The following is a 57671-nucleotide window of genomic DNA, read 5'->3' as shown; positions in this document are numbered from 1 at the left end:
GCTGACCGAAATGATGCTCACCGGCCGCACCTATTCGGCCGAGGAGGGTGAGCGCATCGGCCTGGCCCATTACCTGGCGCCGGCCGGCGGCGGGCTCGCCAGGGCGCAGGAACTGGCCGGACAGATCGCCCAGAATTCGGCGACCATCAATTATCTGATCATCCAGTCCATCGCGCGCATCGCCAAGATGTCGGCGGAGGACGGGCTCTATGCAGAAAGCCTCGCCGCCGCGCTCAGCCAGACCGGCGCCGACGCGGATGAGGGGCTGCGCGCTTTCCTGGAGAAGCGGAAGCCAAACTTCGCCTGACCAGAGGCCGCGCGCCGACGGGGATATAATTTCGGGGTTATACAAACTACGCAGAAAATCGCTTTGCCCCACGCAGGATGGCGGCAATCATTGACGAAGGGAGGAGCCTTTGGAAATGGATGAAACACTCATCGGTCGCGGTGTGGCCGGGCTCGCCCGACTGACAGCGATTGCCGGCGGGCTGGTGCTCACCGCCCTCGTCGTGCTGATCGTGGCCAGCGTCATCGGCCGGGCCATGATCTGGGCTGGCCTCGGCCCCATCCTGGGCGATTACGAGCTGGTCGAGGCCGGGGTCGGCTTTGCCATCTTTGCCTTCATGCCCTGGGCGCATCTGACGCGCGGACACGCCGTCGTGGCGATCTTCACCGATCTCGCCGGGCCGCGTTTCAACGCCTGGCTGCTGGTCGTCTGCGACGCCCTGATGCTGGTGCTGGCCGCCTTTCTCGCCTGGCGCCATGCCCTGGGCACCATCGACAAGTTCAACTATGGCGAAACCACCCTGCTGCTGCGCATGCCGCTCTGGTGGTCCTATGCCGCGGGCCTGTTCGGCGCCTGCGTGCTCATCGTCGTGGCAGCCTATCTCCTGATCCGCAGCCTTTCCGATGCCGCGACCGGCAGGGCCCCAACCGCCAGCCAGGGAGCGGCCCATTGAGCAATGTCGAACTCGGGCTCTGGTCCTTTCCGGTCATCCTGCTGCTCATCTTCCTGCGCATTCCGATCGGCCTGGCCATGCTGGCCGTGGGCGTGGGCGGCTCCTATCTCATCACCGGCTCCTTCAACCCGGTCATGGCCCAGTTCAAAAGCCTGACCCACAGCACTTTTTCGAGCTATTCGCTGTCGGTCGTGCCGCTTTTCCTGTTGATGGGCCAGTTCGCGACGCTCGGGGGCATGTCGGCTGCGCTGTTCAAGGCCGCTGCGACTTGGCTGGGTCATCGTAAGGGCGGCGTCGCGATGGCCGCCATCGGTGCCTGTGCCGGCTTCGGCGCCATCTGCGGCTCCTCGCTGGCCACCGCTGCCACCATGGGCCAGGTCGCCCTGCCCGAACTCAAGAAATACGGCTATTCCGGCGCGCTGGCGACCGGCACACTGGCCGCTGGCGGCACGCTGGGCATCCTCATTCCGCCCTCTGTCATCCTGGTCATCTATGCCATCCTGACCGAGCAGAATATTTCCAAGCTCTTCATGGCCGCCTTCGTGCCGGGCATCCTGGCCGCGCTCGGCTATATCATCACCATCGCCATCTATGTCCGCGTCAATCCCGAAGCGGCCGGCTCGGCCGAACGGGCGCCCTATCGCGAGCGCTTTGCGGCGCTGGCCGGGGTCTGGCCGGTACTGCTCGTCTTCATCGTCGTCATCGGCGGCATCTATAGCGGCCTCTTCACCCCCACCGAAGCGGCAGCGATCGGCGCCGCCGGCACGGCGCTGATCTCGCTGTTCAACCGCAGTCTCAACGGCAAGAACTTCATCGAGGCGATCCTGGCGACAGCATCGTCTACCGCGATGATCTTCCTGATCGTGCTGGGCGCCGCCGCGCTCAACGGGTTCCTGGCCATGTCCCAGCTCCCCCAGGTCTCGGCCGAATGGGTCACCGCCCAGGGCTTCAACCCCTGGATCGTGCTGGTGGCCGTGCTCGTCCTCTATTTGGTGCTGGGCTGCGTTATGGATTCGCTGTCCATGATCCTGCTCACGGTGCCGATCGTCTTCCCCATGATGAGCGCGCTCGATTTCGGCCTGTCGCCCGAAGAATTCGCCATCTGGTTCGGCATTCTCATCCTGATCGTGGTGGAGGTGGGCCTCATCACGCCGCCGGTGGGCATGAACCTCTTCGTCATCAATTCCATGGCCAAGACCACCTCGCTTGGCCAGACCTACAAGGGCGTCCTGCCCTTCGTCGCGAGCGATCTCGTCCGAACAGCCATCCTGGCCGCATTCCCGGTCATCACGCTGTCGCTGGTGCGATTGCTCTACTGAAGCTGCCGCCCACACCCGTGGAGGCGGGCGTGGGCAATCGTGAAACTGAAACGCGCCTCAAGGCGCAACAAGGGAGTGAACATCATGAACATGCTGAAGACTGTCGTGACCGGCGCTATCGCCGCGACATTGATGTGTGGCAGCGCGCTGGCCCAGGACGTGACCATGCGCATCCACCAGATGCTGCCGGCCCAGGCCACCATTCCGGCCTCGGCCATCGAGCCCTGGGCCAAGGCCGTCGAGGAGCAATCGGGCGGGCGCATCAAGTTCGAACTCTACCCCGCCATGCAGCTGGGTGGCGCACCGGCGGCCCTGTTCGACCAGGCCAAGGATGGCGTGGTCGACGTGATCTGGACCGTGCTCGGCTATACGCCCGGCCGCTTCCCCAAGTCGGAAGTGTTCGAAATGCCCTTTCTGGTCACCTCTGCCGAGGCAACCTCGGTGGCATTCCAGAAATATGTCGAAGCCAATGCCATGGATGAGTTCGAAGGCGTGCACCTGATCGCCGTGCACACCCACGGCCCGGGCCTGTTCCACACCCAGAACCCTGTCACCAAGCTGGAAGACCTGGCCGGCATGAAGATCCGCGGCGGCTCGCGCGTGATTTCGGACATGCTCGGCCGCCTCGGCGCCGAACCGATCGGCATGCCGGTGCCGCAGGTGACCGAGGCCCTGTCCAAGGGCGTCATCAACGGCACCACCATCCCATGGGAAGTCACGCCCTCGCTCAAGGTGGCCGAGCTGGTTAAGAACCATACCGGCTTCACCGGCGCCAACGGCCTCTATACCCAGACCTTCGCCTTCGTGATGAACCAGGCGAGCTACGACGCCCTGCCCGACGACCTCAAGGCGGTGATCGATGCCAATTCCGGCGTCGAGGTGGCCCGCGCCTTCGGCCAGGCCATGGATGCCGGCGATGTTGGCGGCCTCAAGATCGCGACCGATCTGGGCAACAATATCGTCACGCTCGACGAGGCCGAAACCGCGCGCTGGAAGGCCGCGGCCCAGCCCACCATCGACCAGTGGTTCACCGACATGGAAGCGCTCGGCGTTGACGGCAAGGCGCTCTACGAAGAGGCCACCGCGCTCGTGGCCGCCGAGGCGGCCCAGTAGCCGCACCGATCTCCCGAAGACTTGAAGGGCGCCGCGGCGCCCTTCTTTTTGTGCTCAATCAGCCGCGATAGCCGACGTCGATCACCGCCCGGCCGCTGGCCAGCCGCGACACGCAGGCACACATGCGCGTCCCCTCATGCTTTTCCTCATCGCTGAAAAACACGTCGCGATGATCGATCGGGCCATCATGCTCGATGATGTCAACGGCGCACAGCCCGCATTCACCGCGCTGGCAATCGTAGATCATGTCGACACCGGCCCCGAGCAAGGCTTCGAGCAGGGTCTGGTCGGGCCGCACGGCGACCGAACGCCCCAGCCCCTTGACCTCGACGCTGAACGGGCCCTCGGCAAACAGCCCGCTATCGCCGAACACCTCGTAACGCAGCCGTCCCATGGGGCGTCCGGCGGCGGCCCAGGCCGCCTTGACCGCATTGAGCATGTCGATGGGGCCGCAGACATAGAGCTCGCCATTGTCGGGCAGCGCCGCAATCTCACCTGCCACATCGATGCGCCCACCGGCATCGCCGGCGTGAACGGCAACCCGGTCGCCCAGTTCGGCTTCCAGCGTATCGGAAAAGGCCATCACCGCACGGCTGCGACCGCCATAGACGAGGCGGAACGGGATGCCGCGCCGCTGCAGCGCCAGAGCCATGCCATAGATCGGCGTGATGCCGATGCCCCCCGCCATCAGCAGGTAATAGGGCGCACGCCAGGCCAGCTCGAAGCGGTTTTCCGGGACGCTGAGCTCGATCGCCGTGCCGGATTCGAGGCCCCACATGAAGCGCGAGCCGCCCCGGCTGTGCTCGTGCTGCTTGACCGCCACGCGGATATGGCCCGCCGGTGCCGGCAGGCAGCTATAGGTGCGGATGGCCTGCCCATCGCCAAGGCTGACCTTGAAATTGCTATGCGAGCCCGGATCGAAACGCGGCAGCGCGCCATCGACGGCGAAGTCGAGCAGCCGGACATCGGCGGCAATCGTTTCGGCGCGGGTAACGACGCCCCGGCGCCATTCCAGTCTGTTGCGCATGGCGTCCTCCTATTCGCCGACCAGGGCCAGCGCCGGCACGCGACGCAGCAGGCTGCGGTCTTGCTCGATGACATATTCGAGATTCTGCCGCGCCAGCCGCGCATGTTCGCGTGCCAGGGCCTCGGCCCGGCCGCCCTCGCGCATCTCGATCGCATTGACGATGGCCCTGTGCTGCGCCTGCCCCACCAGCAGCGACTGCCGGAAGGCGGGCACATCGGCCTGCTGGTCGAGAAAGGCGCTGGGCGAGGCAAAGGGCAGCCGCGTCACCCGCTCGATCTCGCGCCGGATCGTCTCGCTGCCGGAGAGCCCGGCCAGCGCCTCGTGGAAGGCGGCATTGAGCTCGACATAGCGGTCGAATGCCATCTCCTCGGGCCGGTCGCGCACCGTCTCGTCCAGCGCGCGCAACAGCTCCTTGATGGCGCGCAGGCGACCCGGCGGCACGCCGCGTTCCGCCGCCAGCCGCGCCGCGGTGCCTTCGAGCACCCCGCGCAACTCGATGGCGTCGACCACCTCCTCACGGGCAAAGCTGCGCACCGCATAGCCGCCCGAGGGAATGAGCTCGAGCAGGCCCTCCTGCTCCAGCCGCGCCAGAGCGGCGCGGATCGGCGTGCGCGAAATGCCCAGCCGTTCGGCAATGGCCACTTCCGAGAGGCGCTCGCCCGGACGGACGCTGCCGCCCAGGATCAGGTCGCGCACGCCCATCAGCGCCTTGAGCGATTGCGGCTGCTGCCGCGTCTGGGGAGCGACGGCCATGGACTATTCCGCCGCCATGGCGGGTCGCTGCTCTTCGGCAATCATCGCGTCGATCAGCTTGCGCGCCCACATCGAGCCGGCATCGATATTGAGATTGTAGATGACATGGTCGGGATTGGCGTCGATCGCCTGCTGCTGGGCTTCGAGGATCCGCTCATCTTCGCGGAAAATCCCGGCCACGCCTTCGCGCAATTCATGCGTGCGGCGCTGCTCGGAAATCTTGTAGTTGCGGGCAAAGGCCCAGAAATAGTGGCAGGTCTTGTCGGTCTCGGGCGTGATCGTGTTGAGCACGAAGCCATTGACGCCCTGGCTGCGGTCGCCTTCGGGCGCGCCGGTGCCGGCCGGGGCTACGCCCACATCGATGGCGATGGTGGCCGGCGCCTCGAAATTGATGATCTGCCAGCGGTCGACATTGCCTGGCTTGCCCAGCTGGCCGCGCCAGAAGGGCGGCGCATCGATATCCTTCATCCACCGCGTGATGGTGGCGGTCTTGTCCGAATGGGTCGCGGTGAACGGCGCCTCGGCGACGGCACGATTGCCGATGGACGAGCCATGCACATAGGTCTCGTGCGTCAGGTCCATCAGGTTGTCGATCACCAGGCGATAGTCGCATTTGGCATGGATCAGCTTGCCATCCGCCGCCCAGGCGGGATCGTCATTCCAGTGCAGGTCGGGGATCCTGGCGGGGTCGGCCAGGGCCGGATCGCCCATCCACAGCCAGATGAAGCGGTGCCGCTCGACTAGCGGATAGGACACGACGCAGGCCGACGGATTGATCGTGTCCTGCGAGGGCATGTATACACAACGGCCGCTATCGTCGAATTCCAGCCCGTGATAGCCGCAAATGACATTGTCGCCATAGAGCTCGCCCATCGAGAGCGGCAGCAGCCTGTGCCAGCAGGCATCGGCCAGCGCCACCGGCGTTCCATCCTGTTTTCGGTACATAACCACCGGTTTTCCGCAGATCTTGCGCGGCAGCAGCGCGCGCTTGACCTCGGTATCCCAGGCGGCGGCGTACCAGGCATTCATCGGAAATGTTTGGGTGCTCATCACCGGGCTCCTCTCCCTGCGATCAATCTCTCCCTTATGAAATACTAGTTGTATACATTTTTCAAGCCGAGCCGGCTTGCGACCATGGTTCAATAGGTCAGGCCGGCAGACTGGCTGCCGGCCTGGAGTTTCGCGGATCTCGTGCAGGCGCCGATGCTACAGCGGCTTTTTCAACCACTTGGCCAGCACGCCGACAATGCCCTCGCGGAACAGCAGCACACTGACCACGAAGATCGCGCCCTGCAGCACCGTCACCCAGGCGCCGAAGCCGGCGAAGTAGTTCTGCATAGTGACGATCACCGCCGCGCCGATCAGCGGGCCGAACACCGTGCCCATGCCGCCCAGCAGCGTCATCAGCACCACCTCGCCCGACATGGTCCAATAGACGTCGGTGAGCGAGGCGAGCTGGAACACGATGGCCTTGGTGGCACCGGCAAGCCCCGCCAGCGCCGCCGACATGACGAAGACGGCGAGCTTGTAGCGGTTGACCTTGTAGCCCAGCGAGACCGAGCGGGGCTCGTTGTCGCGGATCGCCTTGAGCACCTGGCCGAAGGGCGAGTGGATGATGCGGTAGATCAGCAGCAGCGCCCCGAACACGATGGCCAGCACCACGAAATAGAGCGTGAGGTCGGAGCTCAGATCGATCAGGCCGAACAGCCTGCCGCGCGGCACGGCCTGGATGCCGTCCTCGCCGCCGGTAAACGGCGCCTGCAGGGCAAAGAAGAACACCATCTGCGCAAAGGCCAGCGTGACCATGGCGAAATAGATGCCCTGACGGCGGATCGCCAGCGCCCCGATACCCAGCCCCAGCACCGCCGCGGCCAGCACGCCGAGCAGGATGGCGAATTCGGGATTGAAACCCCAGGCCTTGGCCGCATAGGCCGCGACATAGCTCGAGGAGCCGAAGAACGCGGCATGGCCGAAGGACAGCAGCCCGCCAAAGCCGAGCAGCAGGTTGAGCGCGCTGGCGAACAGCGCAAAGCACAGCACCTTCATCAGGAAGACGGGATAGAGCACGCTGGGCGCCACCAGCAGCAGGCCGAACAGCACGGCGAAGATCACCATGTGATGGCGCGGCGTACCGATCGGCAGGGCCGCGGCCTCGGAACGATAGCCGGTTTCCGATTGGGTCGTCATCACTGCGTCCTTCCAAACAGCCCGGCAGGCTTGACCAGCAGCACGATGGCCATGATCACGAAGATCACCACGGCCGAGCCTTCAGGATAGAACACCCGCGTCAGCCCCTCGACGATGCCGAGGCCGAAGCCGGTGAGAATGGCGCCCAGGATCGAGCCCATGCCGCCGATGACGACGACGGCAAACACCACGATGATCAGGTCGGCGCCCATATTGGGATTGACCGAATAGATCGGTGCGGCCAGCACGCCGGCTAGCGCTGCCAGCGCCACGCCAAAGCCATAGGTCAGCGTGATCATGCGCGGCACATTGATGCCGAAGGCACCCACCAGCGTGGGGTTTTCCGTGGCGGCGCGCAGATAGGCGCCCAGCCTGGTCTTCTCGATGGCGAACCAGGTGGCAAAGCACACCACAACCGAGGCGACGATCACCCAGCCGCGATAATTGGGCAGGAACATGAAGCCCAGATTGGTGCCGCCCGAGAGTTCGGCGGGAATGGAATAGGGCAGTCCCGACACGCCATACTGGTTGCGGAACAGGCCCTGGATGATCAGCGCCAGCCCGAAGGTCAGCAGCAGGCCATAGAGGTGGTCGAGATGGTAGAGCCGGGATATCATCAGCCGCTCGATGACCACGCCTGAGGCGCCCACCACCAGCGGCACGATGAGCAGGGCCCACCAATAGTTGATGCCGGTATAGGTCAGCAGCATCCAGGCGACGAAGGCGCCCATCATATACTGCGCGCCATGGCTGAAATTGATGATGTTGAGCAGGCCGAAGATGACTGCCAGCCCCAGGCTCAGCAGCGCATAGAACGAGCCGTTGATCAGCCCCAGCAGCAACTGGCCGAAAAGCGCCTGTGGCGGAATGCCCAAAAGCTCGAACATGACAAGCAATCCTGGTGGAAAGAAAGGGAGGCGCCCCGGCCGGGCCGGAGCGCCCTGGACGAATTACTCGGCGAGGAAGGCGCAGCCGCCGTCTTCGATCGGACGGAAGGCCTGGTCGGCCGGAATGGTGGCCAGCAGTTCGTAATAGTCCCAGGCACCGGTCGAGTCGGCCGGAGCCTTGACCTTGAACAGGTACATGTCGTGGATCTTGCGACCGTCTTCACGCACCATGCCTTCACCAAACAGCGGATCGCTGGTCGGGGTCGACTTCATCTCGGCCATCAGGGCTTCGGTTTCCTTGCCGCCGGTGGCTTCCACCGCCTTGAGGTAATGCAGCACGCTGGCATAGACGCCGGCATGCACCATGGTCGGCTTCTTGCCGTCATTCTCGGCAGCAAAGCGCTCGGACCAGGCGCGGGTCTCGTCATTGAGATCCCAGTAGAAGCTCTCGGTCAGCACCAGGCCCTGCGCGGTTTCAAGGCCGAGCGCATGGATGTCGGTGATGAAGATCAGCAGCCCGGCCAGGGCCTGACCGGCCTGGGTGATGCCGAACTCGGATGCCTGCTTGATGGTGTTGACGGTGTCGCCACCGGCATTGGCGAGGCCGATCACCTGGGCGCCCGAAGCCTGGGCCTGCAGCAGGTAGGACGAGAAGTCGGTGCCGGGGAACGGATGGCGGACGGTGCCCACCACTTCGCCGCCCGAGGCCTCGACAATGGCCATGGTGTCACGCTCAAGCGCATGGCCGAAGGCATAGTCGGCGGTGATGAAGAACCACTTGTCATTGCCCTGCTCCACCATGGCGGTGCCGGTGCCCTTGGCGAGTGCCCAGGTGTCATAGGTCCAGTGGACGGTATTGGGCGAGCACTGCGCGCCGGTCAGGTCGGCCGAGCCGGCACCCGAATTCATGAAGATCTTGTTCTTCTCGCGGGTGATCTCGTTGACCGCAAAGGCCGCCGACGAGGTCGGCACGTCCACGATCAGATCGACGCCGTCCTGGTCATACCACTGGCGGGCAATGTTGGAAGCGACGTCAGGCTTGTTCTGGTGGTCGGCCGAAACGATCTCGACGGTGATGCCCTTGCCGGCAGCGTCGAAATCCTCGACGGCCATGCGGGCCGCGATCACCGAGCCTTCGCCCGAAAGGTCGGCATAGACGCCGGAGCGGTCGTTGAGCACGCCGATCTTGACGGCGGTCTGGGCCATGGCCGTGCCCGCCAGCAACAGGCTGGTGGCCGTGGCCAGGATGAAGGTCTTGAAGTTCATTATTGCGTCTCCTCCGAGTGGTGCCGATTTTCGGCTTGGTGCTAGACGCCCAGATAGGCGTGCAGCTTGTTCATGTTGGCGGCGAGGTCGGAATTGGGGATGGTGTCGATCACCCGCCCCTGTTCGACCACGTAGTGCCGGTCCGCGACCGAGGCCGCGAAGCGGAAGTTCTGTTCGACCAGCACGATGGTGAAGCCCTGGCTCTTGAGCTGGCTCAGCGTGCGGCCGATCTGCTGCACGATCACCGGGGCCAAGCCCTCGGTGGGTTCGTCCAGCAGCAGGAATTTGGCGCCGGTGCGCAGGATGCGGGCGATGGCCAGCATCTGCTGCTCGCCCCCCGACAGCTTGGTGCCCTGGCTGCCGAGCCGATCGCGCAGATTGGGGAACATCTCGAGCACCGCCTCGCGCGTCAGCCCACCCGGCTTGACCTGCGGCGGCAGCATGAGGTTCTCGTCGACCGAGAGGCTCGAGAAAATGCCGCGTTCTTCCGGGCAGAAGGCGATGCCGGCCTTGGCGATATGGCGCGGATCAAGGCCGATCAGCTCGCGGCCCTCGAAGCGCACCGAGCCCTGCCGCTTGCCGAGTATGCCCATGATGGCGCGCAGCGTCGTGGTCTTGCCCGCGCCATTGCGGCCGAGCAGGGTCACCACTTCGCCGGGGCGCACATCGAAATTGATGCCATGCAGCACATGGCTCTCGTCGTACCAGCCGTTCAGGTCGCGCACGGCGAGCAGGCTGTCGGTGATCGCGTCGGTCATCGCCAGTGCCTCACTCATGGCCCGCTCCGATATAGGCGTCGATGACGCGCGGGTCCTTCGAGACCGCCTCATAGGGCCCCTCGGCCAGCACCTGCCCCCGGGCCAGCACGGTGATGCGGTCGGAGAGGTCGGCCACGACCGAAAGATTGTGCTCCACCATCAGGATGGTGCGATTGGCCGCGATCTTGCGGATCAGCGCCGAGATCCGCGCCACGTCTTCCTGCGCCATGCCGGCCATAGGCTCGTCCAGAAGCAGCATTTCCGGCTCCAGCGCCAGCGTGGTCGCGATCTCCAGCGCCCGCTTGCGGCCATAGCTCAATTCGCCCGCCGTCTCATGGGTAAAGCTCGACAGCCCCACCTCGTCGACGCGCTCCATCGCCTCGGCATCGAGCTCATGCAGCACCTTCTGGGAGCGCCAGAAGTCGAAGCTGTCGCCGCGCCGCCGCTGCAGCGCGATGCGCACATTTTCCAGCACGCTGAGCTTGGGAAACACTGCCGAAATCTGGAACGAGCGCACAAGGCCCAGCCGCGCAATATCGGCGGAGGGCATGCGGGTAATGTCCCGGCCATTCAGTGTGATGGTGCCGGCGCTGGGCTGCAGGAACTTGGTCAGGAGATTGAAGCACGTGGTCTTGCCCGCGCCATTGGGCCCGATCAGCGCATGGATCGAGCCACGCTGCACATCGAGATCGACATCGTTGACTGCAACGAAGCCGGCAAAGCGTTTGGTCAGGCCGCGCGCGGAAAGGATCACGTCGGCTTTCGGTGCATTCTGTTGTGTCATGGCTACGCTCATCGGGCTGTCCATCCGCCATCTATGGAAATGGCCGAGCCGGTGATCGAGCGGGCCAGGTCGCCGCAGAGATAGGCAGCCAGTTCGGCGATTTCCTCGGGCTGCACGAATTGCCGCGTCGGCTGCGGCGCCAGGATCACCTCGCGCATCACCTGCTCCTCGCTCATGGCATGCACCCGCGCCTGGTCGGCCACCTGGGCGGCGACCAGCGGCGTCCAGACATAGCCCGGGCAGATGGCATTGACGGTAATGCCCTTCTCCGCCGTTTCCAGCGCCACCGCCTTGGTCAACCCGACCACGGCATGCTTGGTTGCCACATAGGCCGACTTGAACGGGGAGGCGCGCAGGCCATGCGCCGAGGCGATATTGATGATGCGGCCCCAGCCGCGGCCGGTCATGCCCGGCAGCGCGGCGCGGATGGTGTGAAACGCTGAATCGAGGCTCACCGCGACGATGCGGTCCCAATCGGCGGGCGGCAGGTCCTCGATCGGCGCCACCTTCTGCACGCCGGCATTGTTGACCAGTACATCGAGCTGCCCGAAGGCGGAGACCACCTCGCCGACCAGGTCATAACCACCGCCATTGGCGGCGAGGTCGGACTGGAAGTAGCGCACATTGGCGCCATTGCCGGCCACCGAACGCAATGCGTCCACGACCTCGGCTTCCGCCTCGAAGCTGTTGATCGCTACGTCATAACCCATCGCCGCAAACTTGCTGGCGATCGAGAGGCCAATGCCGCTCGTCGAGCCTGTGACCAGTGCCACGCGCTTTGTCGTCATGCTCCACCCTGCAGCGGGCCTTCAATGGGCCCGGTCTTTTGCCAGTTACCTATCAAGTTCCGTGCCAAGCGCGGAATGCCCGCAATCCGGGCGTTTTCCGGCAGAGCAGACGGCAGGACATGTACGGCGGACACGACACTGTCCGGAAGTCCGGACAAATCAGAGGGTGATATTGTGGCGCTTGAGCTTTTCGTAGAATTGCGAGCGCGACACGCCGAGCCGCAGGGCCGCGGCCGATTTCTGGCCGCCGGTGGCCTCGAGCGCATCAAGGATTGCCTGCCGCTCGGTATCCGCCACGGCATTGGCCAGCCCCTGCCGCGGCGCGCCCGACCGCACCACGCCCGGCGGCAGCGCCCGGCTGATGACCCCGGCATCCATGACTTCACTCGGTGCCAGGGCGGCAGCCCGCTCCAGCACATTGCGCAATTCACGCACATTGCCCGGCCAGGCATGGGCCTGCAGCAGGGCCACCGCCTCGGGCGTGATCTCCCAGCCGCGCTGGTCCCCTGCCCGCATGGTCTGCTCCAACAGTGTTTCGCAGAGCAGCGCCATGTCCTCGCGCCGCTCCCGCAGCGGCGGCACATGCACGGTCAGCACCGCGACACGATAATAGAGATCGGCGCGAAAGCTCTTGTCGGCGATCTTGGCTTCGAGGTCCTGCGAGGTCGCCGCGATGATGCGGACGTCGATCTTCTTGACCGTGTTGGAGCCCAGCGCCTCGATCTCGCCCTCCTGCAGCACGCGCAGGAACTTGGCCTGGATGCCCAGCGGCATGTCGCCGATTTCGTCGAGAAACAGCGTGCCGCCATGCGCCAGCTCGAACCTGCCCTGGCGCGCCTTCTTGTCGGCGCCGGTATAGGCGCCGGGCGACACGCCGAAGAACTCGGCCTCCAGCAGGGCCTCGGGCACGGCTGCCATGTTGACGGCCACGAACGGCCCATCGGCCCGGTCCGACTGCTGGTGGATGGCATGGGCCAGCAGTTCCTTGCCGGTGCCGGTCTCCCCCAGGATGAGCGCCGCCCCATCTCTGAGGGCGAAGCGCCGAACCATGGCCTTGAGTTCCTTGACCGCCTCGCTCTGGCCGACAAAGCTCGACAGCGAATATTTGGTCTGCCGCTCCCGCGTCAGCGCCGCCTGTGCCCGGGTGAGCTGCTTCTGCAGCGCCTCGAACTTGTCGAGGATCGGCGCGAGATAGTCGACATTGTCATAGAAGACGAAGCCGATCGCCCCTTCCACCGCCCCCGCTTCATCCTTGAGCGGAATGCGGCAGACGACGAACTGGCGATCGTCGAAATTCATGATGTCAAGCAGGATCGGCCGCCCTGTCTCCACCACGCGGCGCAGCAGCGAATGGGGCAGGATGTCTTCCACCGGCAGGCCGATCGGATCGAAATCGGGCGCCAGTTTGAGCAATTCGCGATAGCGCTTGTCCATCCAGGTGATGCGCGTCTGCGCGTCGACGATGATGGCGCCTTCGAAGAAGTCCCGCAGCAGGCTGAAGGCACCCACCGCCTCTTCGATGCTGGCCAGCCCATTGGCCGCCGGCCAGCGTTCGGTTGTCGGTATGGGCGCCATGGCCGGTCTCGTTTCCCTTGCTCGGATGGGCGAGTCTAGTCCCCGCTCATGGCCGGGGCAACGGCATCACACCCGCTCGACGCAGAGCGCAACGCCCATGCCCCCGCCAATGCAAAGCGTCGCCAGCCCCTTGTTGCCGCCGCGCCGGGCCAGTTCATGCAGCAGCGTCACCAGCACCCGCGCGCCCGAGGCCCCGATCGGATGGCCGATGGCGATGGCGCCGCCATTGACATTGACCTTGTCGGGGTCCCAGCCCATCGCCTGGTTGACCGCGCAGGCCTGCGCGGCAAAAGCCTCATTGGCCTCGATCAGGTCGAGATCGGCAACGCTCCAGCCAGCCTTGGCCAGTGCCCTGGTCGAAGCCGGAATCGGCCCGGTCCCCATAACCGCCGGATCGACGCCCGCCGTCGCCCAGCCGGCAATGCGCGCCAGTGGCGCCAGCCCGCGCCGCGCCGCCTCGTCGGCATGCATCAGCACCAGGGCAGCCGCCCCGTCATTGATGCCCGAGGCATTGCCGGCCGTGACCGTCCCCTCCTTGTCGAAGGCCGGGCGGAGCTTGGCCAGTGCCTCCGCACTGGTATCGGCGCGGATATATTCGTCGTTGTCGACAACCACATCGCCCTTGCGCGCCTTCACCGTCACCGGCGCGATCTCGGCCTTGAACCGCCCGCCTTGCTGCGCCGCGGCCGCCTTCTGTTGCGAGGCGAGGGCAAAACCGTCCTGCGTCGCCCGGTCGATGCCGAACTGCCGGGCCACATTCTCGGCCGTGATGCCCATATGGTAGCCGCCAAAGGCGTCGATCAGCCCATCGACCATCATGGTATCGACCAGCGTGACCGGCCCCATCTTTGCCGGTGCCCGCAAGTGCTGGCAATGCGGCGCCAGCGACATGGATTCCTGCCCGCCCGCGACGATGATCCGCGCATCCCCGGCCGCAATCTGCTGCATGCCCAGCGCCACCGCGCGCAGGCCCGAGCCGCAGACCTGGTTGAGGCTCCAGGCGGTGGCGCCCTGCGGCACGCCCGCCCGCATCGCCGCCTGCCGGGCCGGGTTCTGCCCCGCCCCCGCCGTCAGCACCTGCCCGAGGATCACCTCATCGACCTCGCTGGCCTCCACCCCGGCGCGCTGCAGCGCCGCGGCGATCGCCGTGGCACCCAATTCGTGTCCGGGCACAGTCGAGAGACCGCCCATGAAGGCCCCAACCGCCGTCCGCGCCGCGCCGACAATGACGATGTCGCTCATGCCGGCACCTTCAGGCTCTGCCCAACTGTGAAATGCGCCTCTGTCTTGGCGGTGATTTCGTCCACGCTCACCCCGTCGGCCAGTTCGATCAGCACCATGCTCGGTTCGCCCCGCCGCTCCAGCGTGAAGACACCCAGATCGGTGATCACCATATCGGCGACGCGCCGCCCGGTCAGTGGCAAGGTGCAGGCCTTGAGCAGCTTGGGCTCGCCCTTGGCCTCATGCTCCATCACCACCACGACGCGCTTGACGCCGGCCACCAGATCCATCGCCCCGCCCATGCCCTTGACCATCTTGCCCGGGATCATCCAGTTGGCGAGATCCCCATTCTCGGCCACCTGCATGGCGCCGAGGATCGAGAGGTCGATATGCCCGCCCCGGATCATGCCGAAGCTGTCGGCGCTGGAAAAGAAGCTGGTCATCGGCAGTTCGGTGATGGTCTGCTTGCCGGCATTGATCAGATCCGCATCCTCTTCGCCCTCGAAGGGAAACGGCCCCATGCCCAGCATGCCGTTCTCGCTCTGCAGCCGCACATCGATGCCGGTGGGAATGTAATTGGCCACCAGCGTTGGAATGCCGATGCCGAGATTGACGTAAAAGCCGTCCTGCAGTTCGCGAGCCGCGCGTTCGGCCATCTGTTCGCGGGTCCAGGCCATCAGTTCACCTCCGCCGTGGCGCGGGGCCGTACCGTGCGCTGTTCGATATGCCTGACCGGGTTGGGCACATGCACCAGCCGCGACACGAAAATGCCTGGCGTGTGGATCTGGTCGGGCTCGATCTCGCCCACCTCGACCAGGTGCTCGACCTCGGCAATGGTCACCTTGCCGGCCGTCGCCATCATCGGATTGAAGTTTCGCGCCGTCTTGCGATAGACGAGATTGCCTTCGGCATCGCCCTTCCAGGCATGGACGATGGCGACATCGGCCACCAGCCCACGCTCCATCACAAAATCCTCGCCGTCAAAGCTGCGCACTTCCTTGCCATCGGCAATGATCGTGCCCACGCCCGTCTTGGTGAAAAAGGCCGGAATGCCCGCGCCGCCGGCCCGGATGCGCTCGGCCAGCGTGCCTTGCGGGGTGAATTCGAGTTCCAGCTCGCCCGACAGGAACTGCTGGGCGAAGAGCTTGTTCTCACCCACATAGGACGAGATCATCTTGCGGATCTGCCGCGTCTCCAGGAGCGTGCCCAGACCGACGCCATCGACGCCCGCATTGTTGGAAATGACCGTCAGGTCCTTGGCGCCCGACTGCCTGATCGCCGCGATCAGCGCCTCGGGAATGCCGCACAGCCCGAAGCCGCCCGACATGATCACCATTCCATCCGCCAGCACGCCGGCCATGGCCGCCGTTGCGTCCGCATAGACCTTTTGCAAAGCCCGTCCTCCTCGCCTGTCTTGTTTGATATCGGCCATGCCGCTCCCCGCGGCACCCCGTTGCAGGCAAGGTTAGGCCTTGTCCGAAGCGGCCCGTTAGTCGTATTTATACGCTATGCCGACACCCCTCTCCCCAAGCACGGAAGCCCCCGCCATGCGCTTCGCGCTGGCCGACATTCCGGTCCCCATGGTGTTTGCCACCCATCGCATCATCCGCGACTGCAATGGGGAATTTGCCGCCCTGTTCGGCTTCGTGCGCGCGGAACTGATCGACCAGAGCTTCTCCCGCCTCTATCCCGCGCTCGCCGATTTCGTGCGCACCGGCCAGATGTGGCGCAGCCACCTGCCGGGCGGCCAGGTCTATTATGACGAGCGCATCATGGAGGGTGCCGGCGGCCGCCGCTTCTGGTGCCGGGTCAATGGCCGCTCGCGCCATGGCGTCGACCCCTTTGCCGAAGCGCTCTACTGCTTCGAGCCGATGAACCGCCCGGTGACCGAAGCGACAGTGACCGGCCGGCAGCGGCAGATCCTGACCCTGGTGGCGCAGGGCAAGACCAATGCCGCCATAGCCGCCGAAATCGGCCTCAGCAAGCGGACCATCGAGGCGCACCGCCTGCGCATGATGCGCAGCATCGGCGTGCGCAACACCGCCGAACTGGTCGCCTGGTTCTCCGCCTCATACCATCGGCAGGACCCGCCCGGCGCGATCTAGGCCCTTACTCCGCCGGGGCCTCGCAGACCGGAGCCACCCACAGCCGCACCGGCATGCCGGCCTCGCCGCCAAGCTCGCGGCACGTCCCGTCCCCGCCGCAGAGGCGCCAGCCCGCGCCCGTCGCCCCGGAGGCCGCCAGGTTGAGACTGCGCAGTGGCGGCAGGACGGGCCTATAGGTCCAGACCCCATCCGCCCACACCGCATCCTCGGGAATGGCGATCCCCGCGCCCGATCCCTCGACACTGGCCGAGACGATGGTGAGCCGGCCATTCTCGATGCGCCAGCGCTCTTCCCACTGCGTCTGCTCGACCGAATGCGTCCAGCCCAGCGTGAAGCTGGTGGTAGCCATCGCCGTGACCAGACCTGCCGCGGCGATGCACAGCATCAGGACACCGCGTCCAGCCGTGGCTGGCGTGCGCGCCACCAGTGCTGGCCGATCAGCAGGGCAGCCAGCAGGAAGCCCGCTTCATCCGTCCATGGCAGCGCCAGCATCAGCAGCACCCCGACCCCGAAACAGGCAAGGCGCTCGAACACATTGGCCGGCGCGAAGAGATAGCCCACCACCGCGACGCCCCACAGCCCGATGGCGAGGGACGTCTTGAGCACGATATAGACGACCTCCACCGGATAGCCGAAGCTGGCCGCGATGGCGCCGCCATCCTGCAGCATCAGGGAGGGCGTATAGACGGCCATGAAGGGCACGATAAAGCCGGCAGCAGCCAGCTTGGTGGCCTGCAGCGAGATCTTGAGCCCCGACGTCTTGGCCATGGGCGCGGCCGCAAAACAGGCCAAAGCCACTGGTGGGGTCAGGTCGGCCATGATGCCGAAATAGAAGACGAACATGTGGCTGACCAGCAGCGGCACGCCCAGCTCCAGCAAAGCCGGACCGGCCAGCGACGAGGTGATGATATAGTTGGGGATGGTGGGAATGCCCATGCCCAGGACGAGGCAGGTCAGCATGGTCAGCACGAGCGAGAGGAACAGGTTGTTCTCGCCGATCTGGATGATGGCCCCGATAAAGGTGGAGGCAATGCCGGTCAGCGTCAGCGTGCCGATGACGATGCCGACCACAGCGCAGGCAATGCCCACGGGCAGCGCATTGCGCGCTCCCTCGGCGAGGGAATCACGGACGATGACCAGCGTCTGCATGCCGCCCTTGACGAAGATGCAGGCTGCCACCAGCGCGCCGATCACCAGCATCAGCAGGTTGACGCCGAACTGCAGGAAGGCGGCCGAAGCCAGTCCCAGCGCGATCCAGAACGCATAGCGGAATGCCCGCGGCCCGATGGCCGCCGCCAGCGGCGTTCCCAGGATCAGCACGACAACCAGCGCCAGCCCCATCGTGCCGGCAAAGATCGGCGTATAGCCGGCGAACAGCAGGTAGATCAGCGCTGCCAGCGGCAGCACCAGCGGCCAGTGGTCGCGCACGGCATGCCAGGGATTGGGCAGCTCGGCCTTGCTCATGCCGCTGAGCCCCGCCTTGCCCGATTCCAGATGCACGACCCAGAGGCAGGTGGCGAAATACAGCGCCGCCGGAATGATCGCGGCCATGACGATGGCGCTATAGGGCACGTCCAGCGTCTCGGCCATGATGAAGGCGACCGCCCCCATAATGGGTGGCATGATCTGCCCGCCCATCGATGACGTCGCCTCGACGCCACCGGCAAATTCCGAACGGAAGCCGAACCGTTTCATCAGCGGAATGGTGAACTGGCCGCTGGCCACCACATTGGCGACGCCAGAGCCCGAAATCGTGCCCATCAGCGCGGACGAGACCGTGCAGACCTGGGCCGGACCGCCGCGCCAATGCCCGACCAGCCCCAGGGCAAAGTCGTTGAACAGGATCAGCATGCCCGCCCGTTCGAGGAAGGCGGCGAAGACCACGAAGATGAAGATATAGGCCGAGGAGACATAGACCGGCGTGCCGTAGATGCCCTCGGTGCCAAAGCCGAAATGCTCGACGATCTGGGCGAAGTCATAGCCACGATGCACGAAGGGGCCGGGCATGTACTGGCCGAAGAAACAGTAGGCGAGGAAGAGACCCGATATGACGGCAAGCGGCAGGCCCATCAGCCGGCGGGCCGCCTCGAAGACCAGCACGATCGTCACCGTGCCCACCGTCAGGTCGAATGGCGTGAGGAAGCTGCTGCGCTTGAGCAGGTCGGCGTAGAACACCCAGTTATAGACGCCGGTGAGAAAGCCCAGCACGCCCAGGCCCCAGAAGAACGCCTTGCCCCACATGGTCTTGGCGACAAGGTTGCCGACCAGCCCGAAGCCCAGCAGCAGCAGGAAGGCCACATGCATGGCCCGCACCACCTGGCTGGGCAGCGTGCCATAGGCGGCGCTCCACAGCTGGAACAGGGCAAAGGCGATGGCGATCCCGAAGGCGACGCGGCCCATAATGCCCGCGCCAAAGCCGGGGGGCAGGCCTTCGACGGCCTCTTCGGCGCTAGGCGCCGCAGTGATGGTAGTCATGGATTTCCTCCCAGAATCCGGCAGAAGCGGTCCGGAGCGGTCGCCCGCCCCGGACCGGACGACCTAGAGCAGGCCGGCCTCGCGATAGTAGCGCTCCGCGCCCGGATGCAGCGGGATGGTCAGGCCCAATACGGCCGCTTCCGGATTGATGCCGGCCGCTGCCGAGTGGGACGCCTTGAGGCGCTCGAGATTCTCGAACATCAGCTTGGTCATCTGGTAGGCGGTTTCATCGCTCACCCCGGCATGGGTCACCAGGATATTGCCGATGGCCGCCGTGGTCACATCCTCGTCCTGGCCGTCATAGGTGCCGGCGGGAATGAAGGATGGCACATAGGGCGCACCCACCGTCTCGACCACGGTCGTGGGCACCGAGACGATGTTGATATCCATCGTGGCGCCCAGATCCTTGATGAAGGCCACGCCCAGGCCGGACGACTGCAGGGTGGCGTCGAGCTGGCGGTTCTTGATGAGCTCGGCGGATTCCGCATAGGGCAGGAATTCGACCTTGCCCAGATCCTCGTAGCTCATCCCGGCCGCGGCAAAGATGGCGCGGGCATTGAGTTCGGTGCCCGATGCCGGTGCGCCGACCGAGATCGACTTGCCCTTGAGGTCTTCCAGCGTCTCGATGCCGGATTCGGCGGTGGCGACGATCTGCACATAGTTCGGATAGATCGCGGCAATGGCGCGCAGCTCGGTCAGCGGCTGCGGGAAGCCCGCCTCCTCGACCCCGTCCCAGCCGGCCTTCACCGAGTCGCCCAGCGCAAAGGCCAGTTCGCCCTTGCCCTGCTGCAGCAGGTTGAGATTTTCCACCGAGGCCTTGGTTGCCTGCACCTGGGTGCGCGCGCCGTCGATTTCCTCGGCATAGATTTCCGAAAGCGCGACGCCGAGCGGGTAATAGACACCCGAGGTTCCGCCGGTCAGGATGTTGATGAATTCCTGGCCCGTCGCGGCTGGCGCGCTGAGCGCAGCAATGGCAACGGCAACACCGGCAAGCTTGCTTGCGGTACGAATGGTCATGCAGATTTCCTCCCTGGCATGATTATGGTTGCGCTGTCGCCTTCTCCACGGCAGCACGCCTGACGCTTTGCAAGCGCCGTGCCAGCGCAGGTTTGTCCGGCTCGTCCCCGGCAATGCTGCCCACTGGTAAGTCCCACCCGGGAAAACCTGGCGGAAATCCGCCAGCGCAAGGCGATCCGGGCGGATTTCCGCCAGCGCTCAGCCCTCCACCGCCTCGCTGTCGGCGCCCCGCAGGCCATAGCGCGCGATCTTCTCGTTGAGCGTGCGGCGCGGCAGGCCGAGCTGCTCGGCCGCCTCTGCCGTCGAGCCATTGGTCATGCGCAGGGTCTGCGCGATCGCCTCCGCCTCAAACCGCGCCACACGATCCGGCAACGTCCCTGCCTGCCCGCGAGACCTGCGGGGCGATGCCGGGCTGGCGAGGCCGAGCACGGCGCGTTCGGCTGCGGACTTGAGCTCGCGCACATTTCCCGGCCAGGGCTGATCGCCGAGGCCTGTCAGGTCCATATCCTGGGGCAGCGCCATGCCGAACCGTTCGGCCGCCGCCCGGGCGAATACCCCATAGAGCAGCGGAATATCCTCCCGCCGCTCGGCCAGCGGCGGAAGGGCCAGCTCCACCGTGGCAAGGCGGTAGTAGAGGTCGGAACGGAACCGGCCCGCCTCGCTTTCGCGCCGCAGGTCGGTCTTGGTGGCGGCAATGAAACGCACATCGATCGGCCGCTCGCGATTGGACCCCAGCCGCACCACCGTGCGCTCCTGGATGGCCCGCAACACCTTGGCCTGCAGCGCCAGCGGCATGGACTCGATCTCGTCGAGAAACACCGTGCCGCCCTGGCCATATTCGAATTTGCCCGCCCGCTCGGCCACGGCGCCGCTGAACGCGCCCTTCTCGTGCCCGAAAATCTCGCTCTCGAAGATCGACTCCGGCACCGCCGCGCAGTTGATGGCAACGAAATTGCCCGCCGACCGGGCGCCGAATTCGTGCAGTGCGCGCGCCAGCACCTCCTTGCCCGTGCCGGTCTGCCCGGTGATGAGGATATCGACATTGATGCTGGCCAGCTGGGCCACCGAGCTGCGCAGGGCAACAATGGCCGGCGATATGCCGATCAGCCGGTCCTCGATGCTCGGCGCTCCGGCCCCGTCATGCAGCCGGTCGATCTCGATCCTGAGCCGGCGGCGCTCCACCGCCCGGTCGAGCACCGTCACCAGCATGTCGGCATCATAGGGCTTCTCGATGAAATCATAGGCCCCGGTCTGGATCGCCCGGACGGCCACCGGCACGTCGCCATGCCCGGTCAGCAGGATGACCGGCAGGTCGCGGTCGGCGGCCCGGAAATGGGTCAGCACGTCAAAGCCGCTCGCGCCCGGCATGCGCAGGTCCGACACCACGCAGTCAAACGCGTGCGGATCGATCTCGCGCATGGCCTGTGCCGGATTTTGATAGGTCGCCACGGTAAAGCCGGACACGCTGAGCCAGTCCTCGGCGGCCTCGCAGAGCTGTTTCTCATCGTCGATGAAGGCGATCCGGCCCCTTGTCACGCCGACACCCGCATCCGGCCGGCGATGTGCAGCGGCAATTGCACCAGCGTCACCGTCCCGCCCCCCGCGCCCGGCGCGAAGCTGACGCCACCACCGAACTCTTCGAGAATGGTGCGGCTGATCGACAGGCCCAGGCCCAGCCCCTCCCCGGTCGTCTTGGTGGTGAAGAACGGCTCGAACATGCGCCGCATGATGTCATCGGGAATGCCGCCGCCCGTATCGGCAATGCGGAGCTCGATGCGGTCGGCAACCTGCGCAGCGCGCAGGCTGATTTCGCTGTTGCCGGCCGCGGCGGTGGCGTCGATGGCGTTGAGCAGCAGGTTGATCAGCACCTGCTCGAGCCGCAGCTGGCTGCCCGACACCATGGGTAGTCCCGCCGGCACGTCATTGCTCACGATCACAGCGGATTCCCGGGCGCGCGGCTCGACAATCTCCAGCGCCGCCTCGACCACCGAGGCGATATCGATCGGCTCGGGCGCACTGGCATCCTGGCGCGACGAAAACGTCTTGAGATGCTTGACCGTGCGCTGCATGCGGCGCAGCAGGTCGCGCGCCGAGGCCAGGCTCTTGCTCACCTGCGCCTTGGCGTCGCGCTCGGCATGCATGCCGGCCGCGGCGAGCGTATTGTCCAGCGCCGATAGCGGCTGGCTGACCTCATGCACGATGGCTGCGGACATGCGCCCCAGCGCCGCCAGCTTGGCGGCATGGATGAGGCTTTCATGGGTATGGCGCAGTTCCACCTCGGTGCGCTTGTGCTCATCGATCTCGCGTGCCAGCGCCTCGGTGCGCTCGGCCACGCGCCGCTCCAGCACTGCGTTCTGCTCGAGCTTGAGCCGCACGATCTGCCGGCGCTGCCAGAAAAACAGGGTAACTGCCGAAGCCAGCAGGAACGCCATCGCCGCCAGCCCCGCCACCAGCCGCGCCTCGTCATGCACCGGCTGCATCGGCAGGCCGGTGAACAATTGCCAGCCATCCGGCTCCACCGCAGCGCTCCCCAGCACCACCTGGCCCTCCGCCGTCTCGATGGCCGGCGTATCGGCCGGCACCAGCGGGTCGAGCTGGGTGACATCGATATTGTCGTAGCGCCGCTCGGCAATGATGGCCGCCGCCGCCTCGGGCGACAGCGCGCGCAGCGGCCGGTATTTCCAGTCCGGGCGGCCGGTGAGAAAGATGATGCCCGCTTGGTCGGCCAGGCCCGTCAATTCGGCGGTCTGCATCCATGCCGCCTCGAGCGGCGACATATCCACCTTCACCACCACCACGCCGAGCGGACCGGCACTGCCCTCGACAAGCGCGGAGAGGAAATAGCCCGGCTTGCCCGTGGTCACGCCCACCGCATAATAGCGCCCCTCGCCACTGGCGATGGCATCGCTGAAATAGGGCCTGAAACTGTAGTTGATGCCGACAAAGCTGCCCGGCTCGTTCCAGTTGCTCGCCGCCAGCGTCGTGCCCGACAGGTCGAGCAGGTAGACCTCGTCGGCGCCCGAGCGTTCGCGCACCGATTGCAGATAGAGGTTGGTGCGCCGCTCGGTCTCGGCCCCGGAACCCGTCAGCATCGCGGCGATACGGGCGTCTTCGCCGACCACCCCGGCCAGATAGCGGAAGCGCTCGACCTCGCTCTCCACCGAGCGCAGCGTAATGGTCAGCCGGTCCTGCAGTTGCGCGGCAACGCGGGCCTTGCCACCCTCCAGCGCCGCCCACCAGACGGCAACCGACAGCAGGCCCGCAACGGCGAGAATACCCGCCGCGGCAAGGTGCACGCGCTTGATCACAAGACTCTTCACTGGCCGGACAGTCCTCCCTGTCGTGCCCGCGATAGTGTCAGAGCCGTGCTGGCAGGAAAAGGGCCATCGCCCAAAAGGACAGGCCCAGTGAACCGGCTGGGTTCACTGGGCCTTTTGGTTGCGGGAGCCTGATGCTGCCGGGAGTTGCGTCCAGCTTCGAAGCATCTTTCGTCAGGCTTCGCTACGTTGGCTGGTCCATCTTGCCACCGCCGGATTTGTTTCCGTTGTCATCGATGTTGTCGTCGGCCTGTTCACCATCGTCGGTTTCGAGCGGAGCAGGCGTGGTCTTATTGGGATCTTTTGGCGGCGCCGGATTAGCGTCGGCATCGCTGCCGGCTTCGACATCCTGCAGGCCTGGCGCTTTTGCATTGTCGTCAGTCATCGCAATCCCCTTCCATGATGCCTGTCCAACGGCTCCGGCGCGCTGACGTTGCACATCTTCCTCGCGATGCTTCAAGGAAAGGAGGCCGGCTGGTTGGACAAATGGACCGGCAAGGAAGGAGCCTCGCGCCGCGACGCCTCGTTCCGGCGCGGATCCATCCCCTCTCATCTTGGCTAGGCGAGGCGCAATTCCGACGTCACCTCGATCGCTCGATCCTCGCGTGTTGACACTCCCGCCGGTGGGGTGTGGGCAGCCAGGACACGATCGCGTTCGCGGATCAGTTCCACAATCTCGGCTTCATGGGCGACGAGCACCGCAGTCAGCCAGCGATTTACCAGGTAGGATGGCTGCGGCATCTGCATGTCGAAGCGGGCCAGCGCGGCAATCGTCGTCTCGGCATCGGCCCAGTCGTCGCCGACCACCCATTGATTGACGGTAAAGATCCGCAGCAGTCGTCCGGTGGCGTCGACGCCGAGCGCGGCCAGGTGATGGATCGGCCCCGAGGGACCCTGCGGGCGCTGGAAGCAGTGGAAATGACCGTGCTCGGCGCTGCCATCCTCGGCCGGGTGGCAGTGATAGTACCATTGCGCATTGCTGGCCGGATCGAACACGTCGCCGGCCGGATAATGCGCCCAGGCGTCGATCGTCTCGGCGCCCCGCAGCGTTTCGCTGAGCACGCTCAAGCCGCCCTTGGCCAGCACCGCCTCGCAGAAGGCTTTTTCCGCCAGCGCCCGGTCCCTGGCCTCATCGCGCATCAGTTGTCGACCACCAGCTCGGGCGCTTCCTGACCCGCAGGCTTGCTGGCCGGCGGCGGTGGCGGGGCCCGCAGCGCGGGAGCTGCGGTCTCGACTGCCGGCGGCTGGGCCGGAGGTGGTGGCGGGGCGCGCAGCCCTGACGCCGCTGGCGGCTGCGCCGGAGGCGGCGGTGGCGCCGCCAATTGCGGTGCGCCAGCCGCGCAGGGCGCGACAGCGGGAGGCGGCGGTGGGGCTGCCAGGGTTGGCGCTCCGGCGGCGCAGGGCGCGCCGGCCGCACACGGGGCACCGGCTGCGCAGGGGGCCCCACCCCCTGCCGCAGCCTGGGTCTGGGCGGCGGGCCGTGGCGGCACCGGATTGGTCACGGTATCATAGGCGATGGCGGCGGTGGTCACCGCCAGAGCCGCGCCGAACAGGAGCGTGTTGCGCTGGCTCATTTCTTGAACCCGTCCAGACCGAAGAGCGGGCGCAGCGCGATGCCGCCGAACGAGCCGACAAAGGCCGCTGCAAACCACAGCCAGCCATGCAGGCTGCCCGTGGCAATGCCCGAAAACAGCGCGCCGATATTGCAGCCAAAGGACAGCCGCGCACCATAGCCCATCAGCAGCCCGCCGACCGCCGCCGCCAGCAGCGAGCCGAGCGGCAGCTTGGCCTTGGGCGCGAACTTTCCAGCCACCGCCGCCGCCAGCGCGGCACCAAGCACGAGGCCGAAATCCATGACCGATACCGTATCGGCCAGGACGCTCGAATTGAGCGCCTGGGCCTGGGCCGGCCAGGTCCAGAATTCCCAGCTGGCGACGTCGATGCCGACCGCCTGGGCGATCTTGGCGCCCCATAGCCCGAATCCATAGGTGATCGACCACGGGTGCCCGGCCAGCAGGAGTGTGGCGACATTGAGCAGAGCCAGCATGAGCCCGGCCCCGACCAGCGGCCAGGGTCCGCGCAGGATCCAGCTCCAGCCCGGCCGCGCCGGGGCCGGTTCAGGCTCGATATTGCCATGCACGCGCTTTTCGATCAGTGCCGTCACCAGCGCCACCAGCGCCAGCCCGGCAATGGTCACCGCAATGGCAAAGCCCACGCCCAGTTCGGCGCCGATGCTGATGATGCCGATATTGGGCTGCAGCAGCCAGAACGGCAGGTGCGCCGTGCCGACCAACGCGCCGATGATGAAAAAGGCCAGAGTCACCAGCATCCGGGCCGAGCCGCCACCGACGGTGAAGAGCGTGCCCGAGCCGCAGCCGCCGCCCAGTTGCATGCCCAGCCCGAACATGGCGGCGCCCAGCAGCACCGAGACGCCGACCGGGCCGGCTGCCGCCACCATGGACTGCCCGCCGATCGTACCGGCGGCCACCAACGGGATCATCGCCAGCGCGGCGACGCCGATGGTCAGCATCTGCGCCCGCATGCCGCGGCCGCGCTTGTCCACCACCATCCGTTTCCAGCCGCCGGTGAAGCCGAACGAGCCGTGATAGAGCGTGGCGCCCAGCGCGCCGCCGATCAGGAACAGCCCGCCCTGGCGAAGGTCGACCAGCCAGGTGATGGCGAAAAAGCCCAGCACCAGGAAGGCGGCAGTCACCAGCAGGGGCGCCCGGTCGGCAATGGCCGGCGGCAGATAGGTGGGTGGGGCGGCTGTGGAAATATCGGTCATGGATCGCTGCGGCTCAAATGGGAAACTCCGGCTGTCGCGCCAGTTAACGCGAGAGCCGGAGCTGTTTCAAAGGATTCGTGGGGTCGGCTTACTGGACCGGGCGGGCAGGATCGGCCGTCCATTCGGCCATCGAGCCGTCATACATGGTGGTGTTCTTGTTGCCACCGACCTCATAGAGGGCAAACCAGGCGATCGATGCCCAGTGACCGGTATTGCAGAACACGATGTTCTTTTCATCTGCCGCAATGCCCAGCGCCTCGGTCAGGGCCGACACGGTCTCGGGCTGCGCGAAGCTGGCATATTCGCCGCTGTAGAGCTTGGAATGGGGCAGGTTGACGGCGCCCGGAATGGTGCCCTCGATACGCACGACGGGGCTCTTGGACTGGCCCAGATACTGCTCTTCGGGACGGCCATCGACCAGCGCGACGCCGGCCGTCAGCGCGGCCTCGACATCGGCCGTGGTGGCGCGCAGTTCGGGACGCAGCGTCACCGGGAACTCGGCTGCCACCGGCGTGGGTGGCGTCGCGACGCGCTCGCCGCCGAGGGCATCATACTGGCGCCAGCCGCCGTCGAGGATGGAGACGGCGTCATGGCCGAGATACTTGAAGGTCCAATAGACGCGCGTGGCGCCGCCGAATTCGGAGGAATCGGTGCCCCAGGGAACGATCACGACATGATCGTCGCCATCGATGCCGAGGCCACCGATCAGCTCGGCGATCTGCTCGGGCGCGGGGATCTGTGCCGGAACGCCTTCCACCTCGACGCGCCATCCGGCCGAGGCATAGGGCGCCACTGCCGCATTGGCGATATAGGGCAGCTCGCCCAGGTCGGTGCCCTCGATGTCGTCGCGGATATCGATGATCTTGAGGTTCTCGTCACCGGCATGCGCCTTGAGCCACTCGGCGGTCACCAGCGGCGTGATGTCCTGCGCAACGGCAAAGACAGGGGCTGCGACAACCATGGCGGCAGCGGCGAGAAGCGGTGCGAAACGCATTACGTAAACTCCTGACAGTGATGGACGATTCTAGATTGAAGCGGCCCAGCTTGCGACGTATGGCGCGCCAAAGTTCAAACCTTTCATGGAAAACCCCACTAAGGCGCCGCGCGGCAGTGGAATGCTCTGCTAATGGACCGAGCCAGGTCGATCTGACTGGCGAAGTGGTAACGGGACGGCCTGAACGGCCGCCTGGAGGGCAGCGGTCACTAGGCCCTGGACATCCCTTGCAGTGTCGTCTCGATGCCGAAACGCTTCGCGTCTACCGATTCCCTCTCATTCCTCCCGGAAGGCGCGGGTGACCTGGTCGGTGAAGGGCTTCATGAAATAGGCCAGCGCCACCTGCTCCTCGGTCTGCACGAAGACTTCGACCGGCATGCCGGGCACCAGTCCGCGGACGCCCAGGCTGTCGGTGTCCCCATTCGCCATCACCTGGGCGAGGTAATAGCTCTCTCCGCTCTGGGCGTCGTGCTGGGCTGCCGCAGAAACGCGGGTAATGACCCCTTCCATTTCTGGCGTCAGCCGCTGGTTGAAGGCGCTGAACCGCAGGGTGGCTTCGTGCCCAACCGCAATCTGGTCGATATCGCTGATGGCCACCCGGAACTCGATCGAAAGATCGGCATCGGTCGGCACGATTGTCATCAGGCGTTCCGCCGGAGAGATGACCCCGCCGAGCGTCGTGACGTTCAGCTCGTTGATGGTCCCACTGACGGGAGAGCGAATCTCCGTGCGGGCAAATCGCTCCACGACCGCGCCCAGGCGCTCACCCAGCTCGGAAATCTGTGCTTCGACATTGCGCAATTCGCGCAATGCCTCCGTACGCACGGTGCCATCCAGTTCCAGTATCTGCAGCTCGATCTCGCTGATCCGCGACTCGGCGCGCGCCAGGTTGGCTTCAATCTCCCCCTGCTGGCCCTGCATGCGAGCCACGTCCCGCTCGATGGTGCTGACGCGTGAGGCCTCGACCAGTCGGTCTTGGGCCAGCGATCGCATCCGGTCACGCTCGTCGAGCACCAGAACGAGTTCGGCGAGAACTGCGGTGTGCTGGAACTGCAGTCCGTTGATCTCCTGGCGCAGCTGGCCCACCTGGAGCAGCAACTGCTCCTTCTGGGACTGCACATTGCGCAGGTTCCCCTCGAAAAGCTGCTCCTCACCGCCTGCGATCAGCGGCGCATCCGGGTGCTGATCCAAGAAGCCGTCAGGAAAGACGAGCGACGCCGCGCCGTCACGTTCCGCGATGAGCCGGGCCTGCCGCGCCGTCAGCTCCATGAGTTGTCCCATGATGATCGAGCGCTCCGCGCGGATCTGCACATCATCGAGCCGCAACAGCACCTGGCCGGCGGCCACGACATCCCCTTCCTTGACGGCGATCTCGCGCAGCACGCCACCATCGATGTGCTGAACGACCTTCAGGTCCTCATCCACCAGCACTGTACCCACGCCGATGACGGCCCCGGACAGCTTGGCAGTAGCCGCCCATCCGCCGAGGCCACCGATCAGGAGAAGGCCGAACAGGGCACCCCACACCACACGCCCGCGCATCGAGAAGGGGTCATCATGGCCCTTCCGAGGCTGGAAAGTCGGTATCGCCTGTCCATAAGGGGCCGCAATATCCATGGTCATATCAGCTCCACTGCAGCACTGCCCTAGGCAGTGACGGGTTCAAAAGAGACCGGCAGGTGAATGCCGTGAATGTTGATGGTGATTTCGTAGACATCGTCATGGTCCACATCGGCCATGATCGTGGTGCGATCGACGCCGTCGCTGCGCTCGTGGCGCACGATGATCGGCAGGTCGGATCGCAGCCAGTCGTCATCGTCGTCGTCCTGGTAGACCGACTTGAACAGGTCTTTCTCCAGCTTCCTGGCCTCGCGATCGACCTCGTAGTCGAGGACACGGATGCGGTCGCCCACGACGAAGTCCAGGATGTCATGCATGACATCCTCGCTGAGCGACGGGTCTTCGTCCGTCATCTCGAAGATGAAGGTGTCCCGGCCGCGACCACCCATCGTGACCGTGGCATTGGCACCGATGAGGAAGATGTCGTCGCCGGCCCCGCCAAACACGCGCTCGATGCCGGTGAAGCTGTCGTTGCCGAACTCCTGGCTGAAACTTTCTCCGCCGGTGAAATCCACAATGAGATCGTCGCAGGCCGCCGACAGGTCCAGCAGATCGTCGCCGGCGCCGCCATCGATGCGGTCGTTTCCGGCATCGCCGGCGATCCGGTCATCGCCTTCCCCGCCCTCGATAACGTCGCAGCCATCCCCGCCGGTGAGCACGTCATTGCCCTGGCCACCCATCAAGGTGTCATTGCCGGCGCCGCCGATCAGCGCATCATCGCCCGCGCCGCCATAGATATGGTCATTGCCGGCGTCTCCCAGCAGCACATCGTTGCCCGCGCCACCATCGAGTTCATCGTCGCCCTCGCCGCCCAGCAGCAGGTCGTCGCCATCGCCGCCGGACAGAACGTCGTCACCCGCCTCGCCATGGATGGTGTCATTGCCCTCATCGCCGAACAGACGGTCGTCGCCATCGCCACCATGGATGATGTCGTCGCCACGGCCGCCAAAGATCACGTCGTCGCCGGCCCCGCCGAACAGGTGATCATCGCCGTCACCACCATTGATGTGATCGTCGCCATCGCCGCCGACAACCAGATCGTTGCCGCCCCGTGCATCGACGATGTCATCGCCGCCGAGCGCATCGATATCGTCGTCAAAGGGCGTTCCGACATGCAGGTCGTCGCCCTCGGTCAGGGTCTGCGTGTTGCGGACAATGTCGAAATGGGCAGTCTGCCATATGGCGGCTTCGCCATCGCTGATGGCATAGGTCAGCGTGACGCCCCCAAGCATGCCCGGCTGCGTACTGACGGTCCAGCCGTCGGTGCTGCGCACCAGGGCGACTCCGCTGGCACTCATGCTCATGATCGTCAGCGGGTCGCCGTCGGGGTCGTGGGCGCCAAACAGCAACTGGCTGAGGCCGATAAGCACAACCTGACCCGCGAACACGTCGTTGAGCCGCACCGGTCCGGCAACGTTCGGTGCCCGGTTGAGGCGAACGTCATCCCCGTCATCGGGCTCGTTCGTATCCTCGTCGTCCAGGTCGGGCAGGCTCTCCTTCCCCGGACCGGTATCAGAGCTGCCCGCCTTTTCGGCAAGGCTCTGTGGGACGGTCACCGGATTGTCGTTTGACGAAAACAGCCCGAACGCCGCGGGAAAGTAGGGCTGAACCGATGGGGTAATCGGCTCGAACGGCCGGGTAAATTGTATGATGGGCGCATCCATGGGGATGTAGCGGCCCGGCCAGGGAAGCCCGACACCAATCTGGTTGCGTGGTCCTGCTCCGCCGCCATCAGTGCTGCCGGTCACGGTCGGATCGACGCCCTGGTCGTCGAGGGCCGCTGCGAGCACACTCTCGCCGGGGACGCACCAGTTCACGGGTGGCGGCAGGGTCTGCGGCATTTCCTCGGGCGTCGATTGCGGCGCCAGCGACAAGGCGCGGCCCTCCATCGCGCTCTTGAGATAGGCGGCGACCATGACGGCTATGCCGGCGACATAGAGCGGCAGTCGCGACAGCCGCTCCGGTGTCATGAACTCGAACCGCTTGCGTCCATCCTGCGGCGTGGACGACTCGCGCGTGCTTTTGGCTTCGATAATCATCCCGCTTGCTCCGCCAGAACAGGTTTGGGTCGCTTTGGCCGGCTCTCATTGTCAGCGGCAGGTCCATCCTTCTGCTGGGCGATGACCTTGTCCTTGGGTCCGAAACTGGTGAGGCGCCCGTTCTGGATCACGGCGACCATGTCGACTTCGGACAGGACGCTGGGGCGATGCGCCACGACGATCGCGATGCCGCCGCGGCGTCGGATCTGCGCAATGGCGCGGTTGAGCGCCAGTTCTCCCTCGGCATCGAGGAAGGCATTGGGTTCGTCCATGACGACGACAAACGGATCCTTGTAGAGCGCTCGTGCCAGGCCGATGCGCTGGCGTTGGCCCGCGGAGAGCGCCGTGCCCATCGGGCCAAGCTGGGTGTCGTATCCATCGGGCAGCCGGACGATCATCTCGTGCACACCGGCGGCCTGTGTGGCTGCCACGATGGCCTTGCCATCGCGCGTCGGGTCAAGCCGGCTGATATTTTCGATGATGGTGCCGTCCAGCAGCGCCACTTCCTGGGGGAGGTAGCCGATATAGCGCCCGATCACCTCCTCGTCCCACTGGCTGAGCTCGGCATCGTCGAGGCGCACGCCGCCCCGTAGCACGGGCCATATCCCGGTGAGCGCCCGGATCAGCGTGGTCTTGCCGCCACCGCTGGGTCCGATGACACCCAGTGCCTGGCCGGCATGCAGCTCGAAGCCGACCTCGGACAGCAGCACCTGGCCGGTAGCGGGTGCCGCGACCGTGATCTTCTCGATCTTCAGCGACTTGGTGGGCGCGGGCAGGTCGAGCGGCTTGGTCATGCCCGACAGGGCCACCATGGTCTCGCGCAGCCGCTTGAAGGCTTGCCGGGCGGCGATCACGCCCTTCCAGTTGGCGATGGCCATGTCGATGGGGGCCAGCGCGCGGGCCGAGGCCACCGAGACCGCGATGATGGCGCCGGCCGACATCTGCCCTTGGATGGTGAAATAGGCGCCAAGTCCCAGTAGCGCCGATTGCAGCAACATCCGCAGGACACGCGAAAACGCGCTGTACGTTCCCACGATGTCGCTGGCCTGCGTCTGCAGTTTGAGGTGTTCCTGATTGGCGCTGTTGAACCGCGCCACGGCACGACCGGCAAAACCCATCGCCTTGAGAACGTCGGCATTTCGGGCATTGGAATCCGCAATCGCGTTGCGCGCCACGCCGGCCTGCTGGGCGGCGCTGGAAAGCTTGCGCGACTTGATCTCGGTCCAGACCGTCAACAGCGTCAGGACCACCGCGCCGCCAAGGGTGACTGCGCCCAGCATCGGATGGAGGAAATAGACAAAGAGGATGTAGAGCGGCACCCAGGGCAGATCGAACAGGGCCACCGGGCCCTGGCTGCCCATGAAGGTGCGCAGGGTATCGACGTCCCGCCCGCGTTCCAGCGCCTCGGCAGTGGAAAAGCCGAATCTGGGCATGTCGACGCTGACCCGGTGGGCAATCGGCGCCAGCAACCGGTCGAGCCGCGCCCCGATGCGAACCAGCAGCTGGCTGCGCACGACGTCAAAGGCGCCCTGAAAGAGATAAAGGCCGACGGCCAGCACCGACAGCGCCGCGAGCGTGGGGATCGAGCCGCTGGTCAGTGCCCGATCGTAGATCTGCAGCATGTAGAACGAGCCGGTCAGGGCCAGCACATTGATGATGCCGGAAATCCAGAACAGGTAGACGCCGATCCCCTTGAACTCGCGTTTGAGCATGGCGTCGCCGCGATGCTCGGCAAGGCTCTTGGCTGTGCTGGCTGTAGACATGATGCGCGCCCCCGAGAACGAATGAATGCTGCCCGGCCGGGATTGATTCCGGCCGGGCCAGGTTGTGCTAGAGGTTGAAGTCGCTGCCCGTCAGGGTGTGATTGCCCGTCAGGCTGATGCGGAACTCGGGCGCGTCGCCGCCGGCCGTGTTGCCGGAGATGACGGTATATTCGCCATCCTCGCGCACCTCATGGGTCACCACGATCTGGGCCGGCGCGGTCGCCGTCTGACCGGTTACGAGCGTAAAGCTCTGAACGCCGGCCACGCCGGTGTCTGCGTCGATGCCCGACAGGTCGATCTTGTCGCCGGCTTCGAAGCCGACAATCGTGTCGCCATGCGCGGCAGTCGCCGAGCCGAAGACGAAGACGTCGTTGCCATCGCCACCATCGATCACGTTGACCGCATTGCTGGCCTCGATCACGTCATTTCCCGAACCGGTCGTGATGTTCTCGATGCCGTAGAGCGTGTCGGTCCCGGACTGGCTGCCGGTCACGCTGCCCCGGCCACCGACGCCGGTGCCCAGGTTGACGTCGACCCCTTCGGTCAGCGCGCCGTAGTCGAGCGTGTCGATGCCGGCGCCACCATCATAGATGTCGTTGCCATCGCCGATCTGCGCGACCATCAGGTCATCGCCCAGCCCGCCATGGACCGTGTCATGGCCAAGGCCCGCATCCAGCAGGTCATTGCCGTTGTCGCCGAACAGGCGGTCGTTCCCGGCTTCGCCATAGATCATGTCGGCGCCGTCGCCACCGAAGATGTCGTCGTCCCCCTCCCCGGCAAAGATGACGTCTCGACCCGCCTCGCCATGGACGAAGTCGTCGCCCTCACCCGCACGGATGATGTCGGCTGCCGCGCCAGCGAGGATGTAGTCGGTCCCCGCCAGGCCGAAGATGAGGTCAACCCCGGACGTCCCTGTCAGCAGGTCGCCGATGTCGGTGCCGAGGATTGCCCCGGACGTGGCTGGCGCATTGGGCGCGTCGTCGTCGCAGCCATCATCATCGTCGTCCTGGCCATGATCGTCGTCGCCGTCCTGATCCTCGTCCTCGTCGTCATCGTCGTGATCGCTGTGGTCACCATGCGCATCGCTGAACTGCGGCAGGCCATCGGGAGCCACAAAGCTGATCGTATGGTCGCCATGGCTCATCGTGGTCATGCCGTCGTCATCGGTCTGGATGTCGTAGTCACCCTGGGACATGCCTTGCGGCAGTTCCACGACGTCCTGCGGGCGCAGTGTGCCGACAATGGTGTCGTTGCCGCCATTGGTCCGGAACAGGATACGGTGCGCTGAGGTCAGGGAAGTGATGTCAACCGTGTCGTTGCCTGCCGAGCCATTGACTGTGATGGTCTCCTCGAACAGGTCTGTCGGCGCGAGGTTGCCCACGACAGTCACGTTGTCGTTGCCGCCATTGGTATCGATAATGAGTTCCTCGATACCGGCCAGTTCGGCGATGACCACGCCTTCACGGGTCACCACGATCTGGGTGGCGGCCTTCAGCCCGGTTATGCCGGCCTGTTCGGCATTCAACCTGGCGTAGACAACAAAATTTTCCGCCTGATTGCTGCCGTTGACCTGGAACGTATCCCCTGTGGCGGTGTTGGTGCCGCCATCAACGAAGTCCCGGCCATCGCCAACATCCCACACAATGGTGTCGTTACCCGCCCCGGCAAAGATGATGTCATTGCCACCGCCAGCGTCGAACGTGCTGTCGGCGGCATTGCCGACGAGGATGTCGTCGCCACTGGTTCCGCTGACCGCGCCAAACGTATCGTTGATGACGTTGACAGAGGCTGTGTCGGCATTGCTACCAGTCGCCGTGTAGGTGAACGAGCCGCCGGACGCGCCGTTTGTCGGATCGTTGAAGGTTATCGAGCCAGGATTGGTGGTGAGCGAAAGGCTGGCAAGGCCGCTCTGGTTGTTCACCGCCGTGATGTCGAGCGTATCATCGGGGTCGCTGTCGTTGGACAGGAATGCCCATTGGGGGATGATGATCGCCGTGCCGCGCGCCACGTTGGTAATGACGTTGTCATTCAGGGCGTTGGTCGGGTCTTCTACCGCAACAACATTGACTGTTGTCGTTGCCACGGCACTGTCGGTCAGACCGTCGCTCACCGTGATCTGGATCGTCCGGTCAGCCGTGCTCGGGTCCTGCGAGCTGTTGGTGAAGGTGATCGCCTGGATCGCACTCTGGTAATTCGCCAGCGATTCCTCGCCAGTCAGGATGACCGTGATCTGACCCGGGACGGACCGGTCGATCTGGCTGTCGATGTTCCCGGGCAGGTTATTGGGTACGTTGAGGTTATCGCCGGCCTGGGCATCGATCAGAACGATCCGTGCCGAAGAAATCTGGTTGCTGTCTTCGATGATGAGAGGGTTGGACGCGATGCTCCTGCCAAGCTCGCCCTCGGTGAATGTTGTTTCGAAGTCGTTCAGCGGCGCACCGGTGAAGGTGATCGAAAGATTGTCGATGGTAACGATGTCGTCGGCGGCTGACATCGCACTGACCTCGAAGCGGATAGCCGCATCGGCCTCGAAAGGACCGGTCAGATTATGCGTGTACGTCGTGTTGGTGCCGTCTCCTGAAATCATATTCAGTTCGACAAAATTGACCCCGTCGGCGGCGAAGGAGACCCGCACCCATTCCCCTGCTTCCACATTGTCGGGGTTGGCCGAGTAGCTGATGGTCGCGGTCGATGCCCCGGACAGATCCATCGCCCGGGTAATCATTGCACCGTTATTGCCGCCAAAGCCGGTACCGGTCCCGCCGAGGCGCAGCTGGTTTGACCCACCAAAATTGCCGGCATCGATCTGTATCTGTCCGGTTGTTGCGCCGCCGCTGTCGCCCGCTTCGATCCACGAGGTCGGCCAGGCGGTCGGACCATCGGAGTTTCCAGTATTGTCGCTGTTGTCGAAATCATCGGCATACTGGCCGCTGGTCTGCTGCAGGTACAGCTCGGGCGGCGAAAGCACAACGTCGCCATCGGCAAAGCGAAGCCGCTCGATATTGAACAGCCGATCGATGCCCTCATTCTCGTAGTTCTGGCCGGACGCGGGGTTGATCGCCCCGGCGGTCTCGGTGACATGCTCCACCGTCACGCTGCCATCGGCATTGCGGGTGACGGCATAATTCTCCCGCACGTCCCAGTAGACCGCGGTATCGACGTCGCCCGCCTTGCCCCCGTCAACGATCTCGCGCACGGCCTCCAGCTGGCTGGGACGGATATCGCGGGAAAACAGCAGCGATTCCAGCGAGCGGCCGCCATAGAGCAGGTTGCCCTGGGCATCGATCACCGGTGCGGTCAACCGCAGGGCGGTGCCGATCACATTGCCATTGCTGTCATTGATCGCGATGTGGACCTCCAGGTGCTTGTCGCCATCGATGATGTCGTTCCCCGCCATGCCGCGGATCAGATCGGAACCACCGCCACCCAGCAGGATGTCCGAGCCGTCCGACGTGTCCATCTTGGCCTCTAGCCCGACAGCGCCCGCCTTGGGCGTGCCGTCCGCATTGAGGTCGTTCGGGTTGTAGACGGTGATGGTCTGCAGGTGGGCCACCAGTTCGCCCAGACCCTCGATCAGCGCGATATTCTTGACCAGCAGCGCATTGGAGAAGCTCTCCACCGGCGCATCGGCGTCGATCTGCGTTGCATTGCCGTTGGCGTCATAGGCACCAATGACGAATTCACGGCCGGTCAGCGTGTCGTTGTGATCCCAACCGGACAGCCCCTCCACCAGGTCGTAGCGGTCGCGCAGGATATTGTTCTGCTGGTTCGTGAAGATGCTGACATTCATGTCGGCATCGGCAGCGTAGTTATTGCCCTGGTAGCTGACCCAGTCGAACCCGGCCATGCCGTTGTTTCGATTGATGCCGATGCCCTGCACCATGATGTCGTCGCCGGATTCGGCATCGAAATCGGTGTCATTTTCGCCCGACAGCATGATGTCGTGGCCGATGATCCGGGAATTGAAGAACAGCTCGGAGTTGTCGCCGGACAACGTGTTCATGTTGCCCTGGCCTTCCATCCAGTCGTTGCCTTCATTGCCATAGACCACGCCGCCACCGCCCGATGGCGAGCGGATGAAATCGTCGCCGGTGCCGCCGAAGATGCTCTTGGCCTCCGATCCACCCGACAGCACGTCCTTGCCGGAGCCGCCGAACACCAGGTCGAGGCCCATGCCGCCATTGATCACGTCGTCGCCGGCTTCACCCTTGAGCACGTCTGCCGCACCGATATCGGTGCCGCTGTCGGTGATGATGTCGTCGCCCTCGCCGCCATGGATGTGATCGACGCCGAGCCCGCCTTCGAGCGTGTCATTGCCGCCATCGCCCCAGAGCGTGTCATCGCCCGCGCCGCCAACGATGACGTCGTCCTCGTCGGTGCCGCCCAGCACGACGTGCTCGCCGCCCAGATACTGCAGGTAGTCGGCATCGCCGTCATTATCGAGGTCGCGCCGGATCACCAGGGAGTCATTGCCGGTGATGGCGGAGATCACGTCGGCTTCGCGCGTCGGATCCTGATTGCCCAGGCCCTGGTTATACTGGCGGGCCTTGTCCATCTCGATGATGTAGTCAGCCGTCTGGAACGCCGCGCCGTTGATATGTAGCCCCGTTTCACCGGTGTCGGTGTTGCGGTGGATGACATCGGCAAAGCTGTCGCTTTCCAGCTCGGTCAGCAGGTTCATGCCCTGCGTGCGGCTGAGATAGTAGAAGCGGTCGCCGTTCTGCAGCTTTTCGATCTGCAGTTCGAACACGAAGGTAAAGGTCGAGCCCAGCATGCCGCCGAACGGCATCAGCGCCTCGGCCAGGCCACCGATCCAGAAGTCGACATTCTCGAGACCGCCGAGCAGGCCGTTCGCATCCGGATCGTCCGGCCCGGCATAGCCCGCAGCCCACTTGCCGGTCGCGTTGAGGAAGTCGAGGCGATCGGCGGGAGCGCCCAGGCCCCCAAAGACCAGCGCCCAGGCCGCATCGCGCTTTTCCGCTGCCGTGTCTGCCGCCAGGATGGTGGAATGCAGGCCATAGGCGGCGATGAAATTGACGACCGAAAGCGGGTTCTTGATGTTCTGCGCGAAATCGGTCCAGCTCGAATAGGGCTTGAGATAGGTGTCGTTCGTCTGCTGGAAAATCTGCCGGCGCGCTTCATTGAGCGACGGGATGCCGGTTTCGCGGGCGCGGGCCATGTTGAGTGCGGCCAGGTCGAGCGGCAGCCCCACCAGATTGTTGCGCAGCGCACCGGTCATGAACTCGTCGATTTCGTTGCCGGCCTGGCGTGTCATGCCGCGCAGGATGGCGCCGGCGGCGACCTGGGCATCATACCCGGAGGTCGTCTGCCCCTGCTGATCGAACATGACGGGATTGAGGAAGGCCGCCATCAGGTCCTGCTCGGCAGCGCTTGCCGTTCCATTGGGCAGCAGATGCAGCGTCTCGACCGTCTCGTTCAGCATAGAATGGCCGAAGCGGTACACCACTTGGGCGAATTCCTCGAAGATGGCCGCGTCGATCTCGACGGAGTTCGAAAATACGAAGGGGTCGATCTGCGGGGTGATGGCGCGAACGAATTCCTCGAACACCAGGTGCTGGTACACCATCTCGGTCGAAAAGCGCGCGGCCTGGAACAGGCGTTCGCCGTCCCATACCAGGCCCTGGGGGCTGGTCGGCATCGCTGTCACATCGACCAGCAGCCACTCATTGAGGAAGGCCAGGTCGCCCTGCTCGATCAATGTATGCATGATCTCATCGACCTGGCGATTGTGCTCGCCATGGAAGATGGTGTGCACTGCGGTCAGGACGATGTTTTCGTTGCCGCGACCGTCGCCGACGATGAAGTGGCGATCCAGCAGCTCATTGTCGTAGGTGGATACGCCGCCGAACATGTTGGGCGTTGCCTGGTCATTGCCGGTAGCACTGTCGCTGTCGGCCGTCTTGACGCCGGTGACCGTGCCGCCAGCGCCCTGGCTGACGGTGAAGCTGCCGGGCGCCGCATTGTGGGCGATGTCGTTGAGGAAGGCGCGCCCCGCAGGCGCTGCCTGCATGGCATCCACCGGAGCACCGATATTGCCCACCAGCACCCCGCCAGGGGCCTCGGGAGCGACAAGCTGCGGGAAGCCGGTGCCGCTGCGCACGAACTCACCATAGAGGTCCGTCAAGATAGCCGGGACGGAATGTACATTGAGATCGTCGAGGCGAATGCCGAGGACATTGGCCGCCTGGTTCTTGATGTCGGCCCAGGTCGGGGGACCACCGGCACTGCCTTCCAGCATATGGCCGGTCGCAACGGGCCGGCCTTCCACCAGCACATATTCGCGCAGGAAGACCTGGTGGGAAGCGTTGGAGGTGTAGACCTGGTTGAGATCGGTCCAGGGCGTGGTTTCGTTGCGATGCTCGCGGACGTCATCGGCCGTGCCGAGGATGCCGTCGGCACCGGGCTCGTTGGTGGCCCGCGTCAGCACCATGAAATTGGTATGTGAACCTGCGACATAGAGCGGATCGTCGACCTTGAGCGGGATATAGACGCTGCCCGACCCGCCCTTGGCGGTCAGGTCGAGGCCATGGTCGAAGAACTGGCCGAAAATGGTCATGAAGCCATTGAACGAGGCGGTATCGCCAAGGTCGGCAGCGATGTTCTTGATGAACACATTGCTGCCGTCCATCTCGATGCCATGCGAAGTGACCTCGGCCAGGACCGCGGCCTTGGCCGCGTCGACAACGGCGTTAGCCGCAGCGATCGCGGCGGCGTCATTCGCCGGCAGGCCGTCGAGCACCGCCTGTGCCGCGGCGACATCCTGCAGGGCCGCCGTGACTGTCGATTGGGCGGCGGCCAGTGCCGCGTCGGCGGTCGTCAGGTCGTCCTGCGCCGCGGCGACGTCGAGCTCGGCCGCTTCCACGTCGGCATCCAGCTGCACCTGCTGGTTGAATTCAGCCTGCCGGCTGTCGACGGCCGCGACATGGGCGGCCTGCGCCACGACCAGAGCGGCGTCGGCCGCGTCGTCTGCCTGCATGGCGGCTTCATGAGCCGTTTGGGAAACGTTGTAGTTCTGCACAGCCACCGCAAGGGCATCGGCATTGGCCTGGCTTGGATTGCTGGAATAGTTGGCAATCGCATTGTTCCGGGCGATTTCCGTAAGGGTCAGGTTGGCGAGGGCGACATTCTCTGCGCTCTGGGCCTGGTCGGCAGTAGCCTGCGCCTGCTGCACCACGATGAGTTTGGCCGCCACCTCCGCCTGGGCAGCTGCCAGTTCCACGGCGTTGTCGCCGCGTGCCACGATTGCCGCGTCGAGTGTAGCCACCGCTGCGGCAAGGACGTCGCTGGCCTCCACCTGGTCCTGCACGAGGCCGGCAATATCAGCCTGGCTGTCGAGCAGCGCCGCCTCTGCGGCGTCCAGATCGGCCTGGGCTGCGTCGCGGGCATCGGTCGCCGTCTGCGCGGCGCTGGCCACGGCGGCCTCGGCGGCGCGAACCTGCGCCTGCAGGGTCATGACTTCATTGACGATGGCGAGTGCGTCTGCGCCGGTAATGCCCAGCGATGCCAGCGCACCGGCAATGGCGGCGGGATTGTTGAGCGACTGGTCGGCGACCAGGTTCGATATAACGCGCGGCTGGCTGTCGTAGACGCTGCCGGAGGTCTGATTGTAGCTGGTTGGTACGGTCGGCTGCGGCATTCCCGGACGGGCCGTTGCCAGTTCTGCCGTCTTGTAGATCGGGTCCAGCAGACGGGTCATGGCCACGTCCGACGCACCCGAGGTCACGTAGTTCGTCTGGAAATTGTTCAGCGTACCGTCAACCGTGCGTAGGCCCAGGGGCAGCAGCGGGCTCGATACCAGGGCCTCGAGGGCCGTCCGGGGATCGGCGCCTGCATTGATGGCATCGGTATGCGCTTCAGCGATCTTGATCTGCTTGAGAATAAACTCCAGATCGTTCTTGATCAGATTGACCATTTGCCTTTTCCCCCTGGTTGCCTGACTGCTCGAACAACCCAAAATCGCGGGGGTCCGAGTGATGGCACCTACTACGGCGGAGAAAAGGGTGATTTCATATATCGGAAGGTACTTTGATCATTCGGTACTTTGAGGGAAGGGGTCTGAGTACTTTGGAGCAATCAGCATCAGTACTAAGGTCCATTGCCGACGGGTCGGGCATCAAGAAGATGAGCCTGGCCCGGCAATTCACCATCGTCGGCGCGATCGTCACCATCACGGCCATGAGCCTGCTGGGCCTTTGGGTCGCCGAAAACATCCGCTCGGGAATGCTGCGCAGTTCGGGTTTCGCCAGCGCCATCCTCATGGACAGCTTCTTCGCGCCCTACGTCACGGCCATTGCCGAAACCGGCGAGATCAGTCCCGAACAGATTGCGGTGCTCAACCGCCTCTACACTGACACCCTGTTCGAGGCCGGCATGCGCTCCGTCAAGCTTTGGAAGCCTGACGGGACGATCATCTATGTCTCCGGCGAAGTGTTGATCCCCGAGGACGTCGGTCCCGGCCGCATTGCCCGCGCCGCGGCTGGTGAGATCGTGGTCAACTTCGAAGACGGCTACAACCACCCCGATCTCAGCACGCCCTTTATCGAGATCTATGTGCCCCTCTATCCCATCGGCTCCAATGAGGTTGCTGCCGTGGGTGAGTTTCACCAGGAAGCTTCACGCCTGCAGGAGGCGGTTTCGGCAGCCTATGTCTGGTCCTGGACGGTTGTGGGTGTTGTGGCGCTGGCCATGATGGGGGCGCTTTATGCGGTCGTGCTGCGTGGCAGCAAGACCATCACCCAGCAGCAGACCGCCCTGCAGCGCGCCGCGCACCACGCCGAGGAGTCGGCCCGCCAGAACGAACAACTGCGCATTGCCTCGGACAAGACCCGCCTTCAGGCGGCCGAGGTCAACGAGCAACTGCTCGGCCGTGTCGGCGCAGATCTGCACGACGGGCCCATTCAATTGCTGAGCGTGCTCAACTTCAAGCTGACACACCTGCTGTCGAACAAGACGCGGGCCCGCAAGGATGAGTGGAAGGACCCCGCACAGGTCGAAGCCAAGCTGCGCAACAGCCTCGAGGGCCTGGTTGCCCTCAATACGGAAGCACTGGAAGAGCTCCGCAGCATATCGGCGGGCCTCGTGCTGCCCGAACTGGTCGATTTGACGCTCGAGAGCACGCTCGAGCTGGCCATTTCCCGCCACGAAGCGCTGACCGGATGCAGCGTGGTCTATCGACATCACGCCCTGCCGGCACACACCTCCCACCTGATCAAGACCTGTCTCTATCGCGTGGTGCAGGAGGCGCTGAACAACTCTGCCCGATATGCCGCAGGGGCCGACCAGCTGGTTTCAGCGCGAGCCACCAGTGAGGCGATCGAACTGGAAGTGTCCGACACCGGACCGGGTATCGATCAGACCAGGCTCGAGAGTGAGGATCGGCGGGGTCTGGGCCTGCTGGGCATGTCCAACCGCATCAACGCCGTGGGTGGCACACTGGAGATCAAGGCGCCCGATGGAGGCGGCACCTTGATCCGGGCAACCATTCCTCTTGTCGGCGCCGAGGCCACCAACTGGCCGTGATCAGTTGATGTATTTTTCCGCCGCGATGACCACTTCAACGCGGTTGCGGGCCTTCAGCTTGGTCATCAGCCCGGACATGTAATTCTTGACCGTCTGCTCGTTGACCGACAGCGCCTGCGCAATTTCCCGGTTGGTCCTGGCGTTGGCCAGGTGCTTGATGATCTGAATCTCGCGCACATTGAGCCTGGGAGATTCAGGGGTCTCAGACTTGTTGCGCAGCAGCGCCATCACTTCGGCAAAGTACTTCCGCGTTACATACACCTCGTCACGCAGGACGGACTGAACTGCTTCAAACAGATCGTCGAAGCTATTGCCCTTGAGCACGAAGCCCATCGCTCCAGCATCCAGCACCTTGATGGCCGATTGCACGCTGGAATATGCGGTGAGTATGACGACCTTGGTCGGCCGGAAAGTGTTGGTGATAACGCGAATTGCCCCCACGACATCGCCCGGCATGCTGAGATCGAGGAACATCACATCCGGCCGGTGCATGGCTGCCAGGGCGATCGCGTCCTCGGCGGATGCACCCTGACCGACAACCATGAAATCGTCCTCGGCAGAAAATATCGAGGTCATTCCCGCGAGTACGGCGGGATGGTCGTCGACGAAAGCAAGACTGACTGGACGCTCTGCGACTTGTGGCTGCATATTCCCCTCCTGCCAGTCATTATGCGCAGCTTACTGGAAACGCCAAGTCAATATATTGCAGAACTGGTAAACTACTGAGGTCTCCGAGAGATGGCGACACGGCGCTGCGCGCGCGAGGCCAGCTCCTCGCCGTCAAGGACCACCGCCGTTTCGTGGAGGAAATGAATGCCCAAACAGAAAAAAGGAAGCGCTCTTTCGAGCGCTTCCTTACGTCACGGCTTGCTTTGGTTGCGGGAGCAGGATTTGAACCTGCGACCTTCAGGTTATGAGCCTGACGAGCTACCGGGCTGCTCCATCCCGCGTCAATTAGTCGATAACAGTGCCGGTGGGGCCGTCATCGTGCGAGGCTTGCTCGCGACGTGAGGGGTATATAGGGGGTCGAAGCCGATAGCTCAACCCCAAAAGCGGCCTCGCGTGACGCTTTTTTGACGCCGCGTTTTTTCTGGCAGCATGCCTGTCATTTTCGTCAGCTTCGGCTAGGGTAGGCAGGCTTCCATACCACTTGCCGGGATACCCTCATGAAATTGAAGCCGCTTGGCCGCACCGATCTGCGGGTGACCGAAATCTGCCTGGGCACCATGACCTGGGGCAGCCAGAATACCGAGGCCGAAGGCCACGCCCAGATCGACATGGCGCTCGATGCCGGCATCAATTTCATGGACACGGCCGAGATCTACGCGGTTCCGCGCAGCCCCGAGACCTCGGGCCGCACCGAGGAAATCATCGGCAACTGGTTCAAGAAGACCGGCAAGCGCGACCAGTGGATCCTGGCCTCCAAGGTCGCCGGCGGCCCGGTGGATTTCATCCGCAATGGCACGCGCACCAGCGGCAAGACGCTGCGCGAGGCCTTCGAAGCCAGCCTCAGGCGCCTGCAGACCGACTATATCGATCTCTACCAGATCCACTGGGCCGGCCGTGGCAGCTACAATTTCGACGGCTCCTGGACCTACCAGCCGCACAAGCAGGACACGGCCGACGCCCTCGCCAATATCGAGGACATGCTGGAAACACTGGGCGCCCTGGTCAAGGAGGGCAAGCTGGGCCATGTCGGCGTCTCCAACGAGACCACCTGGGGCATGGCGCAATGGCTGCGCATCGCCGAGGCGCGCGGCCTGCCCCGGATCGTTTCGGTGCAGAACGAATACAACCTGCTGCGCCGCCATTTCGACCTCGACCTGGCCGAACTCAGCCACCACGAGGATGTCGGCCTGCTCGCCTATTCCCCACTCGCCGGCGGGCTGATCACCGGCAAGTATTTCGACGGGCAGATGCCCAAGGGCAGCCGGGGCGACTATCAGAAGAGCTTCTGGCGCCTCAACGAGCAGTCCGAGGCCGCCGGCAAGCAATATCTCGCCTTGGCCGAACGCCATGGCCTTGATGTCTCGCAGATGGCCATCGCCTTCGCGCTGACCCGCCCCTTCATGACCTCGGTCATCATTGGCGCGACCAGCACCGCACAGCTGGCCAATGCCATCGGCGCCCACAAGGTTACGCTGTCGCCCGAGCTCATTGCCGAGATCGACGCCATCCACCGCCGCTATCCCCGCACGGTCTAGCGGCGGCCCGTCGTCTTTTGCCGCGATCACGCTATAACAGGCAGGCAAAGCCAATTCGGGGACGCCCTTGTCGACGCTGATTTCCACCCTGTTTCCGCTGATCTGCTATCTCGCCTACAACATCATCGTGCCGCAGGTGGAAAAGCTGCGGCCCTCGCTGTCGGTGATCATGAACATGCAGCGCCGCCGCTGGGTGGCCAATGCGACGCTGCGGGAATCGCCCTTCGATGCCATTCTCTCGGGCAATATCATGGGCTCGGTCAGCTTCCTCGCCTCGACGGCGGTGCTGCTGATCCTCGCCATCTTTGCGGTGTTCGGCCAGATCCCGGCGCTGATGGAGACACTCAATTCCCTCTCGCTCGACCGCGTCTATACCCTCGTCGATGTCCAGCTGCACCTGGTGGTCATGCTGGCCATGTTCGTGCTGGCCTTTTTTGCCTTCACCCTGTCGCTGCGACAGTTCAACCATTTCTGCATCATGCTGGGCGCCATCGACCATGTCGGCGGCACGACCGACGAAGAGATCGACGCCATCACCCGCATGAATGCGCTGGGCGCCAAGAACTTCAACAGCGGCATCCGCGCCTATTACTTCTCGGTCGCCTCGGTTGCCTGGTTCATCTCAGAATGGCTGCCGATCGTCGCCTGCATCCTCACCGTGATGATCCTGGCGCATCGCGAGTTCTTTTCCTCGGCCCACCGCACCGCGGCCTCGGCCGCGGTCATCGCGGCGCGGCGTCAGCAGGAAAAGCTGAAGCTCTAGCCTCGGGAACAGCTGGTGCCAGGTGACGTTCCAGAAATGCCGCTACGTCCTTGAGCACCGGCGCGATAGCCCGGGCCGGCCGGCCTAGCGCTAGCAGCGTCGCCGGGTGCCCGAGCGCCGGATAGTGGCGCTCCTCGGCAGTCACGCCCACGGCCCGCAGACGCGCGGCCAGCGCGATGCTGTTGCGCGGCAGCACCAGGCGGTCCTTGCCGCCATGACCCAGCAGGACCGGCGGCGCGTCGGCGCTGACATGGTTGACCGGCTGCGTTGTCGCCGGATCGCGCACAGCGCCAAAGGTCCGCAGGCTGATCGGGCCGTCGAACGGAAAGAAATCATAAGGTCCCGACAGACCCACCAGGCACCGCACGCGGTCCCGCAGCCCCGCCTCGGCCAGATAGGCCGGATGAAGCGCCAGCATGGCCGCATTATAGGCGCCCGCCGAATGGCCCATCAGGGCGATGCGCCGCCCGTCCCCGCCATGCGCCCCGATCCGGGCCGCGACCCACGACAGCGCCTCGGTGCAGTCGTCGAGAAAGCCGGGATATTCCACCTCCGGAACCAGCCGGTAGTCGGCGATCACCGTCACATAGCCCAGGGCCGCCAGGGCGCGCCCGGCAAATTCATAGTGGCGGCGGTCGCCATCCATCCATGAGCCGCCATAGACGAAGAACACCACCGGCAGCGGCCCGCTGGCCTGGCGGGGCGCATAGATATCCAGTGCCTGTCGCGGCAGCCGCCCATAGGGCACAGCATGCGCCACACGGCGCGACCCCGCATCCTTGGGACTAAGCGCATTGACGATGCCGAGCAGTGAAATTGCCATTTCTGCCTCTTCTTACCCACAAGCTACGCACCATTAGCCCGGATGGTTTCGTCGACATATGAACTCGGCAGCGGCGCAGCCGCAGCGTGGCCATGGAATGACGTGTCCCGCCAGGGACGCGACATTACATGACCTTGACAATCACCTAATGGAGTCGCTTTATGCCGCCAGCAAGCTCCACCTGACCCCGTCGCGCCCATGCTCGTCTGCCAATGCAACATGATCACCAGCAAGGAGATTGAGGATATCGTCCTCGATCTGCTCAAGGCCGATCCATGGCAGCTGGTCGTGCCCGCCAAGGTCTATGGTGAGCTCAATCGCAGGGCCAAATGCAGCGGCTGCGTGCCGAATGTGGTGGACATTATCGTTCGGGTCACCGAAAACTACCACGCGCAGCAAGCCCAACAGTCCGGCGACGTCGTATCGCTCCCGACTGGGCTCGAAAAGCTCAAGCAGCAACGGAGTGGAGTACGTCGTGAAAGGCGAAGCACAGGTCATCGAGCGGCTTAATGAAGCCCTTTTTCTGGAACTCGGTGCGGTCAACCAGTATTGGGTCCACTATCGTCTGTTGGACGACTGGGGCTACAAGAAGCTCGCTTCCAAGGAGCGCGCTGAATCCATTGAAGAAATGCATCACGCCGACCGGCTGATCGAGCGCATTATCTTCCTCGAAGGTCACCCCAATCTGCAGCGCGTTGCGCCTTTGCGAATCGGCCAGACCATCAAGGAAGTGCTCGAGGCCGATCTCGCCGGCGAGTATGACGCGCGCGCGGCCTACAAGGCCAGCCGCGAACTCTGCGAACAGCTTGGCGACTATGTTTCCAAGAACCTGTTCGAGGCCCTGCTGACCGACGAGGAAGGCCATATCGACTTCCTCGAGACCCAGCTCGAGCTCCTCGACAAGATCGGCGTCGAGAAATACGGCCAGCTCAATTCCGCTTCGGCCGACGAAGCCGAATAAACCAGATCGCTCTGCCACCGCCCGGAACCTGTTCCGGGCGGTTTTGTTTTGCCCGCTGTCGGAGAAACCCATGACCTGGCATACCGGACGCCTGATCGACCATGTGCATCTGCGGGCAAGGAACTTCGTCGCGACGCGGCATTTCTATACCGCTGTGCTGGGCGTGCTGGGGCTCAGGATCGACCAGTCCGGCGAAGGCTGGTTCCAGGTCGATGAGCTCTTCGTCGATGCGGCCGACGCCCGCACCATCCCCACCCATATCCACTTGGCCCTCCAGGCCCGCGACCGGGCCATGGTCGACGCCTTCTACAAGACCGCCCTTGCCGCCGGCGGCAAGGACAACGGCGCCCCGGGCGAGCGGCACTACCACCCGGGCTATTACGCCGCCTTCGTGCTCGATCCTGATGGCAACAATATCGAGGCCGTCTTCCACGGCCCGGTGCAGCGCTCCGCCGCCTCGGTCGAACTCAACCCGGCCTAGCGTCGTCCTCAGGCCACGGCACGATTGTCAATTCCGGCCAGATCGCCTTGTTGCGCTCGGCCTTTGCGTGGTGGGTGAGACGGTTGTCGAGAGCAGGGTTCGGGGTCACCCGGAACGCGAATATGTCGTCGAGCCCGAACGGGCTGAAGATGCTGATGCTGTCATCCGCCTCCAGCCGCGCTGCAACCGCATGGGTCTTTGAGGCGAAGTAGAGCATCATCTCGGCGCTGCTGCGCAACTGCGGATAGGGCGTGCCGAACTTCTGCGGAAACCAGATATGGACGCGCGCCTGATTGCGCACTTCGACCGGAATGGGCAGCCCCTCAAACCGGGCCGCTGCACGCTGGATCACCGCATCTTCGGCCTCATAGCTGAGATCGCGGCCATCGAAATAGACAACATCGGCATCCTTGATGCCCGTCAGCGCAGGCCGCCCGGTCAGCACATTCCATACCGTATTGTAGATCGCGCCCGACCCCAGCAACGGATCGGGCAGATCAAGCTCGCGCAGTCCCTCCAGCACCGTCATGAGCACCGGCTCACCCCGGACGATGCCTTCCAGTACTTGGCGCTGCACGGCCGGTTCGGCCCCGGCGAATCTAAGGTGGTCAGTTGAAGGCATGGATGTGCTGAGCTTCCGGTCAGGCCGAGTCGAGAGGGATGGTTTTCGAGAACCGGAGCGCAGCGTACATCAGTACGTGAGCACCGGAAGCGCAGAAAATCACCCCTCGCAGGCCGGCATCACCGGAAGATCAGCGCATCCGCTAGTTCTCGATCGGCTGGAACATCGCATTCATCTGCTCGACGATCTGCTCCATCGGCGCGATGGCTTCGGGCAGCTGCTCGGGCGCATCGGGCGCCACCGCGACATAGGGCACGCCGCTGGGGAAGGCCCCGAACATCTGGAAGAAGGCCACCATGTCGTCCAGCACCGGCATGCGCCAGCGCCACAGCGCCCCCAGCGCCAGCACCGGCTCCATATGGCCATAGCCCTCGTAATAGCGGGTGGTGACCCACACGCCGCTATCCTTGAGCTTCTGGGCAAAGCGCTCGGTATTCTGCATGCGCACGATGGGATCGGTCGTGCCGGTGGCCAGGTACATCGGCGGCGCCTCGCTGGTCACCAGGTTGATCGGCTGGGTCCCCTGCGGGTTGGGCGCGCCGCCAAACACGTCGCGCACCTCGTTATATTCGAAGGGATAGAAGTCGAACGGCCCCGACAGCGCTGCCACCGCCTGGATGGACATGCTGACATCGAATTCACGCAGGAAGGACGGGTCCAGCGCCAGCATCACCGCATTATAGGCTCCGGCCGAATGCCCGGCGAGAAACAGCCGGTTGGGGTCGCCGCCATAGTTGGCAATATTGGTCTGCACCCAGCTGAGGGCGCTGGCACTGTCATAGAGAAAATCGGGATAGGTGACATCCGGGAACACCCGGTAATCGGCGATCACCACGACAAAGCCGCGCGAGGCCAGGGCCTGGCCGACGAACTGGTATTCGTACTTCTCGCCCCGGCTCCAGCCACCGCCATAGATGAAGAACACCACGGGCGCCAGCGTGCCGCGCGCCTCGGGCGCATAGACGTCGAGCTTGTGGCGCGCGCCATCGGCATAGGCAATGTCAGCGCCGACCTTGACCGTGCCGGCATCCATGGCAGCCGGCAGGTTGAACGGATCCATGATCGAGAGGGCAAAGGCCTTGCCGGGAAGCACGACACTGGCCATCAGGGCGCCGATGAAGGCACGGCGCGACAAGGAATAGGAGCGGGGCATTGGTCACTACATGATTTGGGAGAGCCACTGGCTAGCAGTCAAAGCCGGGCATTTTGTGGCACGGGCCTGCCTGGGCATGTCGTCGGATGCAGGGGCGGAAATGGGCGAGGGCAGGCGCCTCCAATGGATGGAAACTGACCTGCCCTCTACTTAAGCGCGATAAAATTGCTCCCAATCCGTTAACAGAGGGTTAACGTTTGAGCCGGTCGAGCAGCCTCCCGGAGATGTGACCATCCGCCGGCAATCCTACCCGGCTCTGATAGGCCATCACGGCCGCCCGCGTCTTGGGGCCGACCACCCCATCGGGCGAGCCGGCGTCAAATCCGGCACGACCCAGCAGGGTCTGCAATTCCGCCCGCTGCGCCTTGGTCAGTGCATAGTCACCCGCCGGCCAGGGCGTCGCAAAGCCCCCCGTGCCGATGATGCGATCCGCCAGGTGGCCGACCGCCAGGGCATAGCTGTCCGAATTGTTGTAGCGCTTGATCACATCGAAATTGGGCAGCAGCAGGAAGGTCGGTCCGGCCGCGCCAGCCGGCATATAGAGCCGGCCGACATCGCTGGGGCGCGGAAACGGCCGGCCCGAAACGCGCTGGATGCCCATGGCCTGCCACTGGCTGAGCGGCGCCCGCTCGAGCTGGCGCGCCCCGGCAAAATCGAAGCCGCTCGGCAGCTTGACCTCGTAGCCCCAGGTCTCGCCCGGCCGCCAGCCGAAATTGTTGAGATAATTGGCCGTCGAGCCCAGCGCATCCTGCACCGAGTTCCAGATGTCCTTCTTGCCGTCGCCATTATAGTCGACGGCATAGCGCATGAAGCTCGAGGGCATGAACTGGGTGTGGCCCATGGCGCCCGCCCAGGAGCCCACCATGTTGCGGGGGCTTACATGGCCGTCGGAGACGATGCGCAGCGCCGTCAGCAACTCATCGCGGAAGAAGTCCGTGCGATAGCCGCCCTCGGTCAGCGTGGCCAGCGCATGGATGGTGTTTTCGCCACCCATGAAGCCACCAAAATTGGTTTCCATGCCCCAGATGGCCAGCACGATTTCAGGCTGCACGCCCCAGCGCTGCTCCGACCCGGTCAGCGTCTGGTTCCACTCCACCCGCATGGCCTGGCCCTTCTGCGCCTGGCCGGCGGTGACCCGCTTGTCGATATATTGCTGCACGGTCTGGGAAAATTCGGGCTGCTTCTTGGTCAGCTCCATGACCTTGGGAATGTAGTTATAGCCGGAAAAGGCGGATTCGAACGCCGCCCGGCTCACCCCGCGCGCCTCCGCCTGCGGCCAGAGCCCGCGCACGAAATCGGCGCTGTTGGCCAGGCTCGGCGCCACGGCGGCCACGCTGAGCGCGGCAGCCAGCGCCAGGGCCGAAAACCCACGGAAAAGGATGACGGTCTTGCTGTTCGAACGGAACATTTGGGGCCTCGTGATACGCGAATACGAAAAACACGGCTGCGCCGGCTGTGCCGCAACGGGCGCGTATCACTATTTTAACCCACCAAATTAAGATCGCCTTAAGGCAACGACCGCGGCCCGATCACGAAACGGTCAGCCCCGGCTTGGCTCGCCCGGCAGCTCGGGCGTGCCGCCCTCCCGGCTTTCCCCATCGATCACCGGCAAAGCCGGCCGGCGAGCTGGCGCGCTGGCGACATAGGTCACGTGCGGATAGGGAATCTCGATGCCGCGCTCGGCGAAGATGGTCTTGACCAGCTCGCTATAGGCACGACCCGCCGCCCAGTGCTTGCCCGGCAGCGTCTTGATGCGGGCCCGTACCGTGACGGCGGAATCGGCAAAGGCGATGATGCCCTGCATGTCCAGTTCGTCGATGATGTTCTCGCCATGCTCGGTCTGCATCAGCTGGTCGAAGGCGTCATGCATGGCCTGCTTCACCTCCGCAATGTCGCTGTCATAGGCCACGCCGATCTCCGCCACATGGAAGGAGAAACCGCGCACCATGTTGGAGACCTGGTCGACCGAGGAGAACGGGATCAAATGCACCGTGCCGCCCAGGTCGCGAATGGTCACCGAGCGGATGGTGAGCTTTTCCACCACGCCCGACTTGCCCCCCGCCTCCACCACGTCGCCCTCATTCATCACATTCTCGAACTGGATGAAGATGCCGGTGATGATGTCCTGCACCAGCTTTTGCGATCCGAAACCGATGGCGAGGCCAATCACCCCGGCGCCCGCCAGGAGCGGAGCGATGTTCACCCCGATCTGGGCCAGCGCCAGCATCAGCCCGAACACCACCAGCGCGATTGTGAAGGCGTTCTTGAACAGGCCCAGCAGCGTTTTCTCGCGCGCCGTCGGCGTCTTGCCGATGCTGGTATTGAGCCGGTACTCCACCCAGGACGCCACCACCACATGCAGCACGATGCAGACCAGGATGATCAGCGCCGCCGAAATCACCGACCCTGCCACCTGCTGGCCGCCATCGCTGCCGATCCAGCCGACAAAGTCGAACAGCGCCCAGGCCTGGGCAATGGCCAGCAGCACGCCGGCAATCACCACCCAGCGCACCACCAGCATCACATGTGGCACGAAGGCATGCAGCCGCGTCTCGAGCAGCGGCAGGCGCCGCTTGATATCCTCGGGCAGACTCAGACCCGCGCTGACAAAGCGCGCGATGAAGCCGACGATGACCACGCCGACCAGGATGGCTATGGCCGATTGCACGGTGGCGCCCAGCATGAAGGGCAGCGCCTGTTCCGGATTGGCAAACCACACGACCAGCAGCGTCACGAGGTAGACGATCGCCACCACATGCCAGTATTGCCCCAGCAGGATCAGCAATTGACCGGTGCCGTCATTGCCCCGCCGGGCCGCAATGCCGGTCAGCCAGGTCCGCACGTCGTCCTTGTTCTGCAGCACGACGATAATGCCGATGGTAACAGCCGTGGCCATCACCAATACCTGCACCGCCGATGCCGCGCCCACCGACAGGTTGGCCGCCAGCAGCGGCGTTATGAACAGGAAGGTATAGCCCAGGAGCGAAATGATCCGCCCCAGCCAGAATGACCAATAGGCCGCATTGTCGTCGGTCACGCCGATCAGCCGCAGCGACTCGTAGCGCGGCTGCAGGATGGCGCGGGCCACCAGCTTGCTGGTCTCGACGAGAAGGAAGGCATTGAGCAGCAGCGACTGGTTGATGCCCATGCGGCCCGTGGCACCACCGACCAGCATCAGGGCCACCACATAGCCGATCGCCCAGGCCAGCAGCACCGAGCCCAGGTCCACCACCAGCGCTCCGAGCATGCCCAGGATCCGCGAGGGCCAGCCGCGCCCCGTCACCCGGCGCGCAATCAGCCCCTGGGCCCAGAGCACGATGATCCGCAATGCCAGGAAACTGCCGAACAGTCCGGCTCCCACCAGCACGACGCCGATGGCCACGTCACGGAAACCGTCGAGATCGGCGCTCAGCGTGCCGCTCAGCCCCTGCTGCAGCTCGATAAATACCCCGCCCAGTGAGCGCAGCGTCGTCGAGGTGCCCTCGGCTGCCGCCCGCGTATATTCGGCGAGCTGGCGCACGATGCTGAGATCAGGCGGCGCCTCGGCCGGTACGCCCGCTTCTTCGGTCTGGCGCAACCGCTCCAGCAGGGCCGCACGGGTTTCATCATTCTCGATGATGCGGATCAGCTCGTCGATTCCCGCATCGCCAGCCACTGGCGCTGGCTCTTCCGGCAGGAACTGGGCCATGGCTTGTGCGGGGGCGAGTAGCAGAAGGATCAGCAGGGCGAGAATGCGCATCAATATATCCAGCAGGTCAGTTTCGGCAGGAAGGGCGACGGGTCGGCATACTACCCAGGTGGATACGCCGGGACAGCCTTAAGGTTCAACCGCCCAGCCCGCTTTCCTCGGCGGCGCCACCCCCACGCTATCGGCGGGCCGGCTCGGCGGTGACGATTTCGCCCCGCCAATAGAGGAACTCGCCTTCGGGCAGGACCCACGCCACCTCGCCGAACCGCGGCAGGCGATAATTGCCAAAGCGCGCATAGCCGCTGAAGCGGCCGATCCAGCGCGTGGCGATGTTCTGGTCCCCCACCGCACGCGGCCGGTCGTCGGCTTCCATGCTCACCACATCGCCATCGGCGTCAAAACCCAGCCGCACGCGCGCCGGGCCACCTTCGGTCTGTAGCGCAACCTCGACGGTCCGCTCGTCGACCTGCCGCCACGCGAGACCTGCTGCATTGACGATGGCGTCGGGATTCCACGCCAGCTCCGCCAGGAACCGCATGGCCTCGCCGCGGCTCACATCGGCACCCCTGGCATTGGCAACCGGCACCGAGCCGGCAAGTCTGGCCTCCAGCCACCCCTCACCCGCCACATAGCCATCCACCACGACCACGGGGATGATCGCAGCCATGCGCCCCCGTGCCTGCCAGACAAAACCCGGATCGCGCGTCCCCGAAATCTGGGTTGCCTCGATGGGAAGCCAGTCCTGCCCGGGCGCCAGCTTCATCTCCGCTTCTTGCGTGATCGTCATTGTGGCCGGGCCACCTGGTTGCCCACCATTGCGGGCGGCGAAGGCGAGAACCAGCGACGGGATCGCCGCCTGGTCGGGCGGAGCCGAGTTCTGCGCGGCAATCAGCCGTCTGATGGCCGCGTCGGTCCCTGCCGCGAACCGCGCCGCGAGGGCGAAGTGCGCAACGACAAGCCCGACAACACTGAGCACGGCCACGATCAACAGCATCTTCATCAGGCATCATACCCGCTGTCGACAGCCTGTCCCACCCCTGTGCTCCGCCCGGCGCGCAGATCTCAGTGAAACGGACGAACCTCCACCGGGGCGCGGCAGGCAATCGCCGCCTTGCGCCCCCAGGCCAGCGCCTCGTCCATGTCAGCAAGCTCCAGCACCCAGAAGCCACCCACATGCTCCTTGGCCTCGGTATAGGGGCCGTCAGTGATGAGCAGCTCGCCGCCCCTGCCCCGCACCGATCGCGCGCGGCTCGCCTGCTGCAGCCCGCCAACGAAGACCCGACACCCGGCGGCCACCATCTCGTCGTTGAGCGCGTCGATATCGCGCACCATTTCCGCATCCTCGACCGCGGCCGCGTCGTAGTCATCGGGGTGATAGATCGCAACCAGAAACTGCGTCATGGCATCCTCCTGTGCACAATCGGCCGAGCACAGGCTCCGCCGTCACCCTGGCGACGACTGGCAGAACGGCATTTCGACAAGGCGCGTCGACTATTTCACTGCATGTCCTTGAAGCAGGTCTTCGCAGCCTGGCTGGGCAAGACGCGCAGATCCCAAGCTCTGCATGGCTGCGCATCGGACAGGATAGCGAACGGAGCGACTATCGACAGCAGCACAAGAGAGCAGAGGTAAGCCAGCGGATTGCCTCTCCCGATGCCCTTCGTCCGATGCCCTTCGTCCGATGCCCTTCGTCCGATGCCCTTCGTCCGATGCCCTTCGTCCGATGCCCTTCGTCCGATGCCCTTCGTCCGATGCCCTGAAAGGCAGAATCCGGGCAGATCCGGCTGTCAACACCGGGGCTCTCGCCCCGGTTGGCACGTTGAACCAGGCGAAATGCGAACACGCCAAACGCAAAAACCCCTCACCGTTTCCGGTGAGGGGTTTTTGAAAGTTTTCTTTCGACATTGTAACGAGATCATACGTTTTTGGCAGACCTTGCAGCGACCTACTCTCCCAAGCCTTAAGACTTAGTACCATTGGCGCAGAGGAATTTGACGGTCGAGTTCGGGATGGGATCGGGTCTTGGGCTCCTCGCAAAAACCACAAGGTCAGCGAAAAACGTATGAGTGAATTCTGGTTATGTTTTTTAGGACAACGCTTTCCCATGCAAGAAGCGTTGTCTGGTGTATTTCTGAACCGATCGAAAATCACAATCTATGCGGACATAGATTAATGAGAACGATCAAGCCAATCGAGCTATTAGTACCGGTAAGCTTCACATATTGCTACGCTTCCACACCCGGCCTATCGACGTGGTGGTCTTCCACGGCTCTCAAGGGAATACTAGTTTTGAAGGAGGCTTCCTGCTTAGATGCTTTCAGCAGTTATCCCGTCCGAACTTAGCTACCCTGCAATGCGGCTGGCGCCACAACAGGTCCACCAGAGGTTCGTCCAACCCGGTCCTCTCGTACTAGGGTCAGCTCTTCTCAATATTCCTACACCCACGGCAGATAGGGACCGAACTGTCTCACGACGTTCTAAACCCAGCTCACGTACCACTTTAAATGGCGAACAGCCATACCCTTGGGACCTGCTCCAGCCCCAGGATGTGATGAGCCGACATCGAGGTGCCAAACAATGCCGTCGATATGGACTCTTGGGCATTATCAGCCTGTTATCCCCAGCGTACCTTTTATTCGTTGAGCGATGGCCCTTCCACGCGGGACCACCGGATCACTATGACCGACTTTCGTCTCTGCTCGACTTGTCAGTCTCGCAGTCAGGCAGGCTTATGCCATTGCACTCAGCGGACGATTTCCGACCGTCCTGAGCCCACCATCGCGCGCCTCCGTTACTCTTTGGGAGGCGACCGCCCCAGTCAAACTACCCACCATACGCTGTCCCGGACACTGTTATGCCGCGGTTAGACATCTATGACGATAAGGGTGGTATCTCATCTTGCGGCTCCACAGAAACTAGCGTCCCTGCTTCAAAGCCTACCACCTATCCTGCACATGCCGACACAAATGCCAGCGTAAAGCTATAGTAAAGGTGCATGGGGTCTTTCCGTCTGACCGCAGGAACCCCGCATCTTCACGGGGAATTCAATTTCGCTGAGTCTATACTGGAGACAGTGGGGAAGTCGTTACGCCATTCGTGCAGGTCGGAACTTACCCGACAAGGAATTTCGCTACCTTAGGACCGTTATAGTTACGGCCGCCGTTTACCGGGGCTTCAATTCAAGGCTTTCACCTCTCCTTTTAACCTTCCGGCACCGGGCAGGCGTCAGACCCTATACGTCGTATTGCTACTTCGCAGAGCCCTGTGTTTTTAGTAAACAGTCGCCACCCCCTCTTTTGTGCCACTCCTAAAGGGTTGCCCCGATAGAAGTCATGCTTATCCCGAAGTTACGCATGCAATTTGCCGAGTTCCTTCAGTATAGTTCTCTCAAGCGCCTTGGTATACTCTACCAGTCCACCTGTGTCGGTTTAGGGTACGGTCAATGTTGGTGGAGCTATTTCCAGGAACCGGCTCATCGCACCCCCAATCCAATAAGGGGATACGAACCTGCGCGATCCGTCACTACCACCTGGTTCACGAATATTAACGTGATTCCCATCGTCTACGCATTTCTGCCTCGACTTAGGGGCCGACTAACCCTGCGCTGATTAGCATTGCGCAGGAACCCTTGGACTTTCGGCGAAAGTGTCTCTCACACTTTTTATCGCTACTCATGTCATCATTCGCACTTCCGATACCTCCACGGCCCCTCACAGGTACCGCTTCACAGGCTTACGGAACGCTCCGCTACCGCTTGCACGTAAACGTGCAAACCCTAAGCTTCGGTGCATAGTTTTAGACCCGGTACATCTTCGCCGCAGGAACGCTTGACCAGTGAGCTGTTACGCTATCTTTAAAGGATGGCTGCTTCTAAGCCAACCTCCTGGTTGTCTAAGCATTCCCACATGCTTTCCCACTTAACTATGACTTGGGGACCTTAGCTGTAGGTTAGGGCTGTTTCCCTTTTGACGACGGACCTTAGCACCCGCCGTCTGTCTCCCGGATATTACTTGTGGGTATTCGGAGTTTGGTTAGGTTTGGTAAGTCGGTGAGACCCCCTAGCCCATCCAGTGCTCTACCCCCCACAGTATTCGTCCGAGGCGATACCTAAATATCTTTCGCGGAGAACCAGCTATTTCCAAGTTTGATTGGCCTTTCACCCCTAGGAACAAGTCATCCCCGTAATTTTCAACTTACGTGGGTTCGGCCCTCCAGTAAGTGTTACCTTACCTTCAGCCTGCTCATACCTAGATCACTTGGTTTCGGGTCTAATCCAACTAACTTAACGCCCTATTCAGACTCGCTTTCGCTGCGCCTACACCTAACGGCTTAAGCTTGCTAGTTAGACTAAGTCGATGACCCATTATACAAGAGGTACGCCGTCACCCTTTCGGGCTCCGACTGTTTGTATGCATCCAGTTTCAGGAACTATTTCACTCCCCTCGTCGGGGTGCTTTTCACCTTTCCCTCACGGTACTTGTTCGCTATCGGTCGTGCACGAGTACTTAGGCTTGGATAGTGGTCTACCCATGTTCAGACAGAATTTCACGTGTTCCGCCTTACTCGAGGACCTCAATGCTTTCTACCGGTACGGGGCTATCACCCACTATGGCCAACATTTCCATGTTGTTCCCGTTCTTACAAAGAGGCCACTGGCCTGGTCCGCGTTCGCTCGCCACTACTA

Annotated in this window: 45 protein-coding genes, 1 tRNA gene and 2 rRNA genes (2 of these 48 running past the window's edge); 11 read left to right on the top strand and 37 right to left on the bottom strand. The window is 64.0% G+C overall.

Translation table 11 applies throughout. The features are described 5' to 3' along the window. The 4 genes from ACLI1C_RS16800 to ACLI1C_RS16785 form a co-directional block, all read left to right on the top strand. Positions 1-307, top strand: partial view of a crotonase/enoyl-CoA hydratase family protein gene (locus tag ACLI1C_RS16800; protein ID WP_411398704.1) — the end only. 467 nt of this gene lie to the left of the window's left edge; only the last 307 of its 774 coding nucleotides appear in the window; the start codon falls outside the window, past its left edge; the stop codon is at positions 305-307. 115 nt (positions 308-422) lie between these two features. Next, positions 423-959: a TRAP transporter small permease gene (locus ACLI1C_RS16795; RefSeq protein ID WP_411398703.1), complete on the top strand. Its 537-nt coding sequence runs from the start codon at positions 423-425 to the stop codon at positions 957-959. Continuing rightward, on the top strand, positions 956-2278 hold the full coding sequence (locus tag ACLI1C_RS16790; RefSeq protein WP_411398702.1) for a TRAP transporter large permease: 1323 nt from the start codon (positions 956-958) through the stop codon (positions 2276-2278). The genes ACLI1C_RS16795 and ACLI1C_RS16790 overlap by 4 nt, the downstream gene beginning before the upstream one ends. 84 nt (positions 2279-2362) lie before the next feature. Beyond that, positions 2363-3391, top strand: coding sequence for a TRAP transporter substrate-binding protein (locus tag ACLI1C_RS16785; RefSeq protein ID WP_411398701.1), 1029 nt, complete (start codon positions 2363-2365; stop codon positions 3389-3391). A gap of 58 nt (positions 3392-3449) precedes the next feature. On the opposite strand, the gene ACLI1C_RS16780 is transcribed toward ACLI1C_RS16785, so the two are convergent. From ACLI1C_RS16780 to ACLI1C_RS16720, 13 genes are all read right to left on the bottom strand, one after another. Next, positions 3450-4418 carry a PDR/VanB family oxidoreductase gene (locus tag ACLI1C_RS16780; RefSeq protein WP_411398700.1) on the bottom strand — a complete coding sequence of 323 codons (969 nt, stop codon included), beginning with the start codon at positions 4416-4418 and terminating at the stop codon, positions 3450-3452. Between the two features lie 9 nt (positions 4419-4427). After that, a complete protein-coding gene (locus ACLI1C_RS16775; protein ID WP_411398699.1) occupies positions 4428-5171 on the bottom strand; it encodes a GntR family transcriptional regulator in 744 nt (247 codons plus the stop codon). 3 nt (positions 5172-5174) lie between these two features. Beyond that, entirely contained in the window at positions 5175-6221 is a 1047-nt protein-coding gene (locus ACLI1C_RS16770) for a Rieske 2Fe-2S domain-containing protein (protein ID WP_411398698.1), read from the bottom strand. 156 nt (positions 6222-6377) lie between these two features. Beyond that, positions 6378-7358 (bottom strand): branched-chain amino acid ABC transporter permease, encoded by a 981-nt coding sequence (locus tag ACLI1C_RS16765; protein ID WP_411398697.1) that lies wholly within the window; start codon positions 7356-7358, stop codon positions 6378-6380. Beyond that, positions 7358-8245 carry a branched-chain amino acid ABC transporter permease gene (locus ACLI1C_RS16760; protein ID WP_411398696.1) on the bottom strand — a complete coding sequence of 296 codons (888 nt, stop codon included), beginning with the start codon at positions 8243-8245 and terminating at the stop codon, positions 7358-7360. The genes ACLI1C_RS16765 and ACLI1C_RS16760 overlap by 1 nt, the downstream gene beginning before the upstream one ends. Positions 8246-8308: 63 nt before the next feature. Further along, positions 8309-9511, bottom strand: coding sequence for an ABC transporter substrate-binding protein (locus ACLI1C_RS16755; protein WP_411398695.1), 1203 nt, complete (start codon positions 9509-9511; stop codon positions 8309-8311). Positions 9512-9552: 41 nt separating this feature from the next. Next, positions 9553-10287: an ABC transporter ATP-binding protein gene (locus tag ACLI1C_RS16750; RefSeq protein ID WP_411398694.1), complete on the bottom strand. Its 735-nt coding sequence runs from the start codon at positions 10285-10287 to the stop codon at positions 9553-9555. Continuing rightward, positions 10280-11053 carry an ABC transporter ATP-binding protein gene (locus ACLI1C_RS16745; RefSeq protein WP_411398693.1) on the bottom strand — a complete coding sequence of 258 codons (774 nt, stop codon included), beginning with the start codon at positions 11051-11053 and terminating at the stop codon, positions 10280-10282. The genes ACLI1C_RS16750 and ACLI1C_RS16745 overlap by 8 nt, the downstream gene beginning before the upstream one ends. Positions 11054-11061: 8 nt before the next feature. Continuing rightward, positions 11062-11841 carry a 3-hydroxybutyrate dehydrogenase gene (locus ACLI1C_RS16740; RefSeq protein ID WP_411398692.1) on the bottom strand — a complete coding sequence of 260 codons (780 nt, stop codon included), beginning with the start codon at positions 11839-11841 and terminating at the stop codon, positions 11062-11064. Positions 11842-12000: 159 nt separating this feature from the next. After that, entirely contained in the window at positions 12001-13416 is a 1416-nt protein-coding gene (locus ACLI1C_RS16735) for a sigma-54 interaction domain-containing protein (RefSeq protein WP_411398691.1), read from the bottom strand. 66 nt (positions 13417-13482) lie between these two features. Next, positions 13483-14658, bottom strand: coding sequence for an acetyl-CoA C-acetyltransferase (locus ACLI1C_RS16730; protein WP_411398690.1), 1176 nt, complete (start codon positions 14656-14658; stop codon positions 13483-13485). Further along, positions 14655-15314, bottom strand: coding sequence for a 3-oxoacid CoA-transferase subunit B (locus ACLI1C_RS16725; RefSeq protein WP_411398689.1), 660 nt, complete (start codon positions 15312-15314; stop codon positions 14655-14657). Before ACLI1C_RS16725 ends, ACLI1C_RS16730 begins: the two co-directional genes overlap by 4 nt. Further along, complete coding sequence (locus ACLI1C_RS16720) at positions 15314-16030, bottom strand: CoA transferase subunit A (protein ID WP_411398688.1); 717 nt, start codon at positions 16028-16030, stop codon at positions 15314-15316. Before ACLI1C_RS16720 ends, ACLI1C_RS16725 begins: the two co-directional genes overlap by 1 nt. Before the next feature lie 154 nt (positions 16031-16184). On the opposite strand from ACLI1C_RS16720, the gene ACLI1C_RS16715 reads away from it, so the two are divergent. Continuing rightward, complete coding sequence (locus tag ACLI1C_RS16715; RefSeq protein ID WP_411398687.1) at positions 16185-16742, top strand: PAS and helix-turn-helix domain-containing protein; 558 nt, start codon at positions 16185-16187, stop codon at positions 16740-16742. Between the two features lie 4 nt (positions 16743-16746). On the opposite strand, the gene ACLI1C_RS16710 is transcribed toward ACLI1C_RS16715, so the two are convergent. The 13 genes from ACLI1C_RS16710 to ACLI1C_RS16650 form a co-directional block, all read right to left on the bottom strand. Continuing rightward, the gene (locus ACLI1C_RS16710; protein ID WP_411398686.1) at positions 16747-17127 is read right to left on the bottom strand and encodes a DUF1850 domain-containing protein; all 381 of its coding nucleotides are present in this window, start codon (positions 17125-17127) and stop codon (positions 16747-16749) included. Then, positions 17127-19217 carry a TRAP transporter permease gene (locus ACLI1C_RS16705; protein WP_411398685.1) on the bottom strand — a complete coding sequence of 697 codons (2091 nt, stop codon included), beginning with the start codon at positions 19215-19217 and terminating at the stop codon, positions 17127-17129. Before ACLI1C_RS16705 ends, ACLI1C_RS16710 begins: the two co-directional genes overlap by 1 nt. Positions 19218-19280: 63 nt before the next feature. Continuing rightward, positions 19281-20234, bottom strand: coding sequence for a TAXI family TRAP transporter solute-binding subunit (locus ACLI1C_RS16700; protein WP_411398684.1), 954 nt, complete (start codon positions 20232-20234; stop codon positions 19281-19283). Positions 20235-20432: 198 nt separating this feature from the next. Beyond that, entirely contained in the window at positions 20433-21770 is a 1338-nt protein-coding gene (locus tag ACLI1C_RS16695) for a sigma-54-dependent transcriptional regulator (RefSeq protein ID WP_411398683.1), read from the bottom strand. Beyond that, on the bottom strand, positions 21767-23554 hold the full coding sequence (locus ACLI1C_RS16690) for an ATP-binding protein (RefSeq protein WP_411398682.1): 1788 nt from the start codon (positions 23552-23554) through the stop codon (positions 21767-21769). Before ACLI1C_RS16690 ends, ACLI1C_RS16695 begins: the two co-directional genes overlap by 4 nt. Positions 23555-23735: 181 nt before the next feature. Further along, positions 23736-23936: a hypothetical protein gene (locus tag ACLI1C_RS16685; RefSeq protein WP_411398681.1), complete on the bottom strand. Its 201-nt coding sequence runs from the start codon at positions 23934-23936 to the stop codon at positions 23736-23738. A 173-nt stretch (positions 23937-24109) separates the two neighbouring features. Continuing rightward, entirely contained in the window at positions 24110-24691 is a 582-nt protein-coding gene (locus ACLI1C_RS16680) for a DUF6969 family protein (RefSeq protein ID WP_411398680.1), read from the bottom strand. A 430-nt stretch (positions 24692-25121) separates the two neighbouring features. Further along, entirely contained in the window at positions 25122-26336 is a 1215-nt protein-coding gene (locus ACLI1C_RS16675) for a YeeE/YedE family protein (protein ID WP_411398679.1), read from the bottom strand. 88 nt (positions 26337-26424) lie between these two features. Then, positions 26425-27330 carry a sulfurtransferase gene (locus tag ACLI1C_RS16670; protein WP_411398678.1) on the bottom strand — a complete coding sequence of 302 codons (906 nt, stop codon included), beginning with the start codon at positions 27328-27330 and terminating at the stop codon, positions 26425-26427. Positions 27331-27606: 276 nt separating this feature from the next. Beyond that, positions 27607-28953 (bottom strand): HlyD family type I secretion periplasmic adaptor subunit, encoded by a 1347-nt coding sequence (locus ACLI1C_RS16665; protein ID WP_411398677.1) that lies wholly within the window; start codon positions 28951-28953, stop codon positions 27607-27609. A 23-nt stretch (positions 28954-28976) separates the two neighbouring features. Then, on the bottom strand, positions 28977-30989 hold the full coding sequence (locus ACLI1C_RS16660; protein WP_411398676.1) for a cadherin-like domain-containing protein: 2013 nt from the start codon (positions 30987-30989) through the stop codon (positions 28977-28979). Beyond that, entirely contained in the window at positions 30986-32752 is a 1767-nt protein-coding gene (locus ACLI1C_RS16655) for a type I secretion system permease/ATPase (RefSeq protein ID WP_411398675.1), read from the bottom strand. Before ACLI1C_RS16655 ends, ACLI1C_RS16660 begins: the two co-directional genes overlap by 4 nt. A gap of 67 nt (positions 32753-32819) precedes the next feature. Beyond that, positions 32820-40685: a peroxidase family protein gene (locus tag ACLI1C_RS16650; RefSeq protein ID WP_411398674.1), complete on the bottom strand. Its 7866-nt coding sequence runs from the start codon at positions 40683-40685 to the stop codon at positions 32820-32822. Positions 40686-40894: 209 nt separating this feature from the next. On the opposite strand from ACLI1C_RS16650, the gene ACLI1C_RS16645 reads away from it, so the two are divergent. After that, a complete protein-coding gene (locus tag ACLI1C_RS16645; RefSeq protein WP_411398673.1) occupies positions 40895-42292 on the top strand; it encodes a sensor histidine kinase in 1398 nt (465 codons plus the stop codon). Here the strand turns inward: ACLI1C_RS16645 and ACLI1C_RS16640 are convergent, their stop codons facing one another. Continuing rightward, positions 42293-42940, bottom strand: a complete 648-nt coding sequence (locus tag ACLI1C_RS16640; RefSeq protein ID WP_411398672.1) for a response regulator transcription factor — start codon at positions 42938-42940, stop codon at positions 42293-42295. A 225-nt stretch (positions 42941-43165) separates the two neighbouring features. Then, a tRNA-Met gene (locus ACLI1C_RS16635) sits at positions 43166-43242 on the bottom strand. A gap of 216 nt (positions 43243-43458) precedes the next feature. On the opposite strand from ACLI1C_RS16635, the gene ACLI1C_RS16630 reads away from it, so the two are divergent. Both ACLI1C_RS16630 and ACLI1C_RS16625 read left to right on the top strand, forming a co-directional pair. Further along, positions 43459-44496, top strand: a complete 1038-nt coding sequence (locus tag ACLI1C_RS16630; protein ID WP_411398671.1) for an aldo/keto reductase — start codon at positions 43459-43461, stop codon at positions 44494-44496. A 67-nt stretch (positions 44497-44563) separates the two neighbouring features. Further along, positions 44564-45259 carry a DUF599 domain-containing protein gene (locus tag ACLI1C_RS16625; protein ID WP_411398670.1) on the top strand — a complete coding sequence of 232 codons (696 nt, stop codon included), beginning with the start codon at positions 44564-44566 and terminating at the stop codon, positions 45257-45259. Here ACLI1C_RS16625 and ACLI1C_RS16620 read toward each other — a convergent pair. Further along, the gene (locus tag ACLI1C_RS16620; protein WP_411398669.1) at positions 45219-46082 is read right to left on the bottom strand and encodes an alpha/beta hydrolase; all 864 of its coding nucleotides are present in this window, start codon (positions 46080-46082) and stop codon (positions 45219-45221) included. The genes ACLI1C_RS16625 and ACLI1C_RS16620 overlap by 41 nt on opposite strands. A 198-nt stretch (positions 46083-46280) precedes the next feature. On the opposite strand from ACLI1C_RS16620, the gene ACLI1C_RS16615 reads away from it, so the two are divergent. The 3 genes from ACLI1C_RS16615 (at position 46281) to ACLI1C_RS16605 (ending at position 47524) form a co-directional block, all read left to right on the top strand. Continuing rightward, positions 46281-46592, top strand: coding sequence for a (2Fe-2S)-binding protein (locus tag ACLI1C_RS16615; protein WP_411398668.1), 312 nt, complete (start codon positions 46281-46283; stop codon positions 46590-46592). Then, positions 46558-47043: a bacterioferritin gene (bfr, locus tag ACLI1C_RS16610; protein ID WP_411398667.1), complete on the top strand. Its 486-nt coding sequence runs from the start codon at positions 46558-46560 to the stop codon at positions 47041-47043. Before ACLI1C_RS16615 ends, bfr begins: the two co-directional genes overlap by 35 nt. Positions 47044-47113: 70 nt before the next feature. After that, positions 47114-47524, top strand: coding sequence for a VOC family protein (locus ACLI1C_RS16605; RefSeq protein WP_411398666.1), 411 nt, complete (start codon positions 47114-47116; stop codon positions 47522-47524). Here the strand turns inward: ACLI1C_RS16605 and ACLI1C_RS16600 are convergent. The 8 genes from ACLI1C_RS16600 to ACLI1C_RS16565 form a co-directional block, all read right to left on the bottom strand. Beyond that, entirely contained in the window at positions 47511-48101 is a 591-nt protein-coding gene (locus ACLI1C_RS16600) for a nucleotidyltransferase family protein (RefSeq protein WP_411398665.1), read from the bottom strand. The two genes, ACLI1C_RS16605 and ACLI1C_RS16600, sit on opposite strands and share 14 nt — an antisense overlap. Before the next feature lie 187 nt (positions 48102-48288). Continuing rightward, complete coding sequence (locus tag ACLI1C_RS16595; protein WP_411398664.1) at positions 48289-49299, bottom strand: alpha/beta hydrolase; 1011 nt, start codon at positions 49297-49299, stop codon at positions 48289-48291. A 190-nt stretch (positions 49300-49489) separates the two neighbouring features. Then, the gene (locus ACLI1C_RS16590; RefSeq protein ID WP_411398663.1) at positions 49490-50707 is read right to left on the bottom strand and encodes a lytic murein transglycosylase; all 1218 of its coding nucleotides are present in this window, start codon (positions 50705-50707) and stop codon (positions 49490-49492) included. 132 nt (positions 50708-50839) lie between these two features. After that, positions 50840-53038, bottom strand: a complete 2199-nt coding sequence (locus ACLI1C_RS16585) for a mechanosensitive ion channel domain-containing protein (RefSeq protein WP_411398662.1) — start codon at positions 53036-53038, stop codon at positions 50840-50842. Positions 53039-53165: 127 nt separating this feature from the next. Then, a complete protein-coding gene (locus ACLI1C_RS16580; protein WP_411398661.1) occupies positions 53166-53987 on the bottom strand; it encodes a DUF6544 family protein in 822 nt (273 codons plus the stop codon). Between the two features lie 62 nt (positions 53988-54049). After that, on the bottom strand, positions 54050-54388 hold the full coding sequence (locus ACLI1C_RS16575; protein ID WP_411398660.1) for a YciI family protein: 339 nt from the start codon (positions 54386-54388) through the stop codon (positions 54050-54052). 531 nt (positions 54389-54919) lie between these two features. Next, positions 54920-55035 (bottom strand): 5S ribosomal RNA (rrf, locus tag ACLI1C_RS16570). A 130-nt stretch (positions 55036-55165) separates the two neighbouring features. Further along, positions 55166-57671: ribosomal RNA gene (locus tag ACLI1C_RS16565) — 23S ribosomal RNA — on the bottom strand (it continues 217 nt past the right edge of the window).

This window comes from Devosia sp. XGJD_8, from assembly GCF_046614475.1.
In the GTDB taxonomy this organism is placed as follows: Bacteria; Pseudomonadota; Alphaproteobacteria; order Rhizobiales; family Devosiaceae; genus Devosia.
The sequence above is the reverse complement of the archived record's forward strand: the minus strand, read 5'-3'. Positions and strand labels throughout refer to the sequence as shown.

Bases quoted from the DNA above. Each gene is read 5' to 3' on its own strand.
- ACLI1C_RS16575 (WP_411398660.1), bottom strand. From the start codon at position 54,388: ATGACGCAGTTTCTGGTTGCGATCTATCACCCCGATGACTACGACGCG.
- ACLI1C_RS16685 (WP_411398681.1), bottom strand. From the start codon at position 23,936: ATGACTGACGACAATGCAAAAGCGCCAGGCCTGCAGGATGTCGAAGCC.
- ACLI1C_RS16700 (WP_411398684.1), bottom strand. From the start codon at position 20,234: ATGACCATTCGTACCGCAAGCAAGCTTGCCGGTGTTGCCGTTGCCATT.
- ACLI1C_RS16785 (WP_411398701.1), top strand. From the start codon at position 2,363: ATGAACATGCTGAAGACTGTCGTGACCGGCGCTATCGCCGCGACATTG.
- ACLI1C_RS16770 (WP_411398698.1), bottom strand. From the start codon at position 6,221: ATGAGCACCCAAACATTTCCGATGAATGCCTGGTACGCCGCCGCCTGG.
- ACLI1C_RS16710 (WP_411398686.1), bottom strand. From the start codon at position 17,127: ATGCTGTGCATCGCCGCGGCAGGTCTGGTCACGGCGATGGCTACCACC.
- ACLI1C_RS16655 (WP_411398675.1), bottom strand. From the start codon at position 32,752: ATGTCTACAGCCAGCACAGCCAAGAGCCTTGCCGAGCATCGCGGCGAC.
- ACLI1C_RS16630 (WP_411398671.1), top strand. From the start codon at position 43,459: ATGAAATTGAAGCCGCTTGGCCGCACCGATCTGCGGGTGACCGAAATC.
- ACLI1C_RS16585 (WP_411398662.1), bottom strand. From the start codon at position 53,038: ATGCGCATTCTCGCCCTGCTGATCCTTCTGCTACTCGCCCCCGCACAA.
- ACLI1C_RS16680 (WP_411398680.1), bottom strand. From the start codon at position 24,691: ATGCGCGATGAGGCCAGGGACCGGGCGCTGGCGGAAAAAGCCTTCTGC.
- ACLI1C_RS16715 (WP_411398687.1), top strand. From the start codon at position 16,185: ATGCGCTTCGCGCTGGCCGACATTCCGGTCCCCATGGTGTTTGCCACC.
- ACLI1C_RS16755 (WP_411398695.1), bottom strand. From the start codon at position 9,511: ATGAACTTCAAGACCTTCATCCTGGCCACGGCCACCAGCCTGTTGCTG.
- ACLI1C_RS16725 (WP_411398689.1), bottom strand. From the start codon at position 15,314: ATGGCCTGGACCCGCGAACAGATGGCCGAACGCGCGGCTCGCGAACTG.
- ACLI1C_RS16780 (WP_411398700.1), bottom strand. From the start codon at position 4,418: ATGCGCAACAGACTGGAATGGCGCCGGGGCGTCGTTACCCGCGCCGAA.
- ACLI1C_RS16765 (WP_411398697.1), bottom strand. From the start codon at position 7,358: ATGACGACCCAATCGGAAACCGGCTATCGTTCCGAGGCCGCGGCCCTG.
- ACLI1C_RS16580 (WP_411398661.1), bottom strand. From the start codon at position 53,987: ATGAAGATGCTGTTGATCGTGGCCGTGCTCAGTGTTGTCGGGCTTGTC.
- ACLI1C_RS16620 (WP_411398669.1), bottom strand. From the start codon at position 46,082: ATGGCAATTTCACTGCTCGGCATCGTCAATGCGCTTAGTCCCAAGGAT.
- ACLI1C_RS16795 (WP_411398703.1), top strand. From the start codon at position 423: ATGGATGAAACACTCATCGGTCGCGGTGTGGCCGGGCTCGCCCGACTG.
- ACLI1C_RS16705 (WP_411398685.1), bottom strand. From the start codon at position 19,217: ATGACTACCATCACTGCGGCGCCTAGCGCCGAAGAGGCCGTCGAAGGC.
- ACLI1C_RS16775 (WP_411398699.1), bottom strand. From the start codon at position 5,171: ATGGCCGTCGCTCCCCAGACGCGGCAGCAGCCGCAATCGCTCAAGGCG.
- ACLI1C_RS16735 (WP_411398691.1), bottom strand. From the start codon at position 13,416: ATGGCGCCCATACCGACAACCGAACGCTGGCCGGCGGCCAATGGGCTG.
- ACLI1C_RS16650 (WP_411398674.1), bottom strand. From the start codon at position 40,685: ATGGTCAATCTGATCAAGAACGATCTGGAGTTTATTCTCAAGCAGATC.
- ACLI1C_RS16615 (WP_411398668.1), top strand. From the start codon at position 46,281: ATGCTCGTCTGCCAATGCAACATGATCACCAGCAAGGAGATTGAGGAT.
- ACLI1C_RS16675 (WP_411398679.1), bottom strand. From the start codon at position 26,336: ATGACCGATATTTCCACAGCCGCCCCACCCACCTATCTGCCGCCGGCC.
- ACLI1C_RS16760 (WP_411398696.1), bottom strand. From the start codon at position 8,245: ATGTTCGAGCTTTTGGGCATTCCGCCACAGGCGCTTTTCGGCCAGTTG.
- ACLI1C_RS16745 (WP_411398693.1), bottom strand. From the start codon at position 11,053: ATGACACAACAGAATGCACCGAAAGCCGACGTGATCCTTTCCGCGCGC.
- ACLI1C_RS16590 (WP_411398663.1), bottom strand. From the start codon at position 50,707: ATGTTCCGTTCGAACAGCAAGACCGTCATCCTTTTCCGTGGGTTTTCG.
- ACLI1C_RS16595 (WP_411398664.1), bottom strand. From the start codon at position 49,299: ATGCCCCGCTCCTATTCCTTGTCGCGCCGTGCCTTCATCGGCGCCCTG.
- ACLI1C_RS16750 (WP_411398694.1), bottom strand. From the start codon at position 10,287: ATGAGTGAGGCACTGGCGATGACCGACGCGATCACCGACAGCCTGCTC.
- ACLI1C_RS16660 (WP_411398676.1), bottom strand. From the start codon at position 30,989: ATGATTATCGAAGCCAAAAGCACGCGCGAGTCGTCCACGCCGCAGGAT.
- ACLI1C_RS16645 (WP_411398673.1), top strand. From the start codon at position 40,895: ATGAGCCTGGCCCGGCAATTCACCATCGTCGGCGCGATCGTCACCATC.
- ACLI1C_RS16640 (WP_411398672.1), bottom strand. From the start codon at position 42,940: ATGCAGCCACAAGTCGCAGAGCGTCCAGTCAGTCTTGCTTTCGTCGAC.
- ACLI1C_RS16670 (WP_411398678.1), bottom strand. From the start codon at position 27,330: ATGCGTTTCGCACCGCTTCTCGCCGCTGCCGCCATGGTTGTCGCAGCC.
- ACLI1C_RS16665 (WP_411398677.1), bottom strand. From the start codon at position 28,953: ATGACCATGGATATTGCGGCCCCTTATGGACAGGCGATACCGACTTTC.
- ACLI1C_RS16740 (WP_411398692.1), bottom strand. From the start codon at position 11,841: ATGACGACAAAGCGCGTGGCACTGGTCACAGGCTCGACGAGCGGCATT.
- ACLI1C_RS16730 (WP_411398690.1), bottom strand. From the start codon at position 14,658: ATGAGCGACATCGTCATTGTCGGCGCGGCGCGGACGGCGGTTGGGGCC.
- ACLI1C_RS16605 (WP_411398666.1), top strand. From the start codon at position 47,114: ATGACCTGGCATACCGGACGCCTGATCGACCATGTGCATCTGCGGGCA.